The sequence below is a fragment of the Corynebacterium sp. HMSC074C05 genome (genome assembly GCF_001838325.1).
Classification (GTDB): domain Bacteria; phylum Actinomycetota; class Actinomycetes; order Mycobacteriales; family Mycobacteriaceae; genus Corynebacterium; species Corynebacterium amycolatum.
Genome location: NZ_KV836295.1, coordinates 245,232 through 302,902, shown reverse-complemented (window position 1 = coordinate 302,902; position 57,671 = coordinate 245,232). Strand labels below are relative to the sequence as shown.

The following is a 57,671-nucleotide window of genomic DNA, read 5'->3' as shown; positions in this document are numbered from 1 at the left end:
TAAAAAGGTTTTTCAGATCCGGGTATTCAGCGAGGGGTTTGGAGGGAGGGCTAACGTAGGACAAGTGACTAGCGCTAACGAAAACCCCGAACAGATCGAAGGACTACGGCCAGAAGATCCTGGATTCCGCCGCGCGCTCGTCGCCGTGCTTTTCGCCGGCCTGGCATCGTTCCAAGCGCTCTACGCAACGCAGGCGCTGCTGCCCACGCTTTCCGACGAGCTATCGGTTGACCCCGCCACCGCCGCGCTGACGGTATCTGCTACCACCGGTGGCTTGGCCTGCGCGATTATCCCGGTGTCCATTTTGTCGGAACGCTTTGGACGCAGACGCGTGATCGTCATCAGCGCATTTGTGGCAACGTTGCTGGGGCTCGTGGTGTCTATCGCGCCGGGCATCGGTTCGATGATTGCTCTGCGCCTGCTGCAGGGCATTGTCATTGCCGGTGTTCCCGCCGTGGCTATGGCCTATGTCAGTGAGGAAGTCCACGCCGACCATGTCAGTCGCGTGATGGGGCTGTATATCTCGGGCACGACGGTCGGTGGTCTGCTCGGCCGTATTATTCCGTCCATTGTGTTGGAGTTCGCCTCCTGGCGGGTGGCGATTGCGGTCTCGGCGACGGTGGCGTTTGTTTTCGCCATTCTGACCTGGTACTTCCTGCCGCAACAGCGTAGGTTCCAGCCGAAGCAGCTGTCGTTTGCCGGGGAGGGGCAGGCCATAGCGCGGCACTTGCGCGACCCGCGCATTCTCGCGCTGTGCGCCCTGGCGTTCCTGTTTATGGGGTCGTTTGTCTCTCTGTACAACTACCTGGGCTTCCGACTGGGCGATAAGTTCGGACTCTCCCCGGCACTGGCAGGGTTCGTATTTATTCTCTACCTGTCGGGCACGTGGTCGTCGGCACGCGCGGGCGTGTGGGCGAAGACGGTGAGCCGCCGTCGCCTCATTGCCATTGCGACTCTGGCCGCGTGCGTGGGCCTGGGGCTGGCGCTGCTGCCGTGGCTGCCCGCACTGATTGTGGGCGTACTTGTATTCACGGCATCGTTCTTCGTGGCGCACTCACTGTCCTCGTCCGGCGTGGGGCTGGTGGCTCAGCGCGACCGCGCCGAGGCGTCATCGATGTACCTGTTCAGCTACTACGCGGGTTCGTCCATTGTCGGTTGGGTCTCCGGCATGGTGTTCAGCCGCTTTGAGTGGGCAGGGCTGATTCCGTGGCTGGTGGCGCTGTCCTTCGTCGCGGGCGCGTGTGCTGTGGCGGGGCTGAAGCCGCGGCGATAGGTGGCGAAACCGGCAGCAAGGCGCATTTAGGCACCGCGTAAAGAACCCTTAATGTAAAAAACAGTGATTTTTTACATTAAGGGTTAGTTTTTAGGGCACTATATGTAAAAAGCATCATGTAAAGAACACCGGGGAAAGAAGAGAGCTCGCCGTGAAGCACTATCCGCTTAAGAGGATCTTCCACATGCCCGCACATGATGCGGAACAGACAGTGGAAGGCGAATACCAGTCACGCAAAGACTCCCCGTCGACGATTCAGTGGCACTTTCCGCTGGGGCAGTGGCCGCTCTTTTGCTGCATTACAAGCGATCTCGCGGCCAAGATTGAAAAGATTCTGTCTCTAGAGCTACAGATCTCACAGTTGTGGAATCGCCTGCCGGGTGCAGCGCGGACTCACTATCTTTTCAATCTGCTCCTGGCCGAGGTGGTAGCCACCAATGAAATTGAGGGGATCCACTCCACACGGCGAGAAGTCGCGGAGGCGTTGGACAACACTTCCGGAGCCCAGCACAAGCGCTTCCATGAATTCAGTCAGCTCTATTTCCGGTTGGCCAACGATGAGCGGATTGAGTTTCCGACAACGCTCACAGAAATCCGTCAGCAGTACGATAAACTTCTCGGCGATGAAATTGCCGCCGAAGATGAGTTAGACGGTGAACTCTTCAGGGCAGCAACGGTCACGATTACCGATGGGCAACAACAGGTTCATCGAGGTGTTGAAAGCGAAGCTGCCATTCACCAACTCCTCAATGAGTTCCTGGCAACGGTGAATTCCGCAGAGGACAATCGGCTGATTCGAATCTTGGCAAGCCATTTCATGTTCGAATTCGTTCACCCGTTTTATGACGGCAACGGCCGGATGGGACGTTTTCTACTGTCCGTGGCTTTGCGGGAGGCACTCTCGACCGCCACAGCGCTGACTATTTCCCGCCAACTCGCTGAGGATAAAGCAGAGTATTACAAGGCTTTTACCACTACGGAAGACCCAATGAACCGGGGAGAAGTCACTTTCTTCGTCGAGGCGATGGCTGATGTCATTCTGAATGCACAGCAGTATTTGCTGGAAGAGCTGCAGATGAAGTCTTACCAGTGCGAAAGGCTTGAACAGCGGATAGCTGAGCTATCTAACTCGCCCGAGCGGGTGCTGCCTGTGTCGCTTACAGGAAACGAGATTGGCACGCTATACGTCCTGGCACAGGGTCGGTTGTTCGGGCCCGAATATGGAATCAAGCTCGAACACGTCGCTGACACCGTCGGCAAGGAAAAGCGGACAGCGCGAAAGTATCTCGCCGAGTTAGAGGCGGCAGGATTGGCAATGCCCACGAGCCGCCGCCCGCTGCGATTCCAGCTGGCACCGGCGGGAGTAGATCTCTTAGGCCTTGAACCCGCCGACCATGAATCTGCTTCCAGAACCTACTTCTGACCCACAATCAGCTCAGTGCCATCGGCTGACAGCGGAGCCTGGCCAGCGGGCTTACGCGAGGGGCCAGAAACAACCTGACCAGTAGCAATATCAAAGTGGGAGTTGTGGTTCGGGCAAATCATCACACCATTGCTGACCTCAGTGATGCGACCATTCTGGTGCGGGCACGAACTGGAGAAAGCGGCGAACTTGCCCTCCTCCGGCTGCGTGACGACGTAATTGCCGATAACCACACCGCCGCCAACCGGAATGTCGGCAGCGTCAACCTTCTCCACCGCAGACTTTGGTGCACAGGCGGCTACGAGTGCGCCAGCTGCAGTGGCGGCAGTTCCCAGGAGGAAACGACGACGGGAGCACGGGGAGACATCAGAACTCATGGCACTGAGATTACCTTCATTTGATTACCTTTATTTCTTATACGAGCGTTCACCGAAGATAGCGCGTCCCACACGCACGGTGGTCGCTCCCTCGGCAATGGCTTCGCGGTAGTCGCCGGACATACCCATTGACAGTTCGTCGAGGCTGACACCTTCTGGCAAATCCCCGAGCAGACTGTCGCGCAGCTGGCGCAGCTCCGCGAAGGTCTCACGCACATTCGGATCATTCTGGGCGGCGATGGTCATAAACCCGCGCAGACGCAGGTTCGGGTAATCGCCATCGGGGCCGAACATGCGGACAAACTCCGCTGCGTGGCTCGGCGCCAGACCTGACTTCTGCGGCTCGCGGGAGGCATTGACCTGAATTAGCACATCAAGCGTGCGCTCGGCATCAGCCAAGCGGCGCTGCAGCGCCCCGGCCACCTTCGGGCGATCCAGCGCCTGAAACTCATCGGCACAGCTGACCAAGTGGCCGGCCTTATTCGTCTGCAGCGGACCAATGATGGCCATGTGTGGTGCCTTGTCGCCGAAGGCATCCCGGAATGCCTCCGCCTTGGCCACCGCTTCCTGGACGCGGTTTTCCGCCAGGCCAGCGCACCCGGCTGCTGCGAGCTCCGGCCAGGATTCCACCAGAGCGTCGACAGGCACAGTCTTGCTGACGGGCAGCAGACGAACCTCGGAGGGCTGGCGCCCGGCTCGTCGGCAAGCGTCGTCGATCTCGGAGCGAACCTTGCGATAGTTTTCCACGAACATACCTCCCACTCTAAGGCCTGAGTAGGAAGAACAGTGCGGTAGTGTCGAATCATGCTCATGGACAGACTCTCGACGCTTTCCGTCATGCAGAGACGGATCTTGGCAATTGTATTTGGGCTGGTGTCGCTGGTCGTTGTCATCGACTTCATCTATCTTGCGGCAACTGCCTACATGATGGACCTCGAGGTCTTCCAAGACGCCGGCTGGGCGCTACGACGAGACCAGGATCTCTACTCACCAGAGTTTCCCACCAGATCGGGTTTCCGCTTCATCTACCCACCGTTTGCAGCGCTGCTGTTTTACCCGCTGACCTGGGCGGGGCCGGTCACCCTGCAAATCATCTGGACGTTCGCCACGCTGGCGGCGGTGTGGGCGATGCTGTGGATGGTCTTCACTCGTCTCGGCTCTGAGCGTCCGAAGCTGATGGCTACCTGTCTGCTCGGGGTGGTGATGCTGCTTGACCCGCTGCGCGCCAACGTGCTCTTCGGGCAGATCAACGTCTTCCTCGCGCTGCTGGTGGTCTCCGATGTGTTGGGCTTTTTGCCCAAGAAGCTGCGTGGATTGGGCGTGGGTATCGCGGCGGGTATCAAGATCACCCCTGCGGCATATGCGCTGGTGTTCCTCATGCGCCGTGACTTTGCGGCCGTGGCCAAGAGCTTCTGCTGGTTCCTGGTGACCGTCGCCATTGGTTTCGCCGTGCGCTTTAAAGAGTCGATTTACTTCTGGACCGATGAGTTCTTCGCCGGCAACCGCGGTGGCGCCCCGGCTTACGAGGCCAACCAGGCGTTCAGTGGTCTGCTCGCCCGCGCCGGGGTGGAGGGCACTGCGCTCGATATTGGCATCTACGGTTTCTTCCTCTTTGGTGCCATCGCCGCCGCTTTCGTGGCGTGGATCTACCACCGCAATGGTTATGAGGTCGCGGCCCTCGGTTTCGTCGCGCTGGCGGTCAGCTTCGCCGGGCCGTACGCGGTCAGCCACCACTGGTCAATTGTCATGGTCTTCGTGCCGCTGGTGCTCTTCGTCCGCGAGATCGGGAACATCGTTGTCGGCACCTTGTTCATGATCGCCCACTGGTGGGCGCCGTACAAGGTCTTCGTGGGCAACGACTTCGGTCACGCCGCGGGCGTGGGGCAGTGGTTCTACGGCAACATGCAGGGAATCATGGGCGGCGTGCTCTTCTTCACCTGCCTGGGCTACGCAATCTACCTCTGGTACAAACCCAGTCGCGTGCGGGCGCAGGCAGTTGCTTAACGACGAGCCTGCTTAACGACGGCGCTTCGTTCTCGCAGTAGCCTGCTCCTCCCACGGGTTCTCCGGCCACGGGTGCTTGGGGTAACGGCCCCGCATCTCGGAGCGAACCTGTGCGTAGGCGCCATTCCAGAAACTTTCCAAGTCTCCAGTGACCGCGAGTGGTCGCTGAGCCGGTGACAGTAAGTGCATTGTCACCGGCTTTTCCAATACCTGCGGGGTCTCCGCCAGGCCAAAGCACTCCTGCAACTTCACAGCCAGGACAATCTGCGCCTCTTCGTCGGTGGGGTCCTCCGGGTACTCCAGGCGAATCTTAGAACCGGATGGGACCTCCAGGCGTTCGGGCACCAACCGGTCGAAGTCCGTAGCCTCCGGCCAGGGCAGCAGGCGGCGGAGGTGCTCGGCATCCAAAGTCGGAGGGGTCGGGCGGTCCAGCTCGCCAGCGAAGAGGAGCTCGGCCTGGGCCGCAAGCCCTGCGGGGGAGACATCCGGCCATGGGGCACCGCGATGAGTGTGGAGAAAGGCCATGCGGCGGCGGAGCTGTTCGGTGTCGCGGTCGAGGTTGGGGGCGGCGTCGGCAAGCGTGTCGGCAAGCCAGGTGGAGTTGGCGGCAATGCACTGCTCGGGCGTCGGGGAGACCTGGCGGGAGGACAGTTCGATGGCGCCGAGCAGGTCGCGCTCGCGGGCGCGAACGCGGCCCTGTTCGACGTGCGCCGTGGTTTCCGTGTGGGCGAGGTGGCCGGCGGCGAGCATGGCAATTTCTAGGTCGATCGCCTCGCCGTCGCGGATTAGCGCGCGGCCGTGGGAGAGCCGCGAGATGTTGGCGGCCGCGATCCACTCGTGGCCGTGTAAGTCAGAACCGCGGGCAAGTTCCGCTGCGGTGCCGCCGGTGAAGAGGTATTCGTCGGAGTTCGCACTGCGCCGTCGCCCGATGAAATCCGGCCAGGCCAGGGCCGTGACCAGCGCGGGGATGTCCGAGGGTAGCAGGTTGGCGGGGGCTTCAGTATCCAGCTCAATGCGGCGCACCTGCTTGGCCAAGCCGCGGGCATCGGTGAGTTTCTCCACCGCACGTGCGACCGCGTCGGCGTGCTGCGGCATCATTGCCGTGGCGGTCAGTAGTGCGCGTCCCATGCGCGGATGCACTGGCAGGGTAGCCAGGGTGCGGCCGAGCTCCGTGATATCACCGACCTCATCAACAGCACCCAGGCCAGCGAGAATGCGGTTTGCAGCCTCCGTGTGGCGGGGTGGTGGGGCGTCGAGAAGCTTGAGTCCCTGCATCCCCGGCGTGCCCCACGCGGCGGCGTCGAGGAGTGCCTGTGTCAGGTCGGCGACCTCGATTTCCGGCGCGGGCCAGGCGGGAAAGGACGCGAACTCCGACTGAGAGACGCAGCGCACCACGATGCCCGGACCCTCACGTCCCGCACGGCCCGCGCGCTGGTTTGCGGAGGACTGCGCACACGAGCTGGTGACCAGGCCGGAGAAGCCACGCGCGATGTCGAGTCGCGGTCCGCGCGCGAGGCAGGCGTCGACAACGGCGCGCACGCCCGGCACGGTCACGGATGATTCCGCAATCGCGGTGGACACAATCACGCGCCTACCGTCCGCTTGTCGACGGAACACGCGGTCCTGCTCTTCGGAGCTCTGCTGGCCATGCAGCGTTAGCACTGTCGCATCTGAGGCGTCGGCGATATAGCCTGCGCAGCGTTCCACCTCGCGGATCCCGGGGAGGAAAACCAGCACATCACCGGCGGCTTCCTCCACCAGTTTCCTGGCCTGCGCTGCCACGTGCTGCAGGAAGTCGTCGGTCACACCGCGCGCATCCAGCCGTTGCGGAAAGGGTGCGTAGCGGATGTCCAACGGGTGGATTGCCGCCTCCGCAGCCACGATGGGAGCCGGGGCAGAGCCACCGAGCAGGGTCGCGAACTTCGGCGCGTCCACCGTTGCCGACATAGCGACAAGGCGCAGGTCATCGCGGATATCCCGCAAGTCGCGCACCATCGCCAGCACTAAATCGGTATCCAAGCCGCGCTCGTGCACCTCGTCGATGAGCACCGCGCTGGCATCCACGTCGCCGTCGCGCAGCAGTCGACGCAGCAGCACACCGGGAGTGACAAACTCCACGCGGGTGGCGCGGGAAACTTTTGTGTCGCCACGCACCGAGTAACCAACTTCCCCACCGAGCTTCGTGCCCGACAGCTGTGCCAACCGCCGCGCTGCCGAGCGCACCGCCACACGCCGGGGAGCCGTGACCACAATGCGGCCGCCCAGGGTGTTGGCTACTGCCGGCGGAACCAAAGTGGTCTTGCCGGTGCCCGGTGGGGCCTGGACTACTACGTCGTGGTCGCGCACGGCGTCGGCAAGCGAGACGAGCTGCGACGCGAACGGCAGGTCTGCAGAAATGTTCTGCAAATTGAACTGGAAATCGATGCTCATAGAACTAGTAGTAACTCCGGACAGGCGGGTAAAGTGCCCGCATATGCAGGACTTATCTCGTTTTGGTTGGCTTTCAGTGGGGGCGGCGGTCGTCACCATCGCGCTGAAGTTTTGGGGCTACACTCTGACCGGATCGGTGGGCCTGCTTTCCGACGCGACGGAGTCGATTGTCAATCTGGTTGCGGCAGTTGTCGCAATTATTGTGCTCAAGGTTATCGCGCGGCCCGCGGACCGCGACCATGAGTTCGGCCATTCCAAGGCAGAGTACTTCTCGGCCGGGCTGGAAGGGGCCATGATCTTCGTGGCGGCGGCGGCGATTATTTATGTCTCTATCGAGCGTTTGGTGCACCCGCAGCCGATTGAGCAGATCGGCCTGGGCCTCATCGTGACCGTGATTGCCTCGGTGGTTAGTGGTGCGGTGGCGCTGATTCTGCTTAGAGCCGGGCGCCAGCATAACTCCCTGGCGCTGACCGCCGACGGCAAGCATCTTATGACCGATGTGTGGACCTCCGCCGGTGTTCTGGCGGGTGTGGCTCTGGTGTGGATTACTGGCCTGTGGTGGCTCGACCCGATTATCGCGCTGGCGGTGGCCGTAAACATCCTGGTCACTGGTTTCAAGCTGCTGCGCGATTCCGGTAACGGCCTGATGGACAAGGCCATGGAGGGCGAGGACCGCGTGGCGGTGGACGAGATTTTGGCCTCGCACCGCAATCGGAGTCGGGGCATTGACGTTCACGAGATTCGCACTCGTGTGTCGGGGCATCAGCAGTTCATTGAGTTCCATGTGCTGGTGCCGGGCGCGTGGAGCGTGGAGCACGGGCACGATGTGCTCACCGCGATGGAGGATGAGCTGCGGGAGCGCTTCCCGGGTGTGCATATTTCCTCGCATCTGGAGCCAATTGAGGACGAACGCGCCTATGGGGATGTGCAGTTGTAACGCGCGTGAGGCAGCTCGGTAGAGGCTAAAAGATTGCGCAGTACCCAAAGTGAGCCAAATTCCACGAAAGCGCTGAAAGTGATGAGCCTTACACTTTAAGATTGTGTATACAAAATCATGCACTTGTTAAGTCCACTCGAAGGAACTGCATAAATGACCTCCGAAGCCTCAACCACTTCCACTGGAATTAGCCGTTTTTCCGCGAAGAGCCCGAAGTTGCCGGAGCCGTGCCCTCGGCAGGACATCATTATTCCGGCTAATGACCGTGTCCTGCTGCGCGGAACGATGTTCCGCCCGAAGGAGAACCCAGAGAACATTCCCAACGGCATCATCACCGTCCACTCCGGTACTGGTGTGCCGCAGGGGTTCTACCACCGTTTCGCTGAGACCGTGGCAGAAAAGGGCTACGGCGTTATCACCTATGACTACCGCGGAATTGGCCAGTCCGCTCTGAAGACTGACCAGAACAATGAAGACATCCGGATGTCGGACTGGATTACCAAGGATATTCCGGGTGTGATCGAGTGGGCCAAGGAGACCTACCCGGACGTGCCGCACTTCGCTGTCGGCCACGCGGTTGGTGGTCACGGCATCGCCTACGCCGGCTCCGAGGGCACCTATGACGCAGCAGCGCTGGTCAACTGCCGCGGTATGCGTATTTCCAAGGTGCCGTCCGTGGCGGGCAAGGTCCGCGCATTCTTCATCTTTAACATTCTCGGCCCGATCAGCGGTTTCATCACTGGCCACATTCCGGCGTCGGCGTGGCGTCTGGCTGTTGAGCCGCCGAACGGTGTCATGCGTCAGTGGGCGCGCTGGGCTCGCAAGGAAGGCTACTTCTTCGACGACTCCGAGTTCGACTTCGCTAATCGCTTCTCCAAGGCTCCGCAGCCGTTCCTGTCCATCCGCGTTCCGGATGATTACTGGACTGAGGAGTCCTCGGCAGACCTGATCACCAATGTGATGAGCTCTGCTGAAAAGATTGAAAAGCGCCAGGCTCAGCCGGCTGGCGGCAAGGGTGTGGGCTACGGTGGTTACTTCCGCTCCGGTCACGAGAAGGAGTGGGACGAGCTGCTGGACTGGTTCCAGACCAACAAGGACTAAGTAGGAGGTTGCATGGCGATTGCCAAGGTGGAAACGCCCTTTGGAGCGCTTGGAATCGCCACCTCCGCTCGCGGGGTCGTCGAAGTCAATCTCTTAGGTCCCGTGCTTGACGACGACCCCAGCGCCGCCGACCACGAAGCGCAGGCGGTGGCGGAACTGGCGGCGCAGCAGTTCCGCGAGTATTTTGCCGGGCAGCGCCGTGAGTTTGCGCTGCCGCTGGACTGTGACGTATTCACCCAGGATTCTTTCCGCGCTCGTGCACTGACCGCACTGCGCGATGTGCCGTATGGCCAGGTCGTCACCTACGGCAAGCTCGCCGAGATGGCCGGCTCACCCCGTGCCGCCAGGGCTGCCGGGTCGGCCTGTGCCACCAATCCGCTGGGTATTCTGATTCCCTGTCACCGCGTGGTGCCCGCCAGTGGGGGAGCGGGATCTTTCGGTGCCTATGCCGGTGGCCGCGAAATGAAGCGCTGGCTACTCGAACTCGAAGGTTGGCCACCCGCTAATCTCTAATGCATGACTTCACATTCTCCGCGCGACCAGTTCGCCACCGAATTTGAGAACATCGTCCGCAACCGTCGTGCCACACGCGTCTATGCTGACGAACCTCTTGACGACGCTGACGTGCGCCGCCTCCTGGAGCTATCTTTGGAAGCTCCCAGCGCCTTTAACATTCAGTCCCGCGCGATTGTGCGTATCGAGGACCCTGAGGTGCGTCAGAAGGTAGTGGAAGCTGCCGGCGGTCAGAAGCAGGTTGCCAATGCGCCGCTGCTACTCGCTTTCATTGGTGAGCCGACCGGCTGGAAGCGCGGTATTCCGCGCCTGATTGAGACCAACAAGGCCACTGGCCTGTGGGACGAAGTTGCCGCCGCTGAGCGGGAGGCCTCGATGATCTCCTTCCATGAAGCCCGCGAGAAAAAGGGTCTCTCCCGCGAGTTCGCAATCCGCGACGCCATGATTGCCGCTTCTTTCGCTATGGTCACTGCCAGCGCCTTTGGTTGGGCTAGCTCCCCGATGACGGGCTTTAGTGAGCAGAAGGTCAAGGAAGCTATCGGTGCCGGTGACACCGATGTGGCGGTAGCGCTGTTGCTGGCCATCGGTGTCCCGGGTGAGTTCCCGGCTCACCCGGGCCGTTTCGAGTTCGAGCAGCGCGCCTACACCGACCGCTACGAGGGGTAGCAGCCCTACAGCGCGAGCGCTACCTCGACGGCCTGGCGGATGGCACGCTTTGCGTCCAGCTCAGCGGCCACGTCTGCGCCACCGATGATGGTGACATTGGAGTTATCGCCGGTGACGCTCTCGCGATCCTTGTCGCCCAGGCAGTCCAGATTGGATACCTGTCCAGTACAGACAATCACGTTGTCAACTGCGATGACCTGTGGCTTTTCATCGATGGTGATGTGTAGACCCTCGTCATCAATGCGGTTGTAGGTCACACCGGTGTACTGCTTGACACCGGCCTTCTTGATTTCCGCACGGTGAACCCAACCAGTGGTCTTGCCCAGGCCCTTGCCGATGCGGGAGGTCTTGCGCTGCAGCAGGTGCACCTCGCGCTCGACCTCAAACTCCTCAGCCGCGCCAGAGACCGTGCCCGGCTTGGTCAGACCCGCGCGGAACTCCGCTGGGTCACCGACGCCCCAGGCGTCCTTCCAGGCCTCGATGGTCTGGTTCGGCTTGCGCGTGAGGTACTCACACACGTCCACACCGATACCACCAGCACCGATGACGGCCACCTTGTTACCGGCCTGCTTCGCACCCGAGAGCAGCTCGTCGTAGCGAATGACCTTCTCGTGGTCGATACCGTCAATGCCCGGGATTCGTGGGGTGACACCCGTGGCCACAATCACGTGGTCAAACTTGGTCTTGAGCTCGTCGACGTCGGCACGCGTGTTCAGGTGAACCGGAACTTCGAGCACCTCCAGGCGACGTGAGAAGTACTTCAGCGTCTCGCCGTAGTCCTCCTTGCCCGGAATCTGTGCGGCGAGGTTGAACTGGCCACCAATCTGATCGGCGACCTCGAAAATCTCCGGCTGGTGACCGCGCTGAGCTGCGGCTTCCGCGAAAGCGAGTCCAGCCACACCAGCGCCGATGACGGCGACGCGCTTGGCCTTGTCCTTCGCAACCGGCACGGATACCAGTTCGGTTTCGTAAGCCGCCTTCGGGTTGACCAAACAGGTGGAGCGCTTGGCCGCGAAGGTGTGGTCCAGGCAGGCCTGGTTACAGGCGATACAGGTGTTGATCTGGTCAGCTCGACCATCGCCCGCCTTGATGGCGAAGTCCGGGTCAGCCAGCAGTGGGCGGGCCATGGAAATCAGGTCCGCATTGCCGTCAGCGAGGATCTTCTCCGCAACCTCAGGGCGGTTGATTCGGTTGGAGGCTGCGACCGGGACGTCGACAAGCGAACGAAGACGACCAGTCAGATCCGTGAATGCGGCGCGCGGCACGGACGTAACGATGGTGGGGACGCGTGCTTCGTGCCAGCCGATGCCGGTGTTGAAGACATCGACGCCAGCCTCGACCAGACGCTGCGCGAGTTCAGTGGTCTCGGACCAGGTCTGGCCGTCTTCCACCAGGTCAAGCAGCGAAATGCGGTACTGAAGCAGGAAGTCCTCGCCCACTTCGGCGCGAATGCGGCGGACAATTTCGATGGGCAGACGCATGCGAGCCTCGGCGCTGCCGCCCCAGTTGTCCGAGCGGTGGTTAGTGCGCTCGGCCAGGAACTGGTTGAGCAGGTAACCCTCGGAGCCCATAACCTCAATGCCGTCGTAACCAGCGCGTTTCGCGAGCTTCGCGGCGCGGACATAAGCGCCAATGGTGCGTGAGACATCAAAGCCGGTGAGGCGATGAGCCTTAAACGGGCTAATTGGCGACTGGCCGGTGTCAGCGGAGCGAGCCAGCGGGCTGTAACCGTAACGACCGGCGTGCAGCACCTGCAGCACAATGTGGCTGCCGTGGGAGTGCACGAGGTCAGTAACGCGGCGGTGATTGTCCGCCATGCGCTTCGACGCCATCATCGAACCGGCCGGAGTCAGCCAACCTTCGATGTTGGGAGCATAACCGCCGGTGACGATGAGCCCCACGCCACCTTCGGCGCGCCGACCCAGGTAGGCAGCCAGCTTGGGGATATCACGGGTGCGGTCTTCCAGACCGGAGTGCATTGAACCCATGATGATGCGATTGCGCAGAGTTAGAGGACCGACGTCGAGAGGGGAGAGAAGATGTGGGAAGTGAGGCTGGTCAGACATGCAACCAGTATCGCGGTTTTAGCGACTGTGCATGCGGTGAATCGGGAAAATTCCTGCACAGTTTTATATACGTTTCACGTGGAACATCAGGTGTAAAGCACACGCAGTCTTCGGCGGAGGAAGGTGTCCTATGACTACAGTCGGGGATATCAGTAGACGCATGTAGCAAGGAGTTGAGCCCTCATGACCTCTGAAACTTCAACTAATGGCAGGAAAGTAGCTGTAGTTACCGGTGCTTCTTCCGGTATTGGTGCAGCCACTGCCAAGCAGTTCGCAGCTGAAGGTTTCCGCGTTGTGCTGGGAGCCCGCCGCGAGGACAAGCTCGAGGCTGTCGCGGAGGAGATCCGCGCTGCCGGTGGTGAAGCGACAGTCTACAAGGTCGACGTCACCTCCGACGACGATGTGGTGGCGCTGGCTAAGGCTGAACCGCGTGTCGACGTGCTGGTAAACAACGCCGGTGGTGCCTGGGGCATGGAGTCGGTTGAAGGTGCTGTCGAGGAAAAATGGCGTTGGATGTACGACGTCAACGTGCTGGGCACCCTGCGTGTTACCCGCGCACTGCTGCCCGCACTGAAGTCCACCAGCGGCATTGTGCTCACCGTCGGCTCGATTGCCGGCCGTCAGGTCTACACCGGCGGTGCCGGCTACAACGCAGCCAAGCACGCTGAGCGCGCCCTAGTGGAAGTCCTGCGTCAAGAGGTTGCTGCCGATGGCGTGCGCGTCACTGAAATCGACCCGGGGCGCGTCCACACCGACTTCTCACTCGTGCGTTTCGATGGCGACGAGACCAAGGCCGCAGCGGTCTACGATGGCGTTGAGTCGCTGACCGCCGATGATGTTGCCGACATCATTGTGTTCGCGGCCACCCGCCCGAATCGCGTCAACATCGACTTCCTGCAGGTGACCCCCATCGACCAGGTGGGTGGCGCCAAGCCGAAGAAGTAAGCCCAAAACCAAAGTCAAGTACATATCGACTAAATAAAGGAGCCGTGCATGAGCATCGATATTGCCGCTGATACCAAGATTGCCCTGGTCACGGGCGCAAGCCGTGGTATTGGCCTGGCGGTCGCCAAGGATCTCTCCCGTGATCACCATGTCATTGTGGGCGCTACCAGTGCTGAGTCTGCTGAGAAGGTGGCGTCGCAGTTGCCGTCGGCAAGCGTATTCGTTGCTGACCTGGGTGATGTCGACGCCGTAAACGCGGAAGTGGAAAAGCTGTTGGAGGCGCTCGGTGGGCGCGGGCTGGATGTGCTCGTGCACTCGGCGGGTGTGTACGTCGATGGGGACGTGGCGGAGGTTTCGCGTGCGGACTGGTCGCGGATTATGGACATCAACGTCGTCGCCGTCGCCGACCTGACCCGCCAGCTGCTGCCGGCGCTGCGCAAGGCGGAGGGCACGCTGGTGACCATCAACTCGGGCTCGGGATTCCGCGCTTCAGCTGGTACTTCGCCGTATGCAGCATCGAAGTTCGCGCTGCGGGCGTTCACCGATGCGCTGCGCGAGGAAGAGCGTGGCGCGGTACGAGTCAGCTCCGTGCACCCCGGACGCGTCGATACCGATATGCAGGTTCAGCTGCAGTCGAATTGGCACCGCGATGATGCGGATTGGCGTTACGACGGCACGAAGTTCATGCGGCCTGAATCGATCGCAGCCGCAGTACGTCTGGCCGTTGATACCGGAGCGGACGCCAACGTGGATGAAATCCAGGTGCGCCCGCGCGGATAGCCGCGCAAAAGGTAGCGAAGATACACAAAAAGTGTGCCCACGCGGCGGATAGCCGGTGGGCACACTTTCGTGTACAGGCTTCTTACTGAGCGTCCAGGTTCAGGCGCTCGTGCATTGCCTTGACTTCGCGCGGGACAACCTTGCCGATGGCGTTGCGCGGCAGGGAGTCGACGAAGAAGACGCGGTCCGGAGTGGAGTGCTCGGCCAGAGTTTCGCGGACGTACTCGCGCAGCATGTCCTCGGTGAGGTTCTTGCCGGCCTCATTGTCCTCGCGGACAACGTAGAGGAACAGGTCAGCGAAAATCTCGTCGTTTTCGTTGCTGCCGTGGCAGAAGACATCGGCGATGCCCGGCACCGGGCCGAGAATTTCTTCGACCTCGCGTGGGAAGACGTTCTCGCCGCCCTTGATCACCATGTCGTCGGAGCGACCACAGATGTACAGGTAGCCGTCCTGGTCGATACGGCCGAGGTCACCGATCTGGAACAGGCCATCGACGGTGGTGAACTTGTCCTTCTTGTTCAGGTAACCGATGAAGGAGAGCTCCTGAGCGGTGTGGATCATGCCAACCTCACCCGGCTCGACTTCCTTGCCGTCGTCACCCAGGATGCGAACCTTGGCGCCAATTGCCGGTCGACCTGCGGAGTCCGGGCGAGCTGCGAGGTCCGCGCCGGATGCGATGGAGCACAGGCCGGCCTCGGTGGAGCCGTAGAAGTTACAGATAACCGGACCGAAGCGGTGAGTCAGCGCGGAGACGAGCCAGCCCGGGATGGCGTTACCAGAGGAGACGATGAAGCGGAACGGTCCAATCTTGCGGTTCGGCTCCTCATCCAGAACGTCCTTAATCTGGCGCAGGAAGAAGGCCGCGGAAATCATGCCGTTACAGCCGTACTGCTCACACTGGTCAACAGCCTTCTTCGGGTCGAAGACACGCATGGTGACAATGGTGGAGCCGGTAGCCATGCCAATCAGCACATTTGCCCAGCCCCAGGCGTGGAACATGGATGCGGACTGGTGAATGACCATGTTGCGGCGCCACGGAATACGCTCGGCGATTGCACCCACAGTTGCCGGTGTCTTCGGCTCATTGCGCAGGACACCCTTCGGGATGCCGGTCGTGCCGGAGGACATGATGATGATGCGTCCCTGCTCCGGCTTCGGATCTAACTTGGCGTTCGATGTACGACCTTCTTCAATGAGGTCTTCCATGAACAGGAAGTTCTTGCCTGCGTTCTTGCGGGTCTCCGGCTTGGTCACGGAGGTAATAACGACGGTGACATCGTCGAGGTCTTCCGGCAGATTGCCCAGGAACTCGTCATCGACGAACAGGAACTTGGCCTTGTTCTGGTCAACGACGCCGCGAATCTGAGTCGGGCCGGAGCCGATATTCATCAGCATAATTTCGGAGCCGATGAATCCCTTGATGGCCATCGGCAGGATGATGCCGCGGCCGTTACGTGCGATAACGCCGAAGCTGGACTTCTGGGTCATGCCACGGTCCATCAAGGCGCGAGCCAGGGCGTGAGCGTTGTCCAGCAGCTGAGAATAGGTCAGCTCGCCGTCATCATCGACAAGGGCGAGGCGATCCGGGTAGCGCAGCGCACTCATGGAAATAAGGCTGGCGACGGAGAACTTCAAGCGACGCAGGTAATCGAGGATCTTCGGCGCCGTCTTCGGAGTCATGTACAGGGCGCCGGTACGCAGGAGTGGTGGAATCGACTGGGCAAAAGCCTTGATTTGGAGCCCAAGTGGTACTTCCGGAGCCTTCATTTCAGCTGCCATGGGTGAGAATCCTCCAAGATGATGGACAAGCGATTAATAGCGCCAAGCGACTCTTTAGTCACATTGACACCATCAGTCACGATAGTGCGATTTTGTAACAACCAGACTTTAACAAACCTGTGCCGCGTCAAAAAGTAGTTTCGACGAAGAAAAGTAAAAATACGCAATCAGTGTGCGCAATGCTTTACGACGGATACCTTTTTCGCGAACGGACTCGAGGATACAGTGTTATCAAACGGTTATAAACCGATGGAAAGCGCCGAATGTAACGAGATGATAACACTGTGGTAACGAAATCAATTCTGATATTGACCTATATAACTCTATGAGCCCTGGGGTTTTCGGCTGGTTTGTTTGAGGGGGCGGGCAGTGGCTGAATGGCGGTCGCCCCCAGAAATTAGGGGGCTAGGAATCTTCAAAAAAATAGAAATGTTCGCGACTAGGAGGGGCGGAGGTTGCGAACACGTAGCTAAATAGGTGGCATATTCGCCGGCTTGAGCCTAGAAGCGTGGTGTCGGTGCGTGCTGGAAGCGGTTGCCCTAATTCAGGGTTAGAGCGGCAAGCGCGGGCTCATCCTCTGTTGTGCAGGTGGAGAGCCAACGGTCGATGGCATCATGCTCCGCCTGCGTGATCCACAGGTGGTATTTGTGTTTTACCGCCACCTGGCGAGCGACATACTGGCAGCGAAATGGTTTGTTGGCGGGTACCCAGGAGGCGGCATCGCTATCCCGCTTTTGTTGATTAGCGGGACCATCGACGGCCAAGAGGTTGAGGGGGTCATTGGCAAAGTCCTGCCGAACCTCAGGTGAGACCTGCTGTGCTCCCTTTTGCCAGGCGTCGCTCAAGGCTACAACATGGTCGATTTGCACGGCGGAAGAGGTGTCGCGGCCGCGCTGGAACTCAATCATCGTGCCGGTGTAGGGATCCAGTAATTGCCCCGAAAGTACGACGCAATCGCGAGTATTTGGTTTGTACTCCTTATTAATAAGGTCACGATTCAAAATGTCGTTCCGTGTGTCACATCCGTTGTGGCCAAACTCGGCAGAGACGTCATCACTCCAACGTTGCCCGAATTCGTCGCGCGCATAGCCGGTTTTCGGTGCGCGCCCTTTTATCTCCAGCTGGTTGAGGGCGCTACGGATGCCGTCGATAGGCGATGTGCCGGGCGCTGGGGTGTCGGGGGCGTCGGGCGCTTCAGGAATCTCGGGCGCGGGTTCCGCTGGCTCGGGCGTGAAAGCGGGTGCCGGTGCCGGGCTGTGCGACTGGCTCTCTGGGGTGGGGTCTATGGGAGCCGTGCAGCCGCTGAGGATTGTCGCTGTGCCGATAAGGAGGGCGAGGCCCTGTAATGGCGAGCGGAAACGACGGTTGGCGAACATGGAGCTAACCATAGCGGTAGGAGCGGATTGGGTATGGAGGGGGTTTGCTAAAGAATCGAACAACCGTGCGTGGATAGTGGGGGTGATAGCTCGATTAGGGGGAGTTGAAGTTAAAACCGGTAGTAAAAGCCTGGTTTTTATCGAATGGCACTGTCAACCTAGCTCCTTCGGGGGTGGGCAAATACAGTTAATTCCCTAAATACGTATTGCAATACGCTTAGATGAAAGTGCATTGTTAAAACAGTTGGAAATATAGATAACCCGTGTCCCCCAATTGGCACATTGCACCTATAAGGGGAAAACAGCCATGACAGCTAAGACAGCCATGACTCTGACCGAAACAGCGGCCACATTGCCTCGTGGTCCTCAGAGGGAAGGTCTTTACCACCCGTCGAACGAACACGATGCGTGTGGCGTGGCCTTTGTCGCCGACATTTACGGTCGCCAGACCCATGACATTGTGGAAAAGGGCATTCAGGCACTGGTCAACCTCGACCACCGCGGGGCCGCCGGTGCCGAGAAGACCACTGGCGACGGTGCCGGCATTCTCATTCAGGTTCCGGATGCCTATTACCGCGCTGAGCTGAGTAAAGAAGGCGTCATTTTGCCACCGGCTGGCACCTACGCCACCGGTATTGCGTTCCTGCCGCAGTCGCGCATGGCCACCCTCGATGCCATCCGGGCTATTGAGGACATCTGCGCCGAAGAGGGCATCGAGATCTTGGCATGGCGCGATGTGCCGATTAACGCTGGCGGGCTTGGCCAGATGGCCCGCCAGGCTATGCCGGTGCTGCGTCAGCTCTTCGTTACCGCGAAGAACTACGAGGGGCGCCAGCTCAGCGATATTGATCTCGACCGCAAGATGTTCTTCCTGCGTAAGCGCTGCGAGCGCGAGCTGGGTGAACAGGGTGCCGGCGAGGGCTCTGGTGGTGACACCGTGTACTTCCCGTCGCTGTCCAGTCGCACGATCGTCTACAAGGGCATGCTGACTACACCGCAGCTGAAGGATTTCTACCTTGACCTGCAACAGAAGGAAGTCACTTCCGCGCTTGCCATCGTGCACTCGCGCTTTTCCACAAACACTTTCCCGTCCTGGCCACTGGCGCACCCGTACCGCTACGTCGCTCACAATGGTGAAATCAACACCGTGCGCGGCAACGAGAACTGGATGCGCGCCCGCGAGTCGCTGATTCGCTCTGGCAAGCTGGGCAATATCGACCGCGCGCTGCCGGTGTGCGACCCCAACGGTTCTGACACTGCGCGTTTCGACGAGGCCCTGGAGCTACTGCATCTCGGTGGTCGTAGTCTCCCGCATGCGGTCATGATGATGGTTCCGCAGGCCTGGGAGCACGATGACAACCTCAGCCCGCAGGTTCGCGCGTTCTACGAGTACCATGCCTGCCTGATGGAGCCGTGGGACGGCCCCGCCGCCATCTGCTTTACCGACGGCCAGGTCATCGGTGCCACCCTGGATCGCAATGGCCTGCGCCCGGGGCGCATCTGGGTGACCGACGAGGGCCTGGTGGTGATGGCCTCCGAAGCTGGTGTCTTGGATATCCCGCCGGAGCAGATTGTGCAGCGCACGCGCGTACAGCCGGGGCGTATGTTCCTGGTGGACATGAAGGCCGGTCGCATTATTGAGGACAAGGAGATTAAGTCCACGCTGGCCGCCACTGGGCCCTACGAGGAATGGATCAAAGAGGGCCTGGTCGACATCGCCGATTTGCCACGAGAGCGCTACCAGTACATGCCGCATGCCCGCGCGGTGTTACGACAGCGCGTCTTCGGCATCACCGAAGAAGACGTTGACCTAATCATCCGCCCGATGGCACTCACCGGCGCGGAGGGCCTGGGTTCGATGGGCTCGGACACGCCGATTGCGGCGCTGTCCAACCGACCTCGCATGCTGTTCGACTTCTTCTCGCAGCGGTTCGCGCAGGTGACCAACCCGCCGCTGGACTCGCTGCGCGAAAAGTCCATAACCAGCATGAATACGTTGCTGGGGGCAGAGACCAACATCTTGGAGCCCACTGCCGATGCCGCCCGTCGTATCCGGCTAGAGCATCCAATCCTGGATAACCACGACTTTGTCACCCTGTGTCAGGCGGGCAAGAACGAGGAGTACTCCGAGTTCCGCGCCGAGGTCATCTCCGGCCTGTATCCAGTCGCCCGCGGTGGCCGTGGCCTGCGCAACGCTATTCGTCGTGTCCGCCGTGAGGTCTCTGAAGCCATTGACCGTGGTGCCCGACTGATTGTGCTGTCTGACCGTGAGTCCAACGAGCGCTTTGCGCCGATCCCGTCGCTGCTGCTGACCTCCGCGGTCCACCACCACCTGGTGGAGGAACGCACTCGCACGCGTGCCAGCCTCATCATTGAGGCTGGCGACGCACGCGAGGTGCACCACATGGCCATGCTGCTGGGCTTTGGCGCCGATGCCATTAACCCATACATGGCTTTCGAAACCATCGATGAGCTGCGTATGAAGGACCAGCTCGGTGATCTGACGCTGGATCAGGCCTGCTCGAACTACTGTAAGGCCGCCTCCAAGGGCGTGCTGAAGGTCATGTCCAAAATGGGTATCGCCTCACTGCAGTCCTACCGTGGTGCTCAGTTGGCTGACACCGTCGGTCTGTCGCAGGAGTTCCTGGACGAGTACTTCACCGGCGCTGTTTCTCCGCTGGAGGGCATTGGCCTCGACGAGGTCGCAGAAGACGTTGCAGCTCGTCACCGCAGCGCATTCCTGCCGCGTCCGGAAGAGCAAGCACACCGCGAGCTGGATCTCGGCGGCGAGTACAAGTGGCGCCGCGAAGGCGAGTACCACCTATTCAACCCGGAGACCATCTACACGCTGCAGCATGCGACCCGCACTGGTCAGTACGCGGTCTTCCGAGATTACACCAACAAGGTCGATGAGCAGACCAAGCAGCTGGCAACTCTGCGCGGCATGCTCGAGTTCGTCTCGGATCGCGAGCCGATCGACATTGGAGAGGTTGAACCGGTCTCCAGCATCGTCAAGCGTTTCTCCACCGGCGCGATGAGCTACGGTTCCATCTCCGCGGAGGCGCACGAGACGCTGGCTATTGCCATGAATCGCCTGGGTGGCATGTCCAACTCCGGCGAGGGCGGCGAGGACCCGGACCGCTTCGAGATGGAGGCCAACGGCGACTGGAAGCGCTCTGCCATCAAGCAGGTCGCATCGGGTCGCTTCGGCGTGACCAGCCACTACCTGTCCAACTGCACCGACATCCAGATTAAGATGGCCCAAGGCGCAAAGCCCGGCGAAGGTGGCCAGCTGCCACCGAACAAGGTCTACCCGTGGATTGCGGAAGTCCGCATCACCACCCCGGGCGTGGGCCTGATTTCGCCGCCGCCGCACCACGACATCTACTCGATCGAGGATTTGGCGCAGCTCATCTACGATCTCAAGAACGCCAATCCGCGCGCCCGCATTCACGTGAAGCTCGTCTCCGAGCAGGGCGTGGGTACCGTCGCCGCTGGTGTTTCGAAGGCGCATGCCGACGTCGTGTTGATCTCCGGCCACGATGGCGGCACTGGTGCCTCGCCGCTGACCAGCCTCAAGCACGCCGGTGGTCCGTGGGAGCTGGGGCTCGCTGAAACCCAGCAGACCCTGATGCTCAACGGGCTGCGCGACCGCATCCGCGTGCAGTGCGACGGTCAACTCAAGACCGGTCGCGATGTCGTGGTCGCGATGCTGTTGGGCGCTGAGGAGTTCGGTTTCGCCACCGCTCCGCTGGTGGTGGAGGGCTGCGTCATGATGCGCGTCTGCCACCTGGACACCTGCCCAGTCGGTATTGCCACCCAGAATCCGACGTTGCGGAGCAAGTTCACCGGCCGTGCCGAGCACGTGGTCAACTTCTTCACCTTTATCGCCCAGCAGGTCCGTGAATACCTCGCTGAACTGGGTTTCCGTACCATCGATGAGGCGGTCGGACATGCCGAGTGCCTGCGTCCGCGCAAGGATCTGGGCAACCTTCCGCGCGTCGCAAAGCTTGACCTGGAGCGAATCCTGCACGTTGCCGAAAGCCCCTTCTTTGCGGACCAGGATTCCTACTGCACGAAGACGCAGGATCATGGCCTCGAGGGTGCGCTGGACGAGCGTCTCATCGACGAAGCGCAGCCGGCCCTGCGCACGGCGCGCGCGAATGGGCTGGCACCGACACCAGTGGCGCTGCACCACGCCATCAGCAATGTGAATCGTTCCGTGGGCACGCGCCTGGGGTACGAAGTCACGAAAGTCGGAGGTAAGCAGGGGCTTGCCGACGACTCCATCGTCGTCAACCTGCTCGGTTCCGCCGGTAACTCGTTGGGCGCGTTCCTGCCGGCCGGTGTGACTATCAAGCTGGAGGGCGATGCTAACGACTTCGTCGGCAAGGGACTGTGCGGCGGGAAGATTGTGGTCCGACCTTCACGTTCGGCTCCGCCGACCGCGGATCTGGCTACCGACACCATTGCCGGCAACGTCATTGGTTTCGGTGCCACCAGTGGTGAGATCTTCGTCCGCGGCACTGTCGGTGAGCGCTTCTGCGTGCGTAACTCCGGTGCTACGGCCGTGGTCGAGGGCATCGGTAACCACGGTTGTGAGTACATGACCGGTGGCCGCGTTGTAGTGGCGGGTCCGGTAGGTCACAACTTCGGCGCCGGTATGAGTGGCGGTATCGCCTATCTGCTGGATAACGAGGCGACGCGGGCGAACATCAACACCGAGCTGATCGACATCGTGCCGCTGGGTGATGAGGACATCAGCTGGCTGGAGGCCACGCTGTCGAAGCACCGCAAGCTCACGGGTTCCAAGACTCGGTTCCCGGCTGCACAGTTCATCAAGATCATGCCGCGTGATTACGCCCGAATTCTCGACGTAGTCGCGAAGGCAAAGGACAACGACGCTGACATCAACGAGGCAATCATGGAGGCAGTAAGCAATGGCTGATCCGAAGGGTTTCATGAAATTCCAGCGCGAAGAGCCTGCTCATCGCCCGGTTCCGCTGCGTCTGATGGACTGGAAAGAGGTCTATGAGGAGGCTAGCAACGGGCAGGTGCAACAGCAGGCGACCCGCTGTATGGACTGTGGCGTGCCGTTTTGTCACTCGACCTGCCCGCTGGGCAACATCATTCCGGAGTGGAATGACCTGGTTCGTCAGAACCGCTGGCACGAGGCTTTCGAGCGCTTGCACGCCACCAATAACTTTCCCGAGTGGACCGGTCGCCTGTGTCCGGCTCCGTGCGAGGGCGGTTGTGTGCTCGGCATCAACGACGATGCCGTGACCATTAAGAACATCGAGTTGGCTATCGTTGAACGCGGCTTCGATGAGGGCTGGGTGCAGCCGATTGTGCCGACTTTCGACACTGGCCAGCACATTGCTGTCATCGGCTCCGGTCCGGCGGGTCTTGCTGCAGCACAGCAGCTCACTCGCGCCGGGCATGATGTCACGGTTTTCGAGCGCGACGACAAGATTGGTGGTCTGATGCGCTACGGCGTTCCGGACTACAAGATGGAGCAGCGCTTCCTCGACCGCCGTCTTGAGCAGATGGAAATCGAGGGCACCGAGTTCCGCACCAACATCTCACCGACAGCAGCTGACCTGGCCGATTTCGATGCAGTGGTCCTAGCTACCGGCGCGTCGCTGGCTCGCGACCTGCCCGTCGATGGCCGTGATCTGGAGGGTATTCACCAGGCTATGGAGTACCTGCCGGGAGCCAACCGCGTTGCCGCAGGCGAGCTCGACATCCCGCCGATTGATGCCAAAGGTAAGAAGGTTGTCGTCATCGGTGGTGGCGACACCGGCATTGACTGCTTCGGTACCGCGCTGCGCCAGGGAGCGGCGTCCGTCACGCAGTTCGATATTCGCCCCCGTGCACCGAAGTCCCGTGCGGCGTCGACTCCGTGGCCGATGTACCCGCTGGTCTGGCGCGTGGCGACTGCTCACGAAGAAGGTGAGTACACCATCACCGGTTCCGAACCGCCAGAGGTTACCGAGGCGCTCGGCCTTAACGCTCGCGTCACCGGCGAGACCCTGGGCAAGCGCGTCTTCAACGTCAACACCGTCTCCTTCCACGGCGAGGACGGTCACGTGACCGGCCTGTCCGCCAACGAGGTCGAGGTCATCGATGGCAAGCGTGTGCCTATGGAGGATACGGATTTCGAACTCGATGCCGACCTAGTTCTCATCGCGCTGGGCTTCTCCGGTCCGGAGCGCGGTGGTCTGTCGCATGAGCTGGGGATTCAGTTCAACGATCGCGGTGTGATGATGCGTGACGACGACTACCTCGCCGTGCGCAGCGACATCGAGCAGAACTTCGACGGTCCCGTGTTCGTGGCCGGTGACAATGGCCGTGGTGCCAGTTTGATTGTGTGGGCTATCGCCGAAGGCCGCGCCTGCGCCGAGGCCGTGGACCAGTACCTGATGGGCGAGTCCAACTTGCCTCGCGCGGTGGAGCCAGAAGACGCTCCAATTAAGTTGTAAACCCTGGTTTAGTTCACCACTATGTTGCCGCGTGCCCCCATTTCGGCATGCACCATCTGGTGGTCAACAAAGCGGTACGTGCCTGGCTCCGGGAATTCGGCCTCAACATAACCGCCCTGCGCGGCACCGAGGTCAAGGGCTTGGGCACCGCCCACGCCGTCGTCAAGCAAAAGCGCGCCCTCCTTGTACACGCGATGGAACTGCGTGCCGACGATATGGAAGCTCGTGCCCTTGTTGGGGCCGGCGGCAAGTACCCAGAAACGTACCGTCTCACCTGCGCGAACGCGAATTGGGTGGGTGAGATACTGGTCGGGGTAGCCGTTGAACTTGTAGATATCGGGGTCCTCGGCCATGGTCTTGTCGGCGTCGGGGCCGTCCTCGCCCCAGTAGCTTTCCGACTGCACCAGAAGAACCTCGTGGTCAACATCAGTGAGATTCGGTGGGTCGATGATGACGGCACCGTGCATACCGGCAGCGATGTGCATGGATATGGGCATGGTTGCGCAGTGGTACATCCAGATGCCCGCGCGGTCAGCACGGAAGCGGTACTCAAGCTTCTCACCAGGGGCGATGTCGCGCATTGGCTCGTCCGGCGAAACAATGCCGGCGTGAAAGTCGATGGAGTGACTCATGGTGCCGTCATTAATGAGCGTGACGACGAACTCGTCGCCCACCTTGCCGCGCAGAGTTGGCCCCAGCGGTTTGCCGTTGTAGACCCAGTGCTGCTGCTCGACGCCAGGGGCAGCGTAGCCGGTGAACTCGCTGGCTCGCAGCGTGACGTGGTGAACCGTGGCGTCCTCGGCGGGTTCTAATAGCGGGTTGATGGTGGGGGAATCCGGGCCGGGTAGCTCGCCGACATTCCCGAGTGCGCCTGGCGTTGCGAGGTCGGAGTGGCTGCTGTTCCCAGTGTGGTGTGAATGATTCGAACCACCTGCATTAACTGTGAGCGTCATGCCCATCTGGCGGTGGCCAGCAATGGTGCACCAACCGTCAATGTCGCCAGGGACGACCGGCACTTCGATGGTGGCGGAGTCGCCGGGGGAGACTCGGCCGGTGTCCTCGCCGGTGGCCAAGCGCAGATCGTGGACTTGGGAATCCGCGTTGACCATGGTGATGACCAGGCGGTCGCCGGGGTTCGCCTCAATGACGTTCGGGGTATAGGTCATATCGTTGGCAGTAACCGTGACCTCGACGGTTTCTCCGGTGGGCGCAACATCGCTGGTGGTTTCAATGCTGCTCGTACCGCCACCGCCACCGCTCAGCGCAACGCCGACGGTTACTACCAGGCCTAATACAGCCAGAGCAGCGGTAGTTTGAGCACCGAGACGACGCGCGGTTGCTTGCAGCTCGACCGGCTTCGGCGATGCTTCCTTGTTAGCTCGTGCCTTCTGACTCTCTTTTAACGCACCAATCTGAGCCTTCGCGGCACGGCCGACAAGTGGCAGATAAGACACCAAGGCAAGGGAGACCATTGCGGAGACCGCCACTTTGGTCCAGGAAGGCAGCGGCATTAGCCACAGTGCCAGACCAATATTGATGGTTGACCAGCGGAATGCGCCCGCGCGGTCAAGTTCCTTCATACCGGCAGAGACTGGGCCAGCACCTCCGCCGATGGTGGCGGGCAAGAGTTGGCTCATCATGCCGATAAGCAACTGGGCGCCGAAACCGATTACCAGCGGCAGCGTGAGGGATGAGATTACGAAGCCGTCGTCAAGCGCCTTGACTGTGGCGACTGCGAGTGTGCCGATTAGCCATACGATGGCGGCCGCGACAGACAGCGCCGGGTAGCTGAGGCGGTCGCGGGGGTCTTTAGCGACGGTCATGACGTTGTGCGCCCACGGGATGGCGGCTATGACCCAGCCGATAGTGATGATGCCAAGGCCGACCGAGGCGATCCAGTTGATGCTGGTCAGTGCACCGATCGCGGTAATCGCGATACCTATGAGCTGTATTGCTAGTGCCAGCTTCGGGCGGGAATGCGGCGACATCTGGGTTCGCCACAGCGCTGGGAACATGGTGATGAGCGTGCCGCAGGCCGCGAGCCCGAGGAAGCCAATGAGGTTGACGGCTTCGTGTGCCAATAGGAGGTCGTCGTGAAGCGCTTTGCCCTTAGGAGATGCGAGGATGGCGCCGAGTGCAGCGCCGATGGGCAGTAGGCATGCCGGCGCGACGTAGTGTGCAACGGAGATGGCGAATGGCCGATCGCGCTTCGCTACCAGGTCGCGTCCGAGGGAAATCGCATGCCATGCGACGGCGACGCCGACGACCGTCGCGCCGGTGGTGGTCACTGGCCACCAGTCACCGAGCTTGCCGACGACCGTTGCGACAATACCTACGTTGAGCAGGTAAATATTTGCCAACTGAATCTTCCGATTGCCAACGGGCACGTCGATTTTCAGTAGCTTTTCGGTGAAGTGGCGGCCCCAGATGAGGATGGAGTTGGTGACGGCGCCGAGGGTAAAGAGATGCACCAACAGCCAACGGCCATCGGTGACGAAAGGGTGAATGAGTGCTGCCACGATGATGGAGGCGAACCACCAGCGCACTGGCATGCCGGCCTTGCGGTGCCAGGACATGCGGCGCTTCTTGCCAGGCTTAGTAGGCGGTTTGGTTGTGGGGGATTGGGGTTCTGGTGTGGCGTGCGACGACATATATCAATAATACGCATACTGGGTGCGCATTTAATATGGGCGCATGTAAGAGTGCTTTTATTTGGTCGGGTCTTCGCCGTTTTTGTGGGCCTGCCAGAACTGTGTGGTCTTCTGTGTCTGACCCATCCGGTTTTGAATCAGTATCAGGGTAGTAAGGAAGGGCTTCCGGGTGATGAAAGCGCGTGCCCGACGCGTTGATGATGTGCTCACGGGGAAGTGTAACCCTTTTGTCAAAAACGATTGTTTGAGTATTCACGCAAATACTTCCTCGAATAAACATCTCAATAAAGAGGTGATTGTGCATTAATTGCAATCGTCAGGAAGTGGTTACGTTAGAAGCTAGTTTGTACAGCTAGTTAGATGAATGTAAACAGATTGAAGCTTCAGTAAACAGTTGGTGAAACGTTGTTTTACCAGGGAGAATGATGAGTGGTAAAGGTGGCTTTTTGGCTACCCGAACGATGGGGTAGCCCTTTGTAGTAGGGGGCTGTAAATGTAGTTCATATCGCATAGTATGCCAAGCCTGTGGAACGCATTGTGCGTAGGAAAACTTAACCAGCAGTAAAAGGCATAAGAATGTTTATCCGAGACTGGAAGCAGCTCGCCTGGTGCGTATTTGACGTACTCGCCTGGCTGATTGCGCTGTCCGCCGCTAACGGAATCGTCCGCGGTGAATTGGTATCTTTCTCTGAAATATCAGGCACTAATTTTTTGGTTGTCGCTGTCGCCGTGGCCGTCATCGTCCTGCTCGGCCTGCTGCTCGGGGAGTACACCAACCCACAACGCGTATGGCCCGGCAGTCGAACTGAAGATATTGTTCTGCTGAGCATCAGCATGGGCGGCGCTACCGCAGCCACTGGGTTAGCTCAAATCCTGAAGACCTTCCCGGAAATTGCGTGGTACGTTCCGTTCGCAGGCGGCTGTGTCGCAACTTTGGCAAGTATCTATACCCGAACTCTCGCTCGCTGGATTACCAACAACTTTGGCTCCCGTCAGACGGATGATCGCTTGATTGTTCTCGGTGCAGGCCGTCGAGCCAAATTCTTTATTAACAGCCTTACGGATTCCGGTATCTCCCGTGAGAACCGCTTCCACTTGGTTGGAATCGTCGATCCCAAAGAAAGCGGCGAGAACCATATTTCTCGTATCCATGGTCTCCGCGTGGTTCGTGGAATTGATCAGCTGGGTGAGCTCGCATCGCGTACTTCGGCGCAGTCGGTCATCATTGCGACTGATGAGCCACTGTCCACTGAGTGCATCAACGTCCTCAACCACATTTGTGAGGAATCGTCGCTGCGCCTGCTCATTCTGCCGCCGGTGGAAGAGTACTCGCGCCACCGTGGTGCTGTCGCTACCTCGCAGGTGCGCGAAATTAACATCGCCGACCTCATTGGCCGTCAGCCTCTGCACCTGGATGAATCCAAGGTCGCTTCCATAATCCGCGGTAAGAAGGTGCTGGTCACCGGCGCTGGAGGTTCTATCGGTTCGGAAATCTGCCGACAGGTTCACCGCTTTGAGCCGGCAGAACTGATCATGCTGGATCGCGATGAGGGCGGCTTGCATGCCACGCAGCTGTCGCTGACGGGTTCGGCGCTTCTCGACGGCTCCGATACCGTCCTGGCTGATATCCGTGACGCGGAAATGCTGACGCAGATCTTCACCGAGCGCAAGCCCGATGTTGTCTACCATGCTGCAGCTCTCAAGCACCTGCCGCTGCTGGAGAGCTATCCCGCAGAAGCAGTGCAAACCAATGTCATCGGAACTCAGAACGTCCTGGATGCAGCGGCTGCGGCCAACGTTTCAACCGTTATTAATATTTCCACGGACAAGGCTGCGAACCCGGCCTCGATTCTGGGTGAATCCAAGCGCGCTGCGGAACGTCTGACTGCGCACATGGGGAAAACTCACGAAGGTGTCTGGGCATCTGTCCGCTTCGGTAACGTGTTTGGCTCGCGCGGTTCAGTCATTACGACTTTCCAGCGTCAGATTGAAGAGGGCGGCCCGGTGACGGTGACGCATCCTGACGTTCAGCGCTACTTCATGACCATTCCGGAGGCATCGCAGCTGGTGCTGCAGGCTACCGTTATTGCAGAGTCCGGTGAGACTCTGGTGCTGGAGATGGGTAAGCCGGTCAAGATTGCTGAGCTGGCGGAGAACCTGATCAGGCTCCATGACGCAGACGTAGAGATTGTCTACACGGGTCTTCGTGAAGGTGAGAAAATCTCCGAGGATTTGGTTGATGACCGCGAGGTTCCCAAGATCGGTGATCGTCATCCGCTAATCACTGAGGTACGTGTTGAGCCGGAACGGCTGAATTCGCGGATTCTTCCGTGCACACATGATCACGATGCGGCACGTCGTTGGCTTGCAGAGCACGGTGGGGCGCAAAGCAGTATTGAGGCGCATCCCACCGGTGCACAATCACTTGCAACCGCTAGCTCGAAAGCAAAATAGTTAGGATGACTCCCCACCGTGACAACCACCAGCTCCTCTAACTCCGGGCAGCTGGCGCAAAGAGTTCGAACAGTTGCGACGATTTCGGCAGCTTCAGCGCTCGCCGCAGTCGTCGCCTTTGTGGTCAGTATTCTTTCCGCGCGAGTGCTGGGGCCCGCCGGTCGAGGCGAGGTCGCTACCGTTTTGCAGTTCGCCTATATTGTGGCGCCATTCGTCGGATTTGGGGCCGATCGGCTTTTGCTGCGCCGCGATGATTACGACCACGGTCTCATTCCGAGTGGTTTCGCCATGACTGTGGTCGCTCTGATTGCCTGTGCCATCGCAGGAGTCGTCTACGGACCGTGGACGGCAATGGCCGGCGTCGTCGCCTTGGTTACCGTGTCATTTTCCATGGTCCGTGCCATGGCTATCAGCCGCCATCGAGTGTCCTTCTTCGTCGCAGTATTCGTCGGTTTTCAGGGCTCAGTACTGCTAATAAGCGCTGCGCTCTATTTCGCCGGAGTCGAGGACTGGCGCTGGTGGGCTGCGGCCTATATCTTCCCGGCACTGCCACTGGCAATCTGGTCGCTAGCGAAGTCACGCAAACACACCGATTCCCGTGTTGGCGGAGTGGTAGAGACGGCACGAACAAATGCCCCATTCATCGCATCGGGTCTGGGGCCGTTGACGACCACACGCTTGGGTCGCGTTTTGCTGCCGGCGCTGGCCTCACCGGCGTCGTTAGGTCTTTTTGTAGTCGTGGCGACGGCGACGGAACCGCTGTACTGGATCGCGCAGTCAGTCGCCGATCAGCGCACCAGCGACCAGAGGGGTCGCGAACTCACCCCATCTCGTGTGCTCCGACACCTTGGCATAGTCACTGCAGCGTACGGAGCACTTGGTGCGCTCGGTGGGGTGGCACTCTACTTCCTCATCGTGCCGGTATTCGGCCATGAGTTTGAGCCTTCCCGGGAGTTGGTGCTGCCACTGACTATCGCGGCCGTGGTGCTCGGCTGCTACCGACACCTGTGCGGTGAAATTCTCGGCAGCGACAATCCCCGTCGAATTGGCCGAGTGGAGCTCATTTCCGCCGTTATCGCTGTCATTTGTTACCCGATGGGCATTCTTCTCGGAGACGCCCTCGGTCTCGCGTGGACCAGCGCAATTGTCTACTTTGCAGCAGCCGCTGTTGCAGCAGTGGCGCTGATGCAGCCAAGCGGAGGCCAGAAGAATCCATCAACTACCACCGAAGAACTCCCCGTCGACGTAATCGAGGAAGCCTAAACAATGCGAATCACTTATATCCACCAGCACTTTGTTCTCCCCGGTGAGCCGGGTGGTTCCCGACCCTACGAGTTTGCCCGACGAATGGCCGCCGCAGGCCACGAGGTGACAATGATCTGTGGTCGCGATGAGGCCATGGATAAAACGGTTGATGGTATCCACGTGCGTCGTCTAGCGATTCCGTACCGCAATGAAATGTCGAAGCGCGAGCGTATCGTCAGTTTCTTGAACTTCCTGGTGCGCGCCTCCGCGGTCGCTGCCCGTGTGCCTGCCGACGTGATCTACGCGTCCTCGACCCCGCTGACTGTGGCGGTTCCGGGAATCGTGGCGAAGTTTACCCAGCGTGCGCCGTTGGTGGCGGAGATCCGTGACCTGTGGCCAGAGGTGCCGATCAAGTTGGGCTACCTCAATAATCCGGTGGCAATTTTCTTGGCCAAGCAGCTGGAGAAGGCATTTTATGCGGCATCGAGCGAGGTCGTGGCGCTGTCGCCGTCGATGGCCGATGGCGTCAAAGAGGTCGCTCCGAAGAAGCGCGTGACCGTCATTCCGAATGCGTCGGACTTTGAGCGCTTTGATGTCCCGGCCGAGCAGCGTACAGCTTTCCGAAAGGAGCAGGGCTGGGGCGATGACGTGGTAGCTGTCTATGCCGGTGGTTTTGGCATGTCCTACCAGCTGGAGTGGCTTGTGGATTTGGCGGCGCAGCTGCGTCGTGATGGCGTGGAGAATGTGCGTTTTGTCCTGCTGGGACAGGGAAGCGACTCGGATGCGTTGTACCAGCGCGCCAAGGACGCTGGCCTCGATGCCGATGCGATGTTCCTCGGCCGTCAGCCGAAGGAAGATGTCGCCAAGTACGTGTCTGCCGCCGATATCGCGCTATCGCCGCTGCGTGATGACCCCTGCCTGGAGGGCAACTCCCTGAACAAGGTCTTCGATGCCATGGCCGCATCGCGTCCGGTGGTGTTCAACCATGGTGGCTGGCTGGAGGAAGCCGCAACCGAGCACGATGCCGGTTGGCGTCTCTCGCGCGATATTCCGACCGCGGCCAAGCGATTCGCTGAGATCATCTCCGACCGCGATGAGATGCGCGCAGCGGGACAGCGAAATCGCGAACTGGGTGAGAAGCGTTTTGCCCGTGACAGCCTGTACTCCCAGCTCATCGAGGTACTCAACCGCGTCCGAAAGGTGCAGAAGTAATGACTAACGCTGACGCTAACAAGCCCAATGAGCGGATCTTTCTTTCGCTCGCGACAGTCACCGAAGCAGAAGAACAGGCTGTCGTTCGCGCACTCCACTCTGGTTGGGTGGCTCCGTTGGGACCCGAGGTAGACGCGTTTGAAGCGGAGATTGCCAAGCGCTGCGGTGTTGAGCACGCGCTCGCGCTGTCTTCCGGCACCGCTGGCCTGCACTTGGCGCTGCTCGCGCTGGGGATCGGTGAAGGTGACTACATTCCGGTTTCCACCATGACCTTCGCGGCCACGACCAACGCCATCGCTTACGTTGGCGCTACGCCGGTGTTTGTCGATGCGGCAGAGGACGGAAACATCGACCCTGAGCTGCTGCTCCGCACCGTCGATGAGCTGCTCACCGAGGGCAAGAGCGTTCCCGCCGTGATGATTGTGGACCTCTTTGGCCGCTGCGCCGATTACCCGGCCTTCGCGCCACGCCTGGAAGAACTCGGCATCGCGCTCATCGAGGACGCCGCCGAGGCGCTCGGTGCCAGCGTCCATGGTCAGCCGGCCGGCAGTTTCGGCCGTGCCGCCGCGCTGTCTTTCAACGGCAACAAAATCATGACCACCTCCGGCGGTGGCATGCTGCTGTCCAACGATGCTGACCTCATCGCCCGCGCGCGCTACCTCTCCACGCAGGCGCGTCAGCCCGTCGCCTGGTACGAACACACCGAAATCGGCTACAACTACCGCCTGTCCAGTCTGCTCGCCGCACTGGGGCGGGCGCAGCACTCGCGTCTGGACGACATGATCGCTCGCCGTCGCCAGATTCGCGACGCGTACCTAGATTTGCTCGCCTCGCTTGACGACGATGCCCCTGGTAAAGGTACCCGCTTGCTCTCTGACTCCGACGAGCGGTTCACCGAGAACTGCTGGCTAACCTCGATTGTGCTGCCACAGGATGCCGTCGATAAGGGCGTGCTGAGCCCGGACAGCGTGATTGCGGCGCTGGGTGAGTCCAACATCGAGGCTCGTCACCTGTGGAAGCCGATGCACCTGCAGCCGGTGTATGAGGGCGCGCGGGCCACCATCAACGGTACCGCTGAGAATCTTTTCTCCCGCGGCATTACTCTTCCTAGTGGTCCGGCGCTAGACGATGACGACGTCGCGCGGGTGATAGGTGTTTTGAAGGAAGTGCTGGGATGACTTCTACTGAGGTAGCTGGAGAAGCTGTAAAACAGCGAAAACCGATACTGCAGTCGCTATTTATTGTGGTGGCCGCAGGAATGTTTGCCGGTGTTCTCTACGTTGGCGACACGACGATGAAGGATGTCTCCGCAGCGCTTCCTGATCTATCTTTGGCATTGCCGATTTTAGTGATCGTTGCAATCCTTACCGCCGTCGGCACTCCAGAAGCGCAGCGCCAGAGTTTACTGAATGCGATGAAACGCGCTGGCGATATAAAGCAGTGGCCGATGGCCGTATGGGCATTAGTGGCGTTCTACGCCTGGCTGTTTTGGATGATGCTGTCCGGACTATGGGCTCCTGAAGCCGCCGAAGTAGCTCCTGTCGTTATTGCGTTGATAACGCTTGGGCTCATCGCCACGATGTCAGCAATACTGTTTTATTTGCACCCGCAGGCACTGGTGTGGCTGTGGTTAGCAATCGCCATTTGCTCACTTATTTTTCTCTACGGTGGCATTACTGGTCCGAAATATGTCGGACGTATGACTGCGTTCGGCGGTGGCCCGAATGTGTTTGCCCGTTTCATGCTGTATGGCATCGCGGCAGCTGTGTTTTTTATGCTGTGGCGTAAGTTCATGTGGGCAGCTCTCTTGTTCGCTGCACCATTTGCTTACGGTCTCGTTGCGTCGGGAAGCCGCGGTGTACTGGTTGCTACCACCGTGGTAGTCCTCTTTACCGCAATAGCTGTGTTTTTTCACTGGGGTTGGAAGTGGGCGACTGTTTTTTACGTCGCTGTCGCCGCAGCGGTCGCGTATGGATACTCGCGGTTCATCGCAGGTACCGAGATCGAAGAGTACTTTAAGACGCGCTTTATCCAGTTGACCTTCGAAAAAGAACATGATTCGGGGCGTGGTTATCTTCACGATGAAGCGTTCCGAATCATGAGTGAACACCGCATCTTTGGTGGTGGTCTGCACAGCTTCGTTGTGCTGTCGACACCGAGGTCTTCACGTCCACTGGAGCATCCGCACAATATCTTCTACACAGTCGGATCTGAAGCGGGTGTCATAGGTATCGGCCTGCTTGTAATCGTGCTGGTTGTGCTGGCAATCGCGTGTCGCCACCTATTCAAGTTTCTTCAAGCTGGTCTGACCGCAGCTGTGGCATTCGCAGTTCTTGTGTCACAGGTTTTTTCTGGTTACTACTACGATTCCCGTTCGTTATGGCTATATGGCTTTGCAGCAGCATTTGCAATGCTGAGCCTACGGCGCCGCGCGCAGGACACAGCATCGGCAGAACCAGAGCTGGAGCCGCAACCAGAACCCGCAGCCGAGCCCGAACCAGTCATGGTCACCGATACCGCAGAGCCGGTTGTGCCGGAGCTGGAGCCGGCGGTGGCCGTCGTCAAGCAAAGTGCGCCTGACAACCAGAATGACGACAAGAAACTGCGCGTTGCGGCAGCGTCGTTTGCCGCGGCTGGTGCCGTGGGTGCGGTCGGTTGGCTGGTTGGGAACCGTTCCAAAGCGGAAGTCGATGCGCGTGCCGAAAAGCTCTTGCGCGAAATGTTCAACGAGAAGTAGGAGATGACCAATGGCTTCACTGAGCATCCGCGCGCAACGGGTAATTAAGCGTGGCATCGACGTCGCGGCGTCTGCAGCAGGTCTGATTGTGCTGTCCCCAGTTATGGGTGCTACGGCGCTGGCAGTACGGCTTTCCATGGGGAAGCCAGTCCTATTCCGCCAGGAACGCCCGGGCCAGGATGGTGAGCCGTTTAATATCCTCAAGTTCCGGACGATGCACCACGTCAATCCGGCAAAGGGGCTTGTCGACGATGCGTCCCGCCTCACGGAGGTAGGAAAATTCCTTCGTTCCACAAGCTTGGATGAGCTTCCGGAGCTCATCAATGTTCTGCGTGGCGATATGAGCCTCGTTGGTCCGCGCCCGCTGCGCATGAAGTACTTGGAGCGCTATTCGCCGCGCCAAGCACGCCGCCATGAGGTGCCACCGGGAATTACGGGGCTTGCCCAGGTCTCGGGCCGCAATGGCATCACCTGGGAAGAACGTTTCGAGTACGACGTGCAGTACGTGGATAATTGGTCGCTACTGCTCGATGCAAAGATCCTGCTCGACACGATCTTGGTGGTGCTGAGGCGCGAAGGCATCTCAGAAGAGGGCCAAGTGACCATGACCGAATTCACCGGTTCGTCGAACAAGGGGTCGTCGGATAAGGACGTCTCGGCTAACGCAGATTCTTAATCACACTTGCGGGAACACCGGCGACAACGGAGTAGTCATCGACGTCTCTGGTAACTGCGGCTCCGGATCCGATGTACGCTCCCTCGCCGATGGTGAGGCCGGGGTTGATTACGGAGTTGGCACCTAGGGTGCAGGCTTCGCCAAGCGTGACAAAGCCCGACACGGCATTGAGCGGGAAGATTGTGCAGTAGTCCCGCAGCACCGCATCGTGGCCGATTGTGACATTCATATTGATTTGGGCGTGCTTGCCTACCTCAATATTGCAGGTCAGGCGCGCTCCGGGGCAGATGACCGTTCCCTCGCCGAGCGTGACCAACGCACCAATGCTGGTGTCTGGGTGGACCAGAGTCGCAGGCATGAGCCCCGCGGCATCTGCGCGTTGCGCAATCGAACGTCGAGCAGCGCCGCTGCCGATTGCGACTGTGTAGTAGACCCCCTCGGGCAAGTCCGCGAGGACCTCAGTTTTGCCCAAGAGTTGCACGCCCATTTTGTGGAAAAAGGTCATATCTGGGGTGCCATCATCGATAATGCCTAGGATTTCCCACTGCGCTGGTAGGCCGTTGGCTGCTGCGTAGTCGTTGATGTCCTTGATGAAGCTGACCACGTTTCGGCCAAAACCACCAGCGCCGACGATGACAATTTTTTCGGTCGTCGTGTTGTTAATCCACTGCTTTGGCATGAGTGTCATTATCCCACTGATAGCCGTTTTTAGCCGGAGTGCTTGGCCTCGAATCCACCTACCACCAGTAGGTGGGATACCGAAGGCCGCGCAGTCGATTTGCGAGGATGCCAAGCACCACGATCATGATTGACGAAGCGAAAATGAAGCCTATGAAGCGGAAGTCGTTGGCAAGCCCATGGCCGTGTGGCATCAGTACGGTGACCATAGCGGTAGCGGTGGCAGGGGAATGAGCCGCGCGAGCAAGAAGCATGAGCGCGAAGGCAACGCCGGCGGCAACCGCTGCAGCAATGATGGTCGAACCCAGCATGCGCAGAATTGCGATGCCAGTCGTGCAGCCGATGAGGTGTCCGACCAAGACATTTCGTGGCTGAGCCAGGGGCAGGTTCGGTGCGCCGACGATAAGCGCCATGGCAGCGCCAATAGGAGGCAAAAATAGCAGGTCAGAGACAGAAGTTGAGATGAGTGCCAGGGTCATCAGCGGCAGGCTCACGGCGACCGAGGCGGCGACAATATGGCGCAGCGGCGGGCGAGGTGGTGCTTCGCTGACGATAAGGGGCCGTCTCGTTGGCCGTGAATAGGGCATGGAAAGCATGTTAAGATGCGCTGCTTCGCTCCGCAGAGGTTCAGAGTTTTTATTGAAATAGAGGTTTCATGAGACGCTCTGAACCTCTCCGAACCAGCCAAACTCCGACCATTTTCGCCGGGTATGACACACTTAAGGGCATGGAGCCTATCGATGTCGCAATCCGGGATGAGTCCATCCGTCTCGGACAATTCCTGAAGTTGGCCAACCTGGTGGAAACGGGCGGTCTGGCCAAGGAACTCATTGCTGAGGGCCAGGTCAGCGTGAACGGTGAGGTCGACACTCGTCGTGGCAAGGTACTGCGTCCAGGTGACGTCGTCTCTGTTGCCGGTATGTCGGCACGCGTGGCCACCGCCGATGAAGTCGATGATGACTACTTTGATGAGGCCACCGCCGATGATGACTTTGATCCTGAAAAGTGGAGGAACCTGTAACTCATGCCCGCATTTCCCGCCGAATTTGGCATGCCCCTGCGCGTAGATCTGCTCTCCGCCGCACCGCGTAAGACCGAGCGCTTCTACCGCGGCGTTCTCGGATGGGCTTATCGCAATACCGCGCCAATCCATGAGGATGCCCGCGAGGCTTCCGCTGGTCGCCGCGTTGCCATGCTGTCCGGAATGCCGGTGTCGGTGCTGCTTGAGGCCGATAAGGACGCTGAGGATGCCTTCGTCAACCAGTGGCGCGTGAACTTCCATGTCGACTCCGCCGCTGGTGCCGTCGAGAAGGCGCGCGAGCTCGGTGCTGAAGTCTTCCAGGAACCGACTCCGCTTGTCGACGGATCCACAATGGCCGTCGTTTCCGACCCCGCCGGTGGCCTGATTGGGCTGCTGGAACAGCCGGGTGAGCAGGCCTTCATTGCAGCGGGCGAGCCCGGCACCCCGGTGTGGTTCGAGCTGGTCGCAGGCCCGGAGGAGACCTTTGAGCAGGTCGCGGACTTCTACCACAATTTCTTTGGCTGGGAAATCGCAGTGCGCAACAAGAACGAGCACGGCACTTTCGCAGTCGCGATGGAAGACGGTGCTCCGTTCGCAGGTTTGGTAGCCAGCTCGGTTGCCGCACAGACCGATGCGGCCGATAAGAGCTTCGTTGGCTGGCTAGCGTACCTCGGCGTGGAGAACATCGACACCGCTGTCGCTAAGGCTGAGGAACTGGGCGGTTCCGTGCTCGTCGCCCCGCAGGCCACCGAGTTCGGTCCGCTGGCAACCGTGCAGGACCCGTGTGGTGCGGCGGTTGTACTCTGCGAGGTGCCGCTGCCACCGGAGGAGGACATCCGCGAGTCCGACCCGCTGGAAGGCATTGACCTCAGCCAGTTCCAGTAGGGGCTCAGAGTTCTTCGTCGTCGTCCTCGGGGGCCCGTTTCCCGGTGTAGTTAACGTGTAAAGGATCGTCTTCGTTAGTGATCTCACGTAAAGGCACAGCTCGCGCAGCACTATATCTGTTTCTACTCATATTTCTTGGCCCTCCCCCTATGAGTAATCCCAGTCATCGGCGCTCTCCTTATCGGCGGAGGGTCAACGGCTGGGATTGATAGCAACCACTTTAATTACGCTTCGTAATCGAGTCAATGCCTACAACCCCAGCTCCGCCCGCACTGCAGTCACAAACTGGCTGGTAGTCGCGGTGCCGCCAAGGTCCAGCGTCGGCGCGGTACGTGTGGCGGCGTAGACGGCCTGGCGCAGCTTGGCAGCGGGTGCAAGCTCTGAAGTCGGTGCCCCAAGGTGCTCGGCGCACATTGCCGCTGAGAGCAAAAACGCAGCCGGGTTAGCAACGCCGCGACCTGCAATATCCGGCGCCGAACCGTGTACCGGCTCGAACACCGCGAAGTTATCGCCCACATTCGCCGACGCCGCCAGCCCCAGCCCGCCAATCAGCCCAGCACCGATGTCGCTGAGGATGTCGCCGATAAGGTTCTCCGCGATGATGACATCAAAGCGCGCCGGGTCGGTTACCAGCTGCATTGCCACGGCATCCGCATTGGCAAAATCGAATGCGACCTGCGGATACTCCTCCGCCACCTCTTCGACTGCCCCGCGAATCACACGCGCAGAGTCCCGCAGGATATTCGGCTTATCCGCCACCGTCACCGTCGGCGTGGCCTCCGAATCGGGGTTTGCCGCCTGCCGCGCGAGAGCCAACTTGGCCGCCGATCGCGCAAGGCGGTGCCACGCAAAGGACGTCGTCACGCGCAAAGAAACCGCAACGTCGCCACGCTTATCGACGGCGCGAGCCACCGTCGAGTCCTCCGCCACCTCTGCCCACAGGTGGTGGTGTGGGGAGTCGGTCGGGGCGTCGTGAGGCGGAAGGAGATAGTCGTGACTGTAGAGGCCCTCGGTGTTTTCTCGGACGATGGTGAAGTCGGCAGCCGCGCCGGGCAGGGAGACCGGGCGGAGGTTGGCGAAAAGATCGAGGCGCTGGCGCAGCTGGAGAATAGGGGAGCGGTAGGTCAGGCCAGTGCCGCGCAGGTGTGGTGCCAGTTCATTCTCGGCCTCACGGGCAGGTTTGGAGGTAATCGCCGCGAGGAGAGCGGCATCGCTGCGCTCTAGTGTCTCCCAGGTCTCCTGCGGGACGGGATTGCCGTGCGCGCACCATTGTGACCAGCCAATTTGCGCCTCCGTCAGTTCCCAGTGGGGGAAAACGTCGGTGATGAGTCCTCGGCAGGCATCGGTGATTTCGGGGCCGATGCCATCGCCGGGTAGGAGTGTGATGCGGCGCGGTGCCGCCTCTTTGGCAGTCGCAGGCTGGTCGGTTTCCATGGCTCTTAGCCTAGGTCTGCGACGCCTGCGCGTGTGTGGTTTGGCTATTTTGCGAAAGTAACCGGGATTTCGGTGATGTCCTCGAAGCCCTCGCTGTGGTCGCCGAAGAGCTTCAGTACGCACTCCTGCTGAGTACAGTCCACGGCCTCACCGGTGGGGACGACGCTGAGCTCGAAGTGCGCAGTGTTGTCGTCGGCGATGGTGGTGGTGCCACCGGACTTCTTGGTAATCCACTGCTGCGACTGGGTGCCGGCACTGCGGTCACCGGTGCAGTCCGGGACGGGGTTGCCTGGAGCCTTCTCTGCGGCGCAGAGTGCGGCGTAGTAGCCGTAGTCGGGGTCGAGGCCAGCGAGGTCGACGGTGATGACATCGCCCTCGGACAGGTCGTTGACCGGCTCGGCCTCCATGGTTACTTCGCCGGCGCTGGCGTCGGTGTCAGCGTCAGTTTCTTGGGCTGCAGTCGAGCTGGTGGTTTCCGAGGCGCTGGCAGAATCCTTTGCGCCATCTGCGCCATCTGCGTCATCTGCGCCACAGGCGGCGAGAAGTGGAAGTGCGGCGACGGCCGGAATGGCTAGGAGAGCTGCGCGACGCTGGAGCGTACGGGTAGTCATAGGAGGTAACGTCCTTCCGAAAAACTGTAGAAATTACTATCTTTATTTAAGGGTAGGCTAACCTAGAACTAAAAGATAGCCTAAGATTCTTTGGGTGAGTAGAGCAAAGTCCTTTCTAAGCTCTTTGTTACTAGTGTTAGTCGTTATTTAGTCATTCTTTTGTCGTCTATCTCCGTGCAGCGTCAGCTCACAGAGGGGGAATATGTTCACCGTGCCTGCCTGTCGCGTTCGCAGCCTTGCCGGGACACTGCTGAGTGTTGTCCTGGTCGCAGGACTAGTCGCCTGTGGTTCCGATGATGCCGCGCCGCAGGGGGCGTCGTCGTCAAGCGCTGGCGTGACGACGGTACCGCGCGCCGACAACATTTCCGCTCACGGCGCCGCGCATGCGAATCTACCTTCGGAAAACCCCGAGGTGCTGCTGAAGGACCCGAAACCGGCGGTGGACAAGGACTACCAGCGTATTCTCACGCTTGACCGGGCGGGAGCACTCAGTCGTTCGGTCTACGCGCTTGGCCTCGGAGACCGTCTGGTGGGGCGCGACGCCACCTCCGATTTCCCAGCGGTAAAGAATCTGCCGAACCTCACCATCGGCGGACATGCAGTCAATGCTGAGTCGGTGATGAAGCTAAAGCCGGAGCTCATCATTACCGATGGCTCGATCGGCCCCAGCCGCGTGTTCGACACGTTTGAAAAAGCGGGGATCACCGTCGTCCATGTGTCGGACGAGCGCACTCCCGAGACCATCAACACGCTTATCGACGAAGTTGCGGGCGCAGTCGGCCTGGCTGACCAAGTTGGCCCAGTGAAGGAGCACCTGGATAAGGAGCTGGCGGCTGCGACCGAGTACGCGCAGGCCAAGGCTGATGGCCGCAAGATGATGATCCTCTACGTACGCGGAACCGGTGTGGCCATGATTGCGGGACCGGATTCTGGTGGGCGTTCCCTGATTACTCGTCTGGGCGGTGTTGATGCCGGCGAGGGCGTTGGTATTCAGGGCGCGTTCACGCCGATTACGCCAGAGTCGCTCATCGCTGCGGCCCCAGACACCATCCTGGTTATGTCTGGTGGCCTCGAGTCCGTTGGCGGGATCGAAGGCTTGAAGGAAATCCCAGGCATCGCGCAGACCCCGGCGGGCCAGAATGAGTCCGTTGTGGACGTGCCCGATTCGCAGCTGCTGTCCTTTGACTCGCAGTCGCCGCGTGCGATTCGCGCCATTGCGGATGCTCTCTACGGTGCTGACAAGACTGCGGGGAAGTGACTGGCTGAGCAATGCAGACAACCGCGAACAAAACTAGTCCGTTCAGACAGGTGGCCGTTTTCATTGGACTCGCCCTAGCGCTGGTGCTGGCAATAGGTTGGTCGGCCTCCGTAGGGCAGTTCGGCGCCACCATCGGCGAATCACTGAGCTCAATGGTGAGGCTAGTGTTCAATGGCGGTCTCGGTGATGCGCCAGAGCCCATCGATACTGTGCTGTGGCAGGTGCGACTGCCGCGCATCGCGCTGGCCTGCCTCGTTGGTGCGGGGCTAGCCCTCGCGGGTGTGGCGCTGCAAGCGGTGTTCGGCAACCCACTTGCCGAACCCGGCCTCATAGGTGTTTCCTCCGGCGCCGCCGTTGGCGCTGCCACCGCCACAGTTTTGGGCACCGCCGCCGGGCTTTCCGGAGTGCTCGGCGGAGTGTTGAGTGTCTTCGCCAGCAGCTGGGCCATTGCGGTCTCAGCTTTTATTGGTGGCGCGGTGGCCACGGCTATTGTGGCCGCAAATGCGCACGGTGGTCGCGATATCGCCCGAATCATTCTGGTCGGTGTGGCTGTGAACTCCATCTGTGGTGGTTTGGTGTCGCTCCTGACATTCGTAGCCTCCACGGCTGCCCGCGACCGTATTGTGTTCTGGCAGATGGGTTCCTTTGCCAGCGCCACCTGGACGCAGGTTGTCATCATTACGCTGGTGACAGTTCCGGCCGTAATTGCCATGTGGGTCAGCTACCGCAAGCTGGACATTCTGAGCCTCGGTGAAGCGCAGGCGCGCCACCTGGGTATTAACGTCATCACGCTGGGTCGCGCCATTATTTTCGGCACGTCTCTGGTCGTGGCGGCTGGAGTGGCATTTTCCGGCATCATTGTCTTCATCGGCTTGGTGGTGCCGCACGCTGCACGACTGCTGCTGGGGCCGGCGCATCGCACGCTGATTCCCGCATGCATCCTCGGCGGAGCGCTGGCCACAACGCTGGCCGACCTCGCGGCCCGCACCATGATTACCGGTGCGGACCTGCCACTGGGAATGCTCACCTCGATCGTCGGCGGCCCCCTGTTCTTCTGGCTGCTCCTGCGTTCGAAGAGGGCGGTGCACTAATGGAAATTCACTCTGGACTGGGCATTTCTGCCGACAATGTCAGCATCACCCTGGGCGGGCACCGCATCCTGAACGATATTTCCGTGGTCGCCGAGCCCGGAAAAGTCACCGCGCTGGTCGGCCCTAATGGTGCTGGAAAGTCGACACTGCTCGCAGCGCTTTCCGGCGACCATGAGCTCAGCGGCGGCGACGTCCGAATCGGCGAGCATTCCATTACCGAGCTCTCCATTGCCGAGCTAGCCCGCTACCGCGCCGTCCTGGTGCAGAGCCAAGAACTGTCTGTACCATTCACCAGCCGCGAAGTCATCGACTTCGGACGCAACCCATGGGGCTGCCCGAACGAAGAGTTGCTCGCGGAAGTCATCGCTGAATGCGACGTCGCGCACCTCCTTGACCGGGAAGTACCGACCCTCTCCGGCGGCGAGCGCGCCCGCGTCCACAGCGCGCGTGTGTTCTACCAGGACACTCCCGTCGTGCTTCTCGACGAACCGACCGCGGCCCTGGACCTCCACCACGCCGAAAAAATCATGGGAATGATGCGCGCCCGCGCGGCGGCGGGCAAAGCCGTGGTCGTGGTCCTGCACGATTTGTCCGCCGCAGCGGCGTATGCCGATCACGTTGTGGTGGTGGCGCAGGGGCACGTCGTAAAGCAAGGCCCGCCTGCGGAAACCCTGGATGCACAGACCGTCAGCGAAGTCTACGGCATCGGTGTGGAAGTGCTTCGGGATTCCGCGGGCAACCCCGTGCTGGTGCCTCAGCGCGGACAAGACCTCTCACCCTAGTCTCCAAAACCCCACAGAGAAAGAAGAAAACCATGGTTGAAAACGCGATTAAAGAAGGTGACAAGCTGGCTGCTCAGCCCTTGGCAGAGCGGCTCAAAGTGGAGACTTCCGGTGTTCACAGTGAAGCGGAAAACTCCGACTTCATGTCGAGACTGCTTGCGGGTGAACTGGACGCGCAGGCGGCCATCGATTTAACCGGTCAGCTCTACTTTGTGTACGAAGCGTTGGAGCAGGCAGTGCGGTCCACTGCGGAGTCGGAGCAGGTCAGCGCGGTCTACGATGCGCAGCTGGAGCGTTTGGAAGCACTGGCAGCCGACCTTGAGCACTTGGTGGGGGCTGATTGGCGGGAAAAGATCTCGCCTGTGGAGGCGACAAAGAACTACGTGGCCGAGCTTCGTGAAATCGAAAGCAATGGCAACGCCAACGCCGCATTGGCGCACCATTACGTTCGCTACTTGGGTGATCTTTCTGGTGGTCAGGTGATTGCGTCCATGCTGGCCAAGCACTACGGCATCGGTGCGGAGGGAACCCGATTCTATGACTTCTCCGCGATTGGAAAAATTAAGCCCTACCGCGACAGCTACCGACAGAGTCTGTCAGAGCTGGGCATTTCGGATGCCGACAAGGATGCTGTTGTGGAAGAGGCGAAGAAGGCATTTCGCCTGAATCGGGCGATTTTCCACGACCTGGACGGCGGTCTCGACGACGCCGTGGCGTAGGTTGCGGCGGAGGGCGCGGACTGGAGTGTTGCGACTGTGGCTGTGGGGGTGTGCATTAGCCGATGTACACCACTGCGTTACGGCCGCCCGTGCACTTGATGTTGCCGCCAGCAGGACGGCACCACATGTTGTAGGTCAGGCCAGTCGTTGGGCTGTAGGCCGTGATGGTGCCGGATTCCGCACCAGTGGAATTGCGGTAGCGGACGTAGGCGCTGTGTACATTTCGAACGAACGGATCGCTCGTTGAGGATGTGCCCTTCCATGCGCTGGAGAGGTTGCCGCCAGCCAGGCCACGTGACGAGCCCGAGGACCCAGCAGAGCCACCGGAGTTCGCGGAGTTTGGAACGACCACGGTCTCAGTCTGCGTGACCGGTGGGTTGGGCTGGCTCGAAGCATCGGCAGCGACCTGTGTAGTGGCAGCCGTCTGTGTGTCGGCCGCAGTCACCGAGTCATCTTTGCCTAGGGTGACATAAAGTACCGCGCCAATCAGACCTAACAACACCACACACAGCACTGAGATGAGCGCAATCAAGGCACCGGAAGTGCGTGAGTTCTGCTGCGGATACGCCGGGGCTGCGTAGGCGAAAGTTGGTGCTGGCTGCGCAGCGAATTGGGGCTGCGGTTGAGGTTGGGGTTGAGGTTGGGGTTGAGGTGCCTGGTCCGGGTAGACGGGGCCGAAAGAACCGGTGGAAGGATTCGAATTGTAGTTGGGGTCTGAGCTGGGGAACTCGTTATACGACATGCTGGACGTACCAATCACGAGGAGGGGATGTTCCCCTGTGATGAGCCCAACCCGCGTAGCGAATGGTGTTCCATCCCCTGGGGACACGGTTAACGTCTTTTATTGTATTACCGGGAAAACTTTAAAGCATGTTATGGGGCGCATGTCATCCCAAAATGCGGCAAGGATGCGTTTAGCTAAACCCGAAATGAGGTGGTGAGCTTCAAATGAGGGCGCGGCCATCGAGAAACTGCGTAAGTTTATGACAGTTTCGGCATTAATTTTTGCTTGTTTTTGTCATAAACGCAGTCACTAACTTATGACCCGACTTATGAGCCGGCCCAAGACGCAGGGCTGCACATGCGAAACTGGGGTGCGCATGAGACTTCACGGCCACTTTTCGACCGTTTCGTTCATGAGCACCCCAGTTTGTTGCGAGGCGTAGCTGGTAGTTAGTAGCTAGTAGCTGCTTAGTGGCTACATCCCCAGGATTTCCTTGAGCTCGGCCTTAATCTGGTCGAGCCGCTCGGCCGCAGCCACGTGCGGAATCGCGGCCGGTGCGGCCGGCAGCACGACCTCCAAGTAGCACTTCAGCTTCGGCTCCGTGCCGGAAGGCCGGGCAATGACGCGGTCGTTGGCCTCGGTGAGAATGAGAATGCCGTCGGTAGGCGGGATGTGATAGCTCTCGCCCTTGGCATCGACCATGTCTAGGCCGTCATTCATGTCCGTGACCTGCGTGACCTTCGATCCGGCCAGCTGTGCAGGCGGGTTGGCGCGCAGAGTGTCCATGCCCTTGGTAATCAGCGAGCGGTCCTCGACGCGGAAGGTCAACGGGGCGGTCTTGTAGAGGCCGTGGGCGCAGGCGACCTCATCCAGCAGGTCCTGAATGCCCAGCCCCTGGTCCTTCAGACGCGCCACCGCGTCGGCGACACGCACCGCCGCAGATACGCCGTCCTTGTCTCGCACGACTGCCGGATCGGTGCAGTAGCCAATGGCCTCCTCGTAGCCGAAGATGAGCCCGTCCACACCAGCAATCCACTTAAAGCCGGTCAGTGTAGCGCGATAATTCAGTCCGTGACCTGCGGCAATCTTGCCCAGCAGGCGCGAGGACACAATCGAGTTAGCCATCGTGGCCGGAAATTCTGCGCCCTCATCATTGGTCACGGTCGCAATCCCACGGGCCTCGGCATCCGCAGCGATGACCTCCCCCAGAAACGCACCGATGTCATCGCCGGAGAGCTGTCGCCAGCCACCGTCGACGCTGCTATCCGGAATAGCCACCGAGCAACGGTCCGCATCCGGGTCAGCCGCGATGATGACATCCGCGTCTTCGGCACGAGCCAGCTCAAACGCAAGATCCAAAGCACCGGCTTCCTCCGGGTTCGGGAACGATACCGTCGGGAACTCCGGATCCGGCGCGAACTGCTTCTCGACCACGCTGACATTCGAGAAACCTGCCGCGTTCAGCGTGCGCACGATGGTCTCGCCGCCGACGCCATGCATCGGGGTGAGGATAATCTTCGCTGCCTGCTTCTCTTCGCTTGACGACGTCGTTGCGAGCGCAGCCGCCCGTTTCACATAGGAATCAAGCAGTTCAGGACCAACCTGCTCGACGGTATCGAAGTCACGCGGGACCTCATCAGCTGGTGGTGCAGCGGCGATGGCTTCCGCAATTTGCTTGTCATGGGGCGCGATAATCTGGACACCTCGGCGGGAATCCGATTCCACCGCGCGGCCACCGAGGTAAACCTTGTAGCCATTGTCCTTCGGCGGATTGTGGCTGGCCGTGACCATAATGCCGGCATCGGCATTGAGGTGGCGCACGGCAAAGGCGGTCACCGGTGTGGGCAGCTGCTGTGGCAGGGCCAGGGCCTTGCCACCGGCTGCGGCGACAACCGCGGCGGCATCGCGGTGAAAATCAGCGGAGCCGTGGCGGGCATCGCAACCAATGACCACGGTAAAGTCATCGCCCACAATGTTCTTCAGGTGTGCGACCAAGCCGGCGGTGGCACGGATGACCGTGGCGCGGTTCATGCGGGACTGACCAGCTGCAACGACACCGCGCAGACCTGCAGTGCCGAATTCGAGTGGCCCGGCGAAACGGCTTTCCAGCTCGGCAATCGCATCGGGGTCGGCGGCCTTGGCTTCGTCGTAAAGCGAGGAGAGCTCGGCGGCGGTGGCCTCGTCCGGATCGTGGGCGATCCAATCGGTGATGGTGGCTTGTAGCTGTTCGGAGAGCATCGGTGTTCGCCTACTTCAGACCATCGAGGACAGCGGCGGAGGAGGAAAGGCCCAGGCGGGAGGCGCCCGCAGCAATCATTTCCTCGGCGGCAGCGGCATCGCGGATACCACCGGAGGCCTTGACTCCCAGGCGGTCGCCCACGGTTTCGCGCATGAGCTTCACAGCGTGAGCGGAAGCGCCGCCGGCCGGGTGGAAGCCTGTGGAGGTCTTGACGAAGTCTGCGCCCGCGGACTCGGAGGCCTTGCAGGCTGCGATGATTTCCTCATCGGTCAGGGCGGCCGACTCGATGATGACCTTCAGAATCTTGCCCGGAATGGCGTCGCGAACAGTCTTGATTTCGGCCTCGAGGTCGTCGAAGCGGTGTTCCTTGGCGAAGGCGATGTTGATGACCATGTCGACTTCTTCAGCACCATCGGCCACAGCGCGAGCGGCTTCAGCAGCCTTGACCTCGGCCTTTACCGCGCCGGAGGGGAAACCGACGACAGTGGCGATGTGCAGGCCCTCTGGCACCTCGACTGGGAGCTGCGAAGGGGAGATGCAGATGGAGTAGGTGCCGAGCTTGGCGGCCTCGGCGATAAGAGCCTTGACCTGGTCAGAGGTGGCTTCTGGCTTGAGTAGGGTGTGGTCAATCATCTTGGCAACATCAGCGCGGGAAGTCATGGGAGAAATCAAGTCCTTTCGGAAAATTAGGAGAGAGCTTAAAAGTTAGGTGCTTAAAAGTAGGGAGGTGGCGGGCTCGGGGCGGGGAAGTAGCGCCGGCGCGAGCCCGTTAGAGATTTTCTAGGACACGCGATCGAGGATAATCTCGCGCTCGGCTGCCGGCGCGGTGTCGCCGATTTCAATGCCCGGCTCGATGGACTCGAGGGCGCGCTCGAACTTATCCGGAGTTTCAGTGTGCAGCGTGAGCAGCTTCTGGCCCTTGACCACCTTGTCTCCTGGCTTGGCAAAAATCTCAATACCGGCAGTGGCCTGCACCGGATCATCCTTACGAGCACGTCCCGCGCCCAAGCGCCAGGAACCAACGCCGAGTGCCAGTGCATCCAGCTTGGTCAGGTAACCATCGGCTTGTGCAACCACATCGTGCGTGTGAGGCGCCACCGGCAACGCGGCATCCGGATCGCCGCCCTGAGCGCGGATCATCTTCTTCCACGAGTCCATAGCGCGGCCGTCCTTCAGTGCCTGCTCCACGTCGGCATCGTGTACGCCGGCCAGCTCCAGCATGTTTCGGGCCAGCTCACAGGTCAGCTCCACGACATCTGCGGGGCCACCACCTGCGAGAACTTCCACCGATTCGCGGACCTCGAGAGCGTTGCCGATGGTCAGGCCTAGCGGAGTGGACATGTCCGTCAGCAGTGCGCGGGTGTTCACACCCGCGTCGTTGCCCAGGTCAACCATGGTGCGAGCCAACTCGCGGGCCTGATTCAGATCCTTCATGAAGGCGCCCGAGCCGACCTTGACATCCAGCACCAGGCTGGAGGTGCCCTCCGCAATCTTCTTGGACATGATTGACGAGGCAATTAGCGGAATGCAGTCCACCGTCGAGGTGATGTCACGCAGCGCGTAGATTTTCTTATCCGCAGGTGCCAGGCCTGCACCGGCTGCTGCGACGACCGCGCCGGAATCTTCCAGGATTTGCATCAGGCGGTCATTCGGAACATCAGCCTGCCAGCCTGGAATGGATTCCAGCTTGTCCAGGGTGCCGCCGGTGTGGCCGAGGCCGCGACCGGACAGCTGTGGGACGGCCACGCCGTAGGAGGACACCAGTGGGCCCAGCGGCAGCGTGATTTTGTCACCGACACCACCTGTGGAGTGCTTGTCTGTGGTGGGCTTGCTCAGCGAGGCGAAGCTCATGGTCTCGCCCGAGTCAATCATCGCCTGAGTCCAATCCACAATCTCGCGGCGGTTCATGCCGCGGATGAAGATGGCCATGTTCAGCGCCGCCATCTGCTCATCGCCCACGACGCCGCGAGTGTAGGCGTCAATGACCCAGGAAATCTCTTCCGGACTGAGCTCACCGCCATCACGCTTTACCTTGATGACGTCAACTACATCGAACTTTTCAGCCATTGTTCGCTCCTTTTATAGGCGATTGTGCTTAGCGATATTGGTCTTGTGAACTCTGCTGATTCCGATTATCATCAGCACTAGAACAAATGTCAATAGTTAACTTTCCATTTGTACCCACATAAGTATGTTTGCATAAATACCTCGAACAGGCTCGGGGAGGGAGAGCACAATGTCCCACATCTCAGACGAAGAACTGCTGGCTAAGGCCTACGCAGCCACAGAAAACTCGTACGTCCCCTATTCAGGTTTTCCGGTCGGTGCCGCACTTCTGCTTGACGACGGCACGGTGGTCACAGGCTGCAACGTGGAAAATGCGTCCTATGGGTTGACCAACTGCGCAGAGCGCACAGCCGTATTCCGCATGGTCGCGGAGCACGGCGGCAACCATAAGGTTGCGGCCTGCGCCATCGTCGGGCGAAAGGCGGCACCGTGCCACCCCTGTGGTGCCTGTCGGCAGGTCCTGCACGAATTTGGGTGCAAGCGCGTCATAGTGGAGTCCGAGCGCCCGGAAAATGGTGGTTTAGGCGCTCCGGCCAGCATTGACTTCGAAAAAATTCTCCCTTACGCCTTTGGTCCCGAGGACCTGTAGGCATCATCACCACAGCCTCTTTTATCAAGAAAGAAGACCTTAGTCATGGATAGACTGCAAGGCTTACTGGGCATCATCCTCGTCATCGGATTTGCCATTGCTATCTCAAAGAACAGGAAAGCCATTAACTGGCGCACACTCGGCGTTGGCCTGCTGCTGCAAGCGGTATTCGCGCTGGTAGTGCTGAAGTGGGAACCTGGTTTTAATGCGCTGAAGAGCGTCGCCGGCGCCATTGAGAAGATGATCGATTTTACAAATGAGGGAACCTCGTTTGTCTTCGGTAATCTTTTCGACGACACGGGTAAAAACTTCGTCTTCGTGCTCAACGTGCTGCCAGTGATCATCTTCCTGGGCGCAGTCCTCGGTGCCCTCTACTACCTGCGGGTAGTGCAGTACTTCGTTGAATATGTCGGGTCCGCACTGAAGTTCATTATGGGTACCTCGAAGGTGGAGTCCGTCTTCGCTTCCACGGTGATTTTTCTCGGGCAGTCGGAGGCTCCGCTCGTCGTTAAGCCGTATATTCCGAAACTGACCAAGTCGGAGCTGTTCGCATGTATGTCGGGCGGTTTTGCGTCGGTGGCCGGATCGACCTTGATTGGCTACTCCCTGCTCGGTGCGCCGCTGGAGTACCTGCTGGCGGCATCGGTGATGAACGCGCCGGGCTCGCTGCTGATTGCGAAGACTTTCTGGCCGGAGACAGAGGAATCTGACCTGGATGCGTCAGTGAAGGATGTCCGCGATACCGAGTCGAAGAACGTCATTGATGCGCTTGGATCGGGTGCGCTGGCCGGCGGTCGTATCGCTGTGGTTGTGGCCTGTCTGTTGATTGCGTTCATCGCTGTGATTGCGATGCTGTCGGCGATGATCGGCGGCATTGGCGGCTGGTTCGGTCAGGATAACTGGTCTCTGGAAGGACTGTTCGGCCTGATCTTTGCGCCAATTGCATGGCTGATTGGTGTGCCGTGGGAGAACGCAGGGCTGGTCGGTAGCTTCATTGGTGAGAAGACGATTCTGAACGAGTTCGTCGGCTACACTTCGTTCTCTGAGCACGTGGATTCGCTGGATCCGAAGTCCATCATGCTGGCAACCTTCGCCCTGGCCGGCTTCGCTAACCTGTCGTCCATTGCGATTCAGATCGGTTCCTTCGGTGCGCTATCGCCGGAGCGCCGCGGTGAGATTGCCAAGAACGGTCCACTGGCGCTGATCGCGGGTCTGTGCACTAACCTGCTCAACGCAGCAATCGTGGGTGTGATTGCGCTATAGCTCTTCCTCAGTTCGGAATTCGGCCGCCTGCTTTTCTAGATTCTGATGGATTTTCTGCTCGCCCTCGGCGGCAGCGGTAGCCCGAGGCGGAAGCTGGATGTAACGCTCTGAGGGCAGGCCAGCGCGCAGTTGGCGCATCCTCTCAACCTCGGCATCCAGCTTGAAGCCGAAGACCACGACCACATTAATGCTCCAGAGTGCGGTCATCAGCGCGATAACCGCACCCATGGCGCCATAGGGATTCGAAGCCGCAAAGTTGAATAAGTACAGCTGGAGCGCCTTGCCGATGATCAGCGAGCTAATAATTGCCAGTGCCGAACCTGTGCTGAGCCAGCGGAATTTGCGCATGCGCACGTTCGGCGTGAAGTAGTACAGCGAGCCAATCAGAATCATCGACATCAAAATAATGACCGGCCAGCGCAGCCAACTCCAGACGGAGATGCAGAAGTCAATGACCTGTCGCGTGGTCGATTCAATACCCAATGGGCGGGCAACCGGTTCGACAATGGTGATAACTAGCTGGTCATTGACAATAATCGCAATGAGTAGCACCACAGTGCCGATTAACAGCAGCAGCGTAATGGCGACCATGAGCAGGTGGTAGCGAATCAGCGTGCGACCTTCGGAAACGCCGTAGATGGAGTTTGCCGTGCGCGAAAAAGCGCGCGTGTAGGCCGAGGACGAAATCAGTGCAAAGACAATACCGATAGTCAGTGCGACGAGACCGCCCGTGGCGGAGCCGATAATCGTTGAAATGACATTGCGGATCGGTTCGGCATACTCAGCCGGAATGTAGCTGCGGATGAAATCCTCGGTCAGGCGGTTGAGGTCTTCTGTATAGCCGGCCAGCATCAGCGTGGCAATCGAATAAATCGCAAGCAGTGCAGGCGCGAAGGTCAACACCGTGTAATAGGTCAACTTCGCGGCAGCGTCGAAACCGAGCTCCAAGAAAAACTCAATACCCGCACGCTTGAGAGCGTAGAGCGCTCCTTTCCACCTCACGGGTGGCAACTTCTTTGCGGACTGAGCAAAAGATGCGTCTGCCGACTCGTAGGCCTGGAGTGTGTGCCTGATTTGCTGTGCTGGTGACACCTAAAGAATCGTCCTCTCCGACCGGACAGCGGCTGCAACATATATGCGGACATGTGCGCTCGCTTAAGTCTATCGGTCGAAGAGGACAAAGACGCTTCTCGGGCCCGGGTGTCAGTTCTTTGTACTGATGCGTTCCGGGACGGTTATTCCGTGGCAGTAAGAGGGGTGGAGCTATCGGGGGAGCCCGGTGAGCCCGGTGAAGCCGGTGAAGCCGGTGCAGCCGGTGAGTCCAGCGCAAGCAGGCGTTCAGCGGTGGCATCGTCGATGACCAGGTGAGTAGCCAAATTTGTTCGAAGGGCCACGTCGATGGCCGCGGCCTTGTGTGCGCCACCGGCCACAAGTACCCGAGTGGGGATCCGGCGCAGGTCAGAGAGACTGATACCTACCGTGCGGGCATCGACCTCTGGCAGCGCAATGCCACCGTCAGCGCGGTAGAAGCGTGAGCAGGCATCGCCCACTGCGCGCTCCACGAGCAAGTCTTTTTCGGTTATCGACAGCTGTCCCAAGTTCAAGGCCAGCGAATCATGGTCGACGGCGCCGACGGTGAAAACGGCAATGTCCACCGTCCGGCCAAGAGCCAAAACGCTGGCAATGAACCGATCCTGTTCCACGATGCGCTTGGTCTCGACCGAATCGAAAATCACCGGCAGCGGCAGTGTGCGGGCATAGGCGTGGAAAGCGTGGCAGAAAGCGCCAATAGTGCGGATGTCGTTCGTGGACTTATCGGAGTGGCTCATTCCTCCCTTGAGCTGCACAATTTCCACGCCCGAGACATCCTTGGACTTCAGTTGCGTGGATACGGAGTACATGGTCTTACCCCACGAAACACCGAGAAGGGTACCGTCTACCACCAGCTCGTCGAGAAGCTCGGCGCCCACGCGCCCCAACTCGCGGAGCAAGACTGCATTGCCAGCGCGTGCCGGTTGCGCCAGGCGCACATCGTTCAACTTGTAGCGATCCCGCATCTGCGTAGCGGTCTCTGAGGCTTCCTCGCGCGGATCATGGATCTCAATGCGCACGTAACCGCGCTCACGGCCAAGATTGAGCAGTTTAGAGACCGTTGGACGGGAAACCCCGAGTTCGGTTGCAACCTGAGACTGTGTGAGCCCCTCGCCGTAATAGAGTTTGACGGCGGTGAGTGCCTGGATGTCGCGACTGTCCACAGCGGCCTCCTCCAACAAGAGCACTTAGCAAGCGCACTTGTAACAGGAACCTCGCTTGATTGTGGCCCTGCCCGACTTGATCATCGGGAAAGCGTGCGCCTCACCTGTGATTTTAGTTCCATGTTTGCAAAAACAAAAAGTCAGCTTTTGCATTTGTAGTAAACGGTGAGGCGTTGGCTTTCCCGGAGGGTGTCGGAGGGCATCGGAGGACCCTCCCGAAGGCGCCGGAGGGGAACGCAGCGCAGGTTGGGTTCCCGCAGAATTACCAGATATTCACGCGCTCATTCGGCTCACGCCACATGCCGTCGCCCGCTGAAGTGCCGAAGGCCTCATGGAACTCATCGATGTTGCTGGCAATGACGTTGCAGCGGAACTCCGCTGGTGAGTGCGGGTCAATCGCAAGCAGCTGGCGTGCAAACTCCGGGCGAATCTTAGAACGCCAGACCAGTGCCCACTGCTTGAACAGGTCACGGTAGGTCTCTGGGGCGTCCTCCAGTCCAAGTTCTTCACCGCGGGCAGCGAGGAAACGACGGAAAGCGACGACGGCAATGCCGAGCCCGCCCAAGTCACCGATGTTCTCGCCCAGGGTGAAGCGGCCATTGACGCCGGGTAGGTCAGCGCCTTCCTCTGCCTGCTCGCGCAGAGCCTGCGGCACCAGTCCCTCGTACTGATCCACCAGTGCGGCGGTCAGGTTCTCAAAAGCTGCGCGATCCTCATCGGTCCACCACTGGTGGAGGTTGCCGTGCCCGTCATACTGCGAGCCCTGGTCATCAAAACCATGCCCAATCTCGTGACCAATAACGGCACCGATACCACCGAAGTTCTCCGCCGGGGAAGCGTCCGGTGAGAAGAACGGCGACTGCAAAATCGCAGCCGGGAACGTGATGTCATTGACCACCGGATTGTAGAAGGCATTGACCGTCTGTGGAGTGCCATGCCACTCATCGCGATTGGCCGGAGTACCCAGCTTTGCCACCTCATAATCGTGCGCAAAAGCGCTGGCAGCACGAACATTTTCCATTAGCGAATCCCCGAGCTCCATCGCCGAGTAATCACGCCAGCGCTCTGGGTAGCCAATCTTGGCCTTAAACAGCGACAGCTTCTCCAATGCCCGCTCTTGCGTCGCCTTCGTCATCCACGGCAGCTCCGAAATGCGCTCCCGGTACGCCGCCAGCAGGTAGTCCACCAGTTCCAGGACCTGCTCCTTGTACTCCGGTGGGAAGTGCTTTTCCACATACAGCTTGCCGACGTCATGTCCAACCGCACCGTCGGCAAAGGCAACACCACGCTTCCAGCGTGCACGCTGCTCGGTCGAACCCTGCAAGGTGCGGCCGTAGAAGTTAAAGCTCTCCGCAGAGAAGTCATCCGACAGGTAGGCAGCACGCTGGTGGAGAACGCGCCACAGCGCCCACAGGCGCAGATCTGCCAGGTCAGTGTCCTGCCACAGCTTGCTCAAATGCTCGAAGTACGACGGCATCATCACCACGATGGTGTCGATGGCAGTCTGGTTCGTCTCATTCACGCCGGTAGCCGCGAGCCATTCCGCGACCGGGAATCCGGTGGGGAGATCAGCAATAGCGGTCTTGTTATAGGTCTTCAGTGCGTCGCGGGTATCGACCACATTCCAGTGACCAGCGGCAATGCGCTTTTCAAAAGCCACGATGCGCGCCGCCGCAGCGGCCGTGTCTACCAACTCGAATGCAGCAAGTGCAGTGGAGAGGTCTCCCGCGCCGTCGTCATGCGAGGAGAGGAGCTTCAACATAGCGGCAACATGCTGCTCATAGGCGGCGAGAGTGTCGGCGTGACCAGGCTCGCGGTAGTAAGCCTCATCCGGGAGGCCGAGGCCCGACTGCAGCAGGTAGAGAGCATCCAGGTCCGAGCCGGAATCCTTCTCTACCCAGTACCCGAGCGCACCGCCGACACCGAGGCGGTCGAGGCGGCCGAGTGCCAACGCCAGCTCATGCGCGTTCTCGGCGGAGGCAATCATTTCTAAATCCTGCGCGAGCGGAGCAGCGCCGGCGCCATTAATAGCGGCTTCGTCCATGAAAGAGTTGTACAAGCGAGCGACGCGGGAATTCTGATCCGCATCGGCGGCAGTGGTGATGAGCTCGCGGACGTTTTCCTCCGCCTCATCCCTCAGCTTGTAAAAGGCGCCATCGATGGGGCGGTCAGCCGGGATGACGTGATTACTAACCCACTCACCGTTGGTGGCCAAGTAGAGGTCATCCTGTGGGCGAGGAGTCGTTGAGAGTTGGGACGTTGCGGACTGGGTCTCAGTATTAGTGCTATTTGTCATGCCGCCAGTCTAGGGGCAAGGGCGGATTGAAGCTGTGACTGGAGGGGCGGGATAAGTTTAGGATTACGAATGGGGCTAAAGTGATTTAGGGGGTAAGGTGCAAACCATGAAATTTCTTCCACTTTCCGCGACCGCGGTGCTGAAGCGACGCCCGGGCCGCGCCACTTTGGCAAGTATCGTGGCCGTTGCGCCGCTGACCTTGGGTGTTATTGCACCGGCTGACGCGCAACCCCAGGACGCATCTGCACACTCCAACCCGTCCGCTGCTGATTCCAAGGGGTCGCTCGACTTTTTGACCGAATCACCGAGCATCACCGATGCGCCGCTGGTGTCGGATGCTCAGGAGCCGCAGGGCTCTGATGCCAACGGTTCCTCAACTGGTTCGGCTACCAGCGCATCGTCGAACCCGGCTCGCACCGGCTTCCACATGGGGCCGACCGGTGTGGACGTCTCCAAGTGGCAGCGCCCAGGTGGCGTCGCGCTGAAATGGAACGAGGTCGCAGCTAGCGGCCAGAAGTTCGCTTTCATCAAGGCCACCGACGGTGTCGAAGGTGACCAGAAGTACTTCCTCGAGGACTCCATCGCGGCTGCGAAGGCCGGCCTGTACGTGGGCAGCTACCACAAGGCACACCCGGATCGTTCCGCAACCGCGCAGGCTGACCAGTACGTAGAAGCACTGCAGCAGCGCGATGAACAAATCTCCACAGACAAGACACTGCCGCCTGTGCTTGACATCGAGCTAGACAATGGCCTCAACCCAACCCAGCTGCAAAAGTGGACCAAGGACTTCCTCGAGCGCGTTGAGGAAAAGACCGGCGAAACCCCGATGATTTACACCTACCGTTGGTTCTGGCAGAACCCGATGGGTAACTCGACCGACTTCACCGACTACCCGCTGTGGCTCGCCGCCTACGAAGACAGCGCTCCGACCTCGCTGCCGGGCGGTTGGGAGAGCATGGCCTTCTGGCAGCGTTCCTCCACCGGCCGCGTCGATGGCATCCCGACCATCGTGGATGAGGATGTCTTCAACGGCACCGAAGCTGAGCTGCAGCAGCTGGCTGCTGCTCACTAGCCGTGTGCTGGGGGCGGGCTAAAACTTCGTCCGCCCCGCACGCCACGCAATCAACGCAGGCAGGAGCTTGTCGACGGCGTCGACGACGATAAGCGCATCGAGAAGCTCCGGCCGCACAAACCCCGCATCCACAACTTTGCGCAGGAGCGCCAACAGGGGCTCCCAGAAGCCCGATGGTCCCAGCAACGCCACTGGCTTGGCATGAATCCCCAGGTGCTGCTGGGTCCACACCTCGAAGAACTCTTCCAGCGTGCCCGCACCGCCGGGGAGTGCAACAAAAGCATCGCCGAGCTCATACATGCGCGACTTTCGATCGGCCATAGTCGCAACAGTTTCCAGGTGAGTCAGCCGCGGATGGGCAATTTCCTTCTTGACCAAGACCTCGGGGATGACACCTGTGACACTGCCGCCGTCGTCAAGCGCTGCGTTAGCAACCGTGCCCATAAGACCAATCGCCGCGCCACCGTAGACGAGCTCCACCCGATTTTCCGCGAGTGTCTGGCCGAGACGTTCGGCGGTGACGCGCCAGGCGGGATCGTTGCCGAAGCCGGAGCCGCAGAAGACAGTTAGTGACGACAGTGCGCGCTGTGGCTGTTCACGGCCAGCGGCAAGCTGCGGCAGCTCTTCGCGGAGCTTCGGCAGAGTGGTCTCGGCCAGCATAGGGGCGATTTTCCCGGTCGGCAGCCAGGGGTCGAGCCAGCGGACCTCTTCAATCTCGGCATGGGGCTGAACGTTCGCCAGCTCATCGGTGAACTCGCCGACATAGCGCACATGGTGGCCGACGACCTCGAAGCCCGCCTCGTTGGCGGCGGCTGCGCGGGCGATATTCCACGGACGCAACAGCGATAGCTCGATGTCCACGCCGAGCTCCTCGGAGACCTCGCGCGCGGCGGTGACCTCCGGGTTATCGACGGACTCACCCGGCTCGAACTTGCCGCCGGGCAGCATGAACGTATCCGTACCTCGCTTACGAACGCACAAAACCCGCCCCACCGGGTCAGTCACAACCATTGCGGCGACAACGATGGAACGGGTTTGTGCAGTCACTCGGGCTCCTTAGGTGAAGGAAGCGCCGAGGCTCTTTCGCCTAAGGATCCTTCACAATCATCTTCCCGGGCGAGTATAGACCCGAGCGAGTGATATCTTCATACTCAATTTCGGCGACATCCGGCTTGACCTTGTCTTTATTCGGACGCGGCGAGAGCTTCTCGACGGAACCCCAGTCGCGGCGCCAGTCGTTCTTGAGGTAAGTCGGTACGGACGTAGCCTCATTCACAGCGTCGGAGAATCCGAGCGGACCACCGCCATCGACCGACTGCCAGACATCTGCGCCGACGACCTTCAGGCCACGGTCCGGAGTGATGCGGTACTCCGGAAGCTCTGCGACACCTGCGTAGTGGTCGAACGGACGCTGGCACGGGAACTGGAAGGCAACCGGCCAGTCCGGGATAGTCGCAGTTTCCGGCGAAATGACATCAGTCATCGACTGCAGCTCGGCCAGGCGCGGCGGGGTCAGTGCCAGCCACTGATCCTCGGAGACGTCATTGTCCTCCGCGACC

At 60.1% G+C, this 57,671-nt stretch carries 46 protein-coding genes (1 of these 46 only partly in view); 26 read left to right on the top strand and 20 right to left on the bottom strand.

What is annotated here, in order from left to right:
- Positions 1–64 precede the first annotated feature (64 nt).
- Both HMPREF3042_RS09445 and HMPREF3042_RS09440 read left to right on the top strand, forming a co-directional pair.
- The gene (locus tag HMPREF3042_RS09445; protein WP_070856958.1) at positions 65–1,273 is read left to right on the top strand and encodes an MFS transporter; all 1,209 of its coding nucleotides are present in this window, start codon (positions 65–67) and stop codon (positions 1,271–1,273) included.
- A 151-nt stretch (positions 1,274–1,424) separates the two neighbouring features.
- Positions 1,425–2,696 carry a Fic family protein gene (locus tag HMPREF3042_RS09440; RefSeq protein WP_070856956.1) on the top strand — a complete coding sequence of 424 codons (1,272 nt, stop codon included), beginning with the start codon at positions 1,425–1,427 and terminating at the stop codon, positions 2,694–2,696.
- On the opposite strand, the gene HMPREF3042_RS09435 is transcribed toward HMPREF3042_RS09440, so the two are convergent.
- Positions 2,687–3,073 carry a Rieske (2Fe-2S) protein gene (locus HMPREF3042_RS09435; protein WP_016421777.1) on the bottom strand — a complete coding sequence of 129 codons (387 nt, stop codon included), beginning with the start codon at positions 3,071–3,073 and terminating at the stop codon, positions 2,687–2,689. The two genes, HMPREF3042_RS09440 and HMPREF3042_RS09435, sit on opposite strands and share 10 nt — an antisense overlap.
- A 30-nt stretch (positions 3,074–3,103) precedes the next feature.
- The gene (locus tag HMPREF3042_RS09430) at positions 3,104–3,826 is read right to left on the bottom strand and encodes a YggS family pyridoxal phosphate-dependent enzyme (RefSeq protein ID WP_070856954.1); all 723 of its coding nucleotides are present in this window, start codon (positions 3,824–3,826) and stop codon (positions 3,104–3,106) included.
- Positions 3,827–3,910: 84 nt separating this feature from the next.
- On the opposite strand from HMPREF3042_RS09430, the gene HMPREF3042_RS09425 reads away from it, so the two are divergent.
- Positions 3,911–5,077, top strand: a complete 1,167-nt coding sequence (locus HMPREF3042_RS09425) for a glycosyltransferase 87 family protein (RefSeq protein ID WP_246815081.1) — start codon at positions 3,911–3,913, stop codon at positions 5,075–5,077.
- A gap of 12 nt (positions 5,078–5,089) precedes the next feature.
- Here HMPREF3042_RS09425 and HMPREF3042_RS09420 read toward each other — a convergent pair whose 3' ends face one another.
- Positions 5,090–7,507, bottom strand: a complete 2,418-nt coding sequence (locus HMPREF3042_RS09420; protein WP_070856952.1) for an ATP-dependent RNA helicase — start codon at positions 7,505–7,507, stop codon at positions 5,090–5,092.
- A 43-nt stretch (positions 7,508–7,550) separates the two neighbouring features.
- Here HMPREF3042_RS09420 and HMPREF3042_RS09415 point away from each other — a divergent pair, with 43 nt between their 5' ends.
- From HMPREF3042_RS09415 to HMPREF3042_RS09400, 4 genes are all read left to right on the top strand, one after another.
- Complete coding sequence (locus tag HMPREF3042_RS09415) at positions 7,551–8,444, top strand: cation diffusion facilitator family transporter (RefSeq protein ID WP_070851583.1); 894 nt, start codon at positions 7,551–7,553, stop codon at positions 8,442–8,444.
- Positions 8,445–8,597: 153 nt separating this feature from the next.
- Positions 8,598–9,545, top strand: coding sequence for an alpha/beta hydrolase family protein (locus HMPREF3042_RS09410; RefSeq protein ID WP_038627187.1), 948 nt, complete (start codon positions 8,598–8,600; stop codon positions 9,543–9,545).
- 12 nt (positions 9,546–9,557) lie between these two features.
- Positions 9,558–10,058 carry a methylated-DNA--[protein]-cysteine S-methyltransferase gene (locus tag HMPREF3042_RS09405; RefSeq protein ID WP_070856951.1) on the top strand — a complete coding sequence of 167 codons (501 nt, stop codon included), beginning with the start codon at positions 9,558–9,560 and terminating at the stop codon, positions 10,056–10,058.
- A 3-nt stretch (positions 10,059–10,061) separates the two neighbouring features.
- A complete protein-coding gene (locus HMPREF3042_RS09400) occupies positions 10,062–10,724 on the top strand; it encodes a nitroreductase family protein (protein ID WP_070601373.1) in 663 nt (220 codons plus the stop codon).
- Positions 10,725–10,729: 5 nt separating this feature from the next.
- Here HMPREF3042_RS09400 and HMPREF3042_RS09395 read toward each other — a convergent pair whose 3' ends face one another.
- Positions 10,730–12,790, bottom strand: coding sequence for an oxidoreductase (locus HMPREF3042_RS09395; RefSeq protein ID WP_070856949.1), 2,061 nt, complete (start codon positions 12,788–12,790; stop codon positions 10,730–10,732).
- A gap of 183 nt (positions 12,791–12,973) precedes the next feature.
- Here HMPREF3042_RS09395 and HMPREF3042_RS09390 point away from each other — a divergent pair, with 183 nt between their 5' ends.
- A complete protein-coding gene (locus tag HMPREF3042_RS09390) occupies positions 12,974–13,735 on the top strand; it encodes an SDR family oxidoreductase (protein ID WP_070601371.1) in 762 nt (253 codons plus the stop codon).
- 48 nt (positions 13,736–13,783) lie between these two features.
- Complete coding sequence (locus HMPREF3042_RS09385; RefSeq protein WP_049193379.1) at positions 13,784–14,515, top strand: SDR family oxidoreductase; 732 nt, start codon at positions 13,784–13,786, stop codon at positions 14,513–14,515.
- 82 nt (positions 14,516–14,597) lie between these two features.
- On the opposite strand, the gene HMPREF3042_RS09380 is transcribed toward HMPREF3042_RS09385, so the two are convergent.
- Positions 14,598–16,295, bottom strand: coding sequence for an AMP-binding protein (locus HMPREF3042_RS09380; RefSeq protein ID WP_070601370.1), 1,698 nt, complete (start codon positions 16,293–16,295; stop codon positions 14,598–14,600).
- A gap of 539 nt (positions 16,296–16,834) precedes the next feature.
- Positions 16,835–17,671 (bottom strand): HNH endonuclease family protein, encoded by an 837-nt coding sequence (locus HMPREF3042_RS09375; protein WP_246822401.1) that lies wholly within the window; start codon positions 17,669–17,671, stop codon positions 16,835–16,837.
- Positions 17,672–17,996: 325 nt separating this feature from the next.
- On the opposite strand from HMPREF3042_RS09375, the gene gltB reads away from it, so the two are divergent.
- Both gltB and HMPREF3042_RS09365 read left to right on the top strand, forming a co-directional pair.
- Positions 17,997–22,619 (top strand): glutamate synthase large subunit, encoded by a 4,623-nt coding sequence (gene gltB / locus HMPREF3042_RS09370; protein WP_070857046.1) that lies wholly within the window; start codon positions 17,997–17,999, stop codon positions 22,617–22,619.
- A complete protein-coding gene (locus tag HMPREF3042_RS09365; RefSeq protein ID WP_070856945.1) occupies positions 22,612–24,153 on the top strand; it encodes a glutamate synthase subunit beta in 1,542 nt (513 codons plus the stop codon). The genes gltB and HMPREF3042_RS09365 overlap by 8 nt, the downstream gene beginning before the upstream one ends.
- A gap of 8 nt (positions 24,154–24,161) precedes the next feature.
- Here HMPREF3042_RS09365 and HMPREF3042_RS09360 read toward each other — a convergent pair whose 3' ends face one another.
- Positions 24,162–26,729 carry a multicopper oxidase domain-containing protein gene (locus HMPREF3042_RS09360; protein WP_070856944.1) on the bottom strand — a complete coding sequence of 856 codons (2,568 nt, stop codon included), beginning with the start codon at positions 26,727–26,729 and terminating at the stop codon, positions 24,162–24,164.
- 651 nt (positions 26,730–27,380) lie between these two features.
- Here HMPREF3042_RS09360 and HMPREF3042_RS09355 point away from each other — a divergent pair.
- From HMPREF3042_RS09355 to HMPREF3042_RS09330, 6 genes are read left to right on the top strand one after another with little or no spacing between them, the layout of a single operon-like run.
- Complete coding sequence (locus HMPREF3042_RS09355; RefSeq protein WP_049193373.1) at positions 27,381–29,258, top strand: polysaccharide biosynthesis protein; 1,878 nt, start codon at positions 27,381–27,383, stop codon at positions 29,256–29,258.
- Positions 29,259–29,276: 18 nt separating this feature from the next.
- Complete coding sequence (locus tag HMPREF3042_RS09350; protein ID WP_048731977.1) at positions 29,277–30,521, top strand: lipopolysaccharide biosynthesis protein; 1,245 nt, start codon at positions 29,277–29,279, stop codon at positions 30,519–30,521.
- Positions 30,522–30,524: 3 nt separating this feature from the next.
- Positions 30,525–31,715 (top strand): glycosyltransferase family 4 protein, encoded by a 1,191-nt coding sequence (locus tag HMPREF3042_RS09345; RefSeq protein ID WP_070856942.1) that lies wholly within the window; start codon positions 30,525–30,527, stop codon positions 31,713–31,715.
- Positions 31,715–32,893, top strand: a complete 1,179-nt coding sequence (locus tag HMPREF3042_RS09340) for a DegT/DnrJ/EryC1/StrS family aminotransferase (protein WP_070856940.1) — start codon at positions 31,715–31,717, stop codon at positions 32,891–32,893. Before HMPREF3042_RS09345 ends, HMPREF3042_RS09340 begins: the two co-directional genes overlap by 1 nt.
- Positions 32,890–34,452 (top strand): O-antigen ligase family protein, encoded by a 1,563-nt coding sequence (locus HMPREF3042_RS09335; protein WP_070856938.1) that lies wholly within the window; start codon positions 32,890–32,892, stop codon positions 34,450–34,452. The genes HMPREF3042_RS09340 and HMPREF3042_RS09335 overlap by 4 nt, the downstream gene beginning before the upstream one ends.
- 10 nt (positions 34,453–34,462) lie before the next feature.
- Positions 34,463–35,128 carry a sugar transferase gene (locus tag HMPREF3042_RS09330; protein ID WP_070856936.1) on the top strand — a complete coding sequence of 222 codons (666 nt, stop codon included), beginning with the start codon at positions 34,463–34,465 and terminating at the stop codon, positions 35,126–35,128.
- Here HMPREF3042_RS09330 and HMPREF3042_RS09325 read toward each other — a convergent pair.
- Both HMPREF3042_RS09325 and HMPREF3042_RS09320 read right to left on the bottom strand, forming a co-directional pair.
- Positions 35,112–35,807 carry an acetyltransferase gene (locus HMPREF3042_RS09325; protein ID WP_070856935.1) on the bottom strand — a complete coding sequence of 232 codons (696 nt, stop codon included), beginning with the start codon at positions 35,805–35,807 and terminating at the stop codon, positions 35,112–35,114. The genes HMPREF3042_RS09330 and HMPREF3042_RS09325 overlap by 17 nt on opposite strands.
- A gap of 58 nt (positions 35,808–35,865) precedes the next feature.
- Positions 35,866–36,393, bottom strand: coding sequence for an HPP family protein (locus HMPREF3042_RS09320; protein ID WP_070857045.1), 528 nt, complete (start codon positions 36,391–36,393; stop codon positions 35,866–35,868).
- Between the two features lie 140 nt (positions 36,394–36,533).
- Between HMPREF3042_RS09320 and HMPREF3042_RS09315 the strand changes: the two genes are divergently transcribed.
- Both HMPREF3042_RS09315 and HMPREF3042_RS09310 read left to right on the top strand, forming a co-directional pair.
- On the top strand, positions 36,534–36,827 hold the full coding sequence (locus HMPREF3042_RS09315) for an RNA-binding S4 domain-containing protein (protein WP_005510922.1): 294 nt from the start codon (positions 36,534–36,536) through the stop codon (positions 36,825–36,827).
- A 3-nt stretch (positions 36,828–36,830) separates the two neighbouring features.
- Positions 36,831–37,712 carry a VOC family protein gene (locus HMPREF3042_RS09310; RefSeq protein WP_005510913.1) on the top strand — a complete coding sequence of 294 codons (882 nt, stop codon included), beginning with the start codon at positions 36,831–36,833 and terminating at the stop codon, positions 37,710–37,712.
- 249 nt (positions 37,713–37,961) lie between these two features.
- Here HMPREF3042_RS09310 and HMPREF3042_RS09305 read toward each other — a convergent pair whose 3' ends face one another.
- Both HMPREF3042_RS09305 and HMPREF3042_RS09300 read right to left on the bottom strand, forming a co-directional pair.
- Positions 37,962–39,146, bottom strand: a complete 1,185-nt coding sequence (locus HMPREF3042_RS09305) for an isocitrate/isopropylmalate dehydrogenase family protein (RefSeq protein WP_070856933.1) — start codon at positions 39,144–39,146, stop codon at positions 37,962–37,964.
- Positions 39,147–39,190: 44 nt separating this feature from the next.
- A complete protein-coding gene (locus tag HMPREF3042_RS09300) occupies positions 39,191–39,757 on the bottom strand; it encodes a neocarzinostatin apoprotein domain-containing protein (RefSeq protein ID WP_070856931.1) in 567 nt (188 codons plus the stop codon).
- A gap of 202 nt (positions 39,758–39,959) precedes the next feature.
- On the opposite strand from HMPREF3042_RS09300, the gene HMPREF3042_RS09295 reads away from it, so the two are divergent.
- Genes HMPREF3042_RS09295 through HMPREF3042_RS09280 form a run of 4 tightly spaced genes read left to right on the top strand, consistent with a single transcriptional unit; the run spans position 39,960 to position 43,607 of the window.
- A complete protein-coding gene (locus HMPREF3042_RS09295; RefSeq protein WP_070856929.1) occupies positions 39,960–41,015 on the top strand; it encodes a heme/hemin ABC transporter substrate-binding protein in 1,056 nt (351 codons plus the stop codon).
- Positions 41,016–41,026: 11 nt separating this feature from the next.
- A complete protein-coding gene (locus HMPREF3042_RS09290) occupies positions 41,027–42,106 on the top strand; it encodes a FecCD family ABC transporter permease (protein ID WP_070856928.1) in 1,080 nt (359 codons plus the stop codon).
- Complete coding sequence (locus tag HMPREF3042_RS09285) at positions 42,106–42,888, top strand: heme ABC transporter ATP-binding protein (protein ID WP_070841495.1); 783 nt, start codon at positions 42,106–42,108, stop codon at positions 42,886–42,888. The genes HMPREF3042_RS09290 and HMPREF3042_RS09285 overlap by 1 nt, the downstream gene beginning before the upstream one ends.
- A gap of 32 nt (positions 42,889–42,920) precedes the next feature.
- Entirely contained in the window at positions 42,921–43,607 is a 687-nt protein-coding gene (locus HMPREF3042_RS09280) for a biliverdin-producing heme oxygenase (protein WP_070841494.1), read from the top strand.
- A 55-nt stretch (positions 43,608–43,662) separates the two neighbouring features.
- Here HMPREF3042_RS09280 and HMPREF3042_RS09275 read toward each other — a convergent pair whose 3' ends face one another.
- The 4 genes from HMPREF3042_RS09275 to HMPREF3042_RS09260 all read right to left on the bottom strand — a co-directional run bounded on the left by HMPREF3042_RS09275 (position 43,663) and on the right by HMPREF3042_RS09260 (position 48,637).
- Complete coding sequence (locus HMPREF3042_RS09275) at positions 43,663–44,349, bottom strand: hypothetical protein (protein WP_246821521.1); 687 nt, start codon at positions 44,347–44,349, stop codon at positions 43,663–43,665.
- Positions 44,350–44,805: 456 nt separating this feature from the next.
- Positions 44,806–46,569, bottom strand: a complete 1,764-nt coding sequence (locus tag HMPREF3042_RS09270) for a phospho-sugar mutase (protein WP_070856926.1) — start codon at positions 46,567–46,569, stop codon at positions 44,806–44,808.
- 10 nt (positions 46,570–46,579) lie between these two features.
- The gene (gene deoC / locus HMPREF3042_RS09265) at positions 46,580–47,230 is read right to left on the bottom strand and encodes a deoxyribose-phosphate aldolase (protein WP_049172494.1); all 651 of its coding nucleotides are present in this window, start codon (positions 47,228–47,230) and stop codon (positions 46,580–46,582) included.
- 120 nt (positions 47,231–47,350) lie between these two features.
- Positions 47,351–48,637, bottom strand: a complete 1,287-nt coding sequence (locus tag HMPREF3042_RS09260) for a thymidine phosphorylase (protein WP_070856924.1) — start codon at positions 48,635–48,637, stop codon at positions 47,351–47,353.
- Positions 48,638–48,806: 169 nt separating this feature from the next.
- Between HMPREF3042_RS09260 and HMPREF3042_RS09255 the strand changes: the two genes are divergently transcribed.
- Both HMPREF3042_RS09255 and HMPREF3042_RS09250 read left to right on the top strand, forming a co-directional pair.
- A complete protein-coding gene (locus HMPREF3042_RS09255; RefSeq protein WP_070856922.1) occupies positions 48,807–49,226 on the top strand; it encodes a cytidine deaminase in 420 nt (139 codons plus the stop codon).
- Between the two features lie 45 nt (positions 49,227–49,271).
- Positions 49,272–50,489 carry a NupC/NupG family nucleoside CNT transporter gene (locus HMPREF3042_RS09250; RefSeq protein WP_049189791.1) on the top strand — a complete coding sequence of 406 codons (1,218 nt, stop codon included), beginning with the start codon at positions 49,272–49,274 and terminating at the stop codon, positions 50,487–50,489.
- Here the strand turns inward: HMPREF3042_RS09250 and HMPREF3042_RS09245 are convergent.
- From HMPREF3042_RS09245 to HMPREF3042_RS09235, 3 genes are all read right to left on the bottom strand, one after another.
- Positions 50,484–51,491: a YihY/virulence factor BrkB family protein gene (locus HMPREF3042_RS09245; RefSeq protein ID WP_246822400.1), complete on the bottom strand. Its 1,008-nt coding sequence runs from the start codon at positions 51,489–51,491 to the stop codon at positions 50,484–50,486. The genes HMPREF3042_RS09250 and HMPREF3042_RS09245 overlap by 6 nt on opposite strands.
- Positions 51,492–51,724: 233 nt before the next feature.
- The gene (locus tag HMPREF3042_RS09240) at positions 51,725–52,744 is read right to left on the bottom strand and encodes a sugar-binding transcriptional regulator (protein ID WP_070856919.1); all 1,020 of its coding nucleotides are present in this window, start codon (positions 52,742–52,744) and stop codon (positions 51,725–51,727) included.
- Positions 52,745–53,006: 262 nt separating this feature from the next.
- Positions 53,007–55,040, bottom strand: coding sequence for a M13 family metallopeptidase (locus tag HMPREF3042_RS09235; RefSeq protein ID WP_070856917.1), 2,034 nt, complete (start codon positions 55,038–55,040; stop codon positions 53,007–53,009).
- A gap of 106 nt (positions 55,041–55,146) precedes the next feature.
- Here HMPREF3042_RS09235 and HMPREF3042_RS09230 point away from each other — a divergent pair, with 106 nt between their 5' ends.
- Positions 55,147–56,112, top strand: a complete 966-nt coding sequence (locus HMPREF3042_RS09230; protein WP_070841489.1) for a glycoside hydrolase family 25 protein — start codon at positions 55,147–55,149, stop codon at positions 56,110–56,112.
- A gap of 18 nt (positions 56,113–56,130) precedes the next feature.
- On the opposite strand, the gene HMPREF3042_RS09225 is transcribed toward HMPREF3042_RS09230, so the two are convergent.
- The gene (locus tag HMPREF3042_RS09225) at positions 56,131–57,159 is read right to left on the bottom strand and encodes a TIGR00730 family Rossman fold protein (RefSeq protein WP_070841488.1); all 1,029 of its coding nucleotides are present in this window, start codon (positions 57,157–57,159) and stop codon (positions 56,131–56,133) included.
- Between the two features lie 40 nt (positions 57,160–57,199).
- Positions 57,200–57,671: the end of an arabinosyltransferase domain-containing protein gene (locus HMPREF3042_RS09220; RefSeq protein ID WP_070856916.1), read on the bottom strand. Its footprint extends 2,927 nt past the window's final position; the window shows 472 of its 3,399 coding nt (coding positions 2,928–3,399); its start codon lies off the right edge, out of view; its stop codon occupies positions 57,200–57,202.

Bases quoted from the DNA above. Each gene is read 5' to 3' on its own strand.
- HMPREF3042_RS09435 (WP_016421777.1), bottom strand. From the start codon at position 3,073: ATGAGTTCTGATGTCTCCCCGTGCTCCCGTCGTCGTTTCCTCCTGGGA.
- HMPREF3042_RS09430 (WP_070856954.1), bottom strand. From the start codon at position 3,826: ATGTTCGTGGAAAACTATCGCAAGGTTCGCTCCGAGATCGACGACGCT.
- HMPREF3042_RS09425 (WP_246815081.1), top strand. From the start codon at position 3,911: ATGCAGAGACGGATCTTGGCAATTGTATTTGGGCTGGTGTCGCTGGTC.
- HMPREF3042_RS09420 (WP_070856952.1), bottom strand. From the start codon at position 7,507: ATGAGCATCGATTTCCAGTTCAATTTGCAGAACATTTCTGCAGACCTG.
- HMPREF3042_RS09415 (WP_070851583.1), top strand. From the start codon at position 7,551: ATGCAGGACTTATCTCGTTTTGGTTGGCTTTCAGTGGGGGCGGCGGTC.
- HMPREF3042_RS09410 (WP_038627187.1), top strand. From the start codon at position 8,598: ATGACCTCCGAAGCCTCAACCACTTCCACTGGAATTAGCCGTTTTTCC.
- HMPREF3042_RS09405 (WP_070856951.1), top strand. From the start codon at position 9,558: ATGGCGATTGCCAAGGTGGAAACGCCCTTTGGAGCGCTTGGAATCGCC.
- HMPREF3042_RS09400 (WP_070601373.1), top strand. From the start codon at position 10,062: ATGACTTCACATTCTCCGCGCGACCAGTTCGCCACCGAATTTGAGAAC.
- HMPREF3042_RS09395 (WP_070856949.1), bottom strand. From the start codon at position 12,790: ATGTCTGACCAGCCTCACTTCCCACATCTTCTCTCCCCTCTCGACGTC.
- HMPREF3042_RS09390 (WP_070601371.1), top strand. From the start codon at position 12,974: ATGACCTCTGAAACTTCAACTAATGGCAGGAAAGTAGCTGTAGTTACC.
- HMPREF3042_RS09385 (WP_049193379.1), top strand. From the start codon at position 13,784: ATGAGCATCGATATTGCCGCTGATACCAAGATTGCCCTGGTCACGGGC.
- HMPREF3042_RS09380 (WP_070601370.1), bottom strand. From the start codon at position 16,295: ATGGCAGCTGAAATGAAGGCTCCGGAAGTACCACTTGGGCTCCAAATC.
- HMPREF3042_RS09375 (WP_246822401.1), bottom strand. From the start codon at position 17,671: ATGTTCGCCAACCGTCGTTTCCGCTCGCCATTACAGGGCCTCGCCCTC.
- gltB (WP_070857046.1), top strand. From the start codon at position 17,997: ATGACTCTGACCGAAACAGCGGCCACATTGCCTCGTGGTCCTCAGAGG.
- HMPREF3042_RS09365 (WP_070856945.1), top strand. From the start codon at position 22,612: ATGGCTGATCCGAAGGGTTTCATGAAATTCCAGCGCGAAGAGCCTGCT.
- HMPREF3042_RS09360 (WP_070856944.1), bottom strand. From the start codon at position 26,729: ATGTCCTGGCACCGCAAGGCCGGCATGCCAGTGCGCTGGTGGTTCGCC.
- HMPREF3042_RS09355 (WP_049193373.1), top strand. From the start codon at position 27,381: ATGTTTATCCGAGACTGGAAGCAGCTCGCCTGGTGCGTATTTGACGTA.
- HMPREF3042_RS09345 (WP_070856942.1), top strand. From the start codon at position 30,525: ATGCGAATCACTTATATCCACCAGCACTTTGTTCTCCCCGGTGAGCCG.
- HMPREF3042_RS09340 (WP_070856940.1), top strand. From the start codon at position 31,715: ATGACTAACGCTGACGCTAACAAGCCCAATGAGCGGATCTTTCTTTCG.
- HMPREF3042_RS09335 (WP_070856938.1), top strand. From the start codon at position 32,890: ATGACTTCTACTGAGGTAGCTGGAGAAGCTGTAAAACAGCGAAAACCG.
- HMPREF3042_RS09330 (WP_070856936.1), top strand. From the start codon at position 34,463: ATGGCTTCACTGAGCATCCGCGCGCAACGGGTAATTAAGCGTGGCATC.
- HMPREF3042_RS09325 (WP_070856935.1), bottom strand. From the start codon at position 35,807: ATGCCAAAGCAGTGGATTAACAACACGACGACCGAAAAAATTGTCATC.
- HMPREF3042_RS09320 (WP_070857045.1), bottom strand. From the start codon at position 36,393: ATGCCCTATTCACGGCCAACGAGACGGCCCCTTATCGTCAGCGAAGCA.
- HMPREF3042_RS09315 (WP_005510922.1), top strand. From the start codon at position 36,534: ATGGAGCCTATCGATGTCGCAATCCGGGATGAGTCCATCCGTCTCGGA.
- HMPREF3042_RS09310 (WP_005510913.1), top strand. From the start codon at position 36,831: ATGCCCGCATTTCCCGCCGAATTTGGCATGCCCCTGCGCGTAGATCTG.
- HMPREF3042_RS09305 (WP_070856933.1), bottom strand. From the start codon at position 39,146: ATGGAAACCGACCAGCCTGCGACTGCCAAAGAGGCGGCACCGCGCCGC.
- HMPREF3042_RS09300 (WP_070856931.1), bottom strand. From the start codon at position 39,757: ATGACTACCCGTACGCTCCAGCGTCGCGCAGCTCTCCTAGCCATTCCG.
- HMPREF3042_RS09295 (WP_070856929.1), top strand. From the start codon at position 39,960: ATGTTCACCGTGCCTGCCTGTCGCGTTCGCAGCCTTGCCGGGACACTG.
- HMPREF3042_RS09290 (WP_070856928.1), top strand. From the start codon at position 41,027: ATGCAGACAACCGCGAACAAAACTAGTCCGTTCAGACAGGTGGCCGTT.
- HMPREF3042_RS09285 (WP_070841495.1), top strand. From the start codon at position 42,106: ATGGAAATTCACTCTGGACTGGGCATTTCTGCCGACAATGTCAGCATC.
- HMPREF3042_RS09280 (WP_070841494.1), top strand. From the start codon at position 42,921: ATGGTTGAAAACGCGATTAAAGAAGGTGACAAGCTGGCTGCTCAGCCC.
- HMPREF3042_RS09275 (WP_246821521.1), bottom strand. From the start codon at position 44,349: ATGTCGTATAACGAGTTCCCCAGCTCAGACCCCAACTACAATTCGAAT.
- HMPREF3042_RS09270 (WP_070856926.1), bottom strand. From the start codon at position 46,569: ATGCTCTCCGAACAGCTACAAGCCACCATCACCGATTGGATCGCCCAC.
- deoC (WP_049172494.1), bottom strand. From the start codon at position 47,230: ATGACTTCCCGCGCTGATGTTGCCAAGATGATTGACCACACCCTACTC.
- HMPREF3042_RS09260 (WP_070856924.1), bottom strand. From the start codon at position 48,637: ATGGCTGAAAAGTTCGATGTAGTTGACGTCATCAAGGTAAAGCGTGAT.
- HMPREF3042_RS09255 (WP_070856922.1), top strand. From the start codon at position 48,807: ATGTCCCACATCTCAGACGAAGAACTGCTGGCTAAGGCCTACGCAGCC.
- HMPREF3042_RS09250 (WP_049189791.1), top strand. From the start codon at position 49,272: ATGGATAGACTGCAAGGCTTACTGGGCATCATCCTCGTCATCGGATTT.
- HMPREF3042_RS09235 (WP_070856917.1), bottom strand. From the start codon at position 55,040: ATGACAAATAGCACTAATACTGAGACCCAGTCCGCAACGTCCCAACTC.
- HMPREF3042_RS09230 (WP_070841489.1), top strand. From the start codon at position 55,147: ATGAAATTTCTTCCACTTTCCGCGACCGCGGTGCTGAAGCGACGCCCG.